Origin of the sequence: Pseudoalteromonas luteoviolacea (assembly GCF_021654285.1) — a bacterium.
GTDB classification, from domain to species: domain Bacteria; phylum Pseudomonadota; class Gammaproteobacteria; order Enterobacterales; family Alteromonadaceae; genus Pseudoalteromonas; species Pseudoalteromonas luteoviolacea_J.
Genome location: NZ_JAKFZS010000020.1, coordinates 57,672 through 115,342, shown reverse-complemented (window position 1 = coordinate 115,342; position 57,671 = coordinate 57,672). Strand labels below are relative to the sequence as shown.

The 57,671-nt window shown below is 41.3% G+C and carries 47 protein-coding genes, 1 tRNA gene and 1 CRISPR repeat array (2 of these 49 cut by a window edge); of the genes, 31 read left to right on the top strand and 17 right to left on the bottom strand.

Features of this window, described 5'->3' with window-relative positions; genetic code table 11:
• The 8 genes from cas3f to L1077_RS18405 all read left to right on the top strand — a co-directional run.
• Positions 1 to 2,670 carry the 3' portion of a type I-F CRISPR-associated helicase Cas3f gene (gene cas3f / locus L1077_RS18440; protein WP_237138409.1) on the top strand. Its footprint begins 693 nt before the window's first position, so the window shows 2,670 of its 3,363 coding nt (coding positions 694–3,363); its start codon lies off the left edge, out of view; it ends in the stop codon at positions 2,668 to 2,670.
• Between the two features lies 1 nt (position 2,671).
• Positions 2,672 to 4,174, top strand: coding sequence for a type I-F CRISPR-associated protein Csy1 (gene csy1 / locus L1077_RS18435; RefSeq protein ID WP_237138408.1), 1,503 nt, complete (start codon positions 2,672 to 2,674; stop codon positions 4,172 to 4,174).
• Entirely contained in the window at positions 4,171 to 5,349 is a 1,179-nt protein-coding gene (csy2, locus tag L1077_RS18430) for a type I-F CRISPR-associated protein Csy2 (protein WP_237138407.1), read from the top strand. The genes csy1 and csy2 overlap by 4 nt, the downstream gene beginning before the upstream one ends.
• 28 nt (positions 5,350 to 5,377) lie before the next feature.
• Positions 5,378 to 6,367, top strand: a complete 990-nt coding sequence (csy3, locus tag L1077_RS18425) for a type I-F CRISPR-associated protein Csy3 (RefSeq protein WP_237138406.1) — start codon at positions 5,378 to 5,380, stop codon at positions 6,365 to 6,367.
• A gap of 7 nt (positions 6,368 to 6,374) precedes the next feature.
• Positions 6,375 to 7,010: a type I-F CRISPR-associated endoribonuclease Cas6/Csy4 gene (cas6f, locus tag L1077_RS18420; protein WP_237138405.1), complete on the top strand. Its 636-nt coding sequence runs from the start codon at positions 6,375 to 6,377 to the stop codon at positions 7,008 to 7,010.
• Between the two features lie 150 nt (positions 7,011 to 7,160).
• Positions 7,161 to 10,128: direct repeats of the CRISPR family, unit length 28 nt; unit sequence CTTCACTGCCACGCAGGCAGCTTAGAAA.
• A 719-nt stretch (positions 10,129 to 10,847) separates the two neighbouring features.
• Positions 10,848 to 11,621, top strand: coding sequence for an SDR family NAD(P)-dependent oxidoreductase (locus L1077_RS18415; RefSeq protein WP_237138404.1), 774 nt, complete (start codon positions 10,848 to 10,850; stop codon positions 11,619 to 11,621).
• Positions 11,622 to 11,627: 6 nt separating this feature from the next.
• Positions 11,628 to 12,626 (top strand): AraC family transcriptional regulator, encoded by a 999-nt coding sequence (locus L1077_RS18410; protein WP_237138403.1) that lies wholly within the window; start codon positions 11,628 to 11,630, stop codon positions 12,624 to 12,626.
• A 121-nt stretch (positions 12,627 to 12,747) separates the two neighbouring features.
• Positions 12,748 to 13,761, top strand: a complete 1,014-nt coding sequence (locus L1077_RS18405; protein ID WP_237138402.1) for a serine hydrolase domain-containing protein — start codon at positions 12,748 to 12,750, stop codon at positions 13,759 to 13,761.
• Positions 13,762 to 13,816: 55 nt separating this feature from the next.
• Here L1077_RS18405 and L1077_RS18400 read toward each other — a convergent pair whose 3' ends face one another.
• Positions 13,817 to 14,224, bottom strand: coding sequence for a hypothetical protein (locus L1077_RS18400; protein WP_237138401.1), 408 nt, complete (start codon positions 14,222 to 14,224; stop codon positions 13,817 to 13,819).
• A 256-nt stretch (positions 14,225 to 14,480) separates the two neighbouring features.
• Here L1077_RS18400 and L1077_RS18395 point away from each other — a divergent pair, with 256 nt between their 5' ends.
• Positions 14,481 to 14,732 carry a hypothetical protein gene (locus L1077_RS18395; RefSeq protein WP_237138400.1) on the top strand — a complete coding sequence of 84 codons (252 nt, stop codon included), beginning with the start codon at positions 14,481 to 14,483 and terminating at the stop codon, positions 14,730 to 14,732.
• Positions 14,733 to 14,848: 116 nt separating this feature from the next.
• On the opposite strand, the gene L1077_RS18390 is transcribed toward L1077_RS18395, so the two are convergent.
• Positions 14,849 to 15,532 carry a pirin family protein gene (locus L1077_RS18390; protein WP_237138399.1) on the bottom strand — a complete coding sequence of 228 codons (684 nt, stop codon included), beginning with the start codon at positions 15,530 to 15,532 and terminating at the stop codon, positions 14,849 to 14,851.
• Between the two features lie 125 nt (positions 15,533 to 15,657).
• Here L1077_RS18390 and L1077_RS18385 point away from each other — a divergent pair, with 125 nt between their 5' ends.
• A complete protein-coding gene (locus L1077_RS18385; RefSeq protein WP_237138398.1) occupies positions 15,658 to 16,563 on the top strand; it encodes a LysR family transcriptional regulator in 906 nt (301 codons plus the stop codon).
• Positions 16,564 to 16,667: 104 nt separating this feature from the next.
• Here the strand turns inward: L1077_RS18385 and L1077_RS18380 are convergent, their stop codons facing one another.
• Entirely contained in the window at positions 16,668 to 17,663 is a 996-nt protein-coding gene (locus L1077_RS18380; RefSeq protein WP_237138397.1) for a restriction endonuclease, read from the bottom strand.
• A gap of 294 nt (positions 17,664 to 17,957) precedes the next feature.
• On the opposite strand from L1077_RS18380, the gene L1077_RS18375 reads away from it, so the two are divergent.
• Positions 17,958 to 18,371: a VOC family protein gene (locus L1077_RS18375; protein ID WP_237138396.1), complete on the top strand. Its 414-nt coding sequence runs from the start codon at positions 17,958 to 17,960 to the stop codon at positions 18,369 to 18,371.
• A gap of 118 nt (positions 18,372 to 18,489) precedes the next feature.
• Entirely contained in the window at positions 18,490 to 19,095 is a 606-nt protein-coding gene (locus L1077_RS18370) for a glutathione S-transferase family protein (RefSeq protein ID WP_237138395.1), read from the top strand.
• Positions 19,096 to 19,623: 528 nt separating this feature from the next.
• Here the strand turns inward: L1077_RS18370 and L1077_RS18365 are convergent.
• Positions 19,624 to 19,785, bottom strand: coding sequence for a hypothetical protein (locus tag L1077_RS18365; protein ID WP_237138394.1), 162 nt, complete (start codon positions 19,783 to 19,785; stop codon positions 19,624 to 19,626).
• A 283-nt stretch (positions 19,786 to 20,068) separates the two neighbouring features.
• Between L1077_RS18365 and L1077_RS18360 the strand changes: the two genes are divergently transcribed.
• The gene (locus tag L1077_RS18360; protein ID WP_237138393.1) at positions 20,069 to 20,392 is read left to right on the top strand and encodes a hypothetical protein; all 324 of its coding nucleotides are present in this window, start codon (positions 20,069 to 20,071) and stop codon (positions 20,390 to 20,392) included.
• 153 nt (positions 20,393 to 20,545) lie between these two features.
• Here L1077_RS18360 and L1077_RS18355 read toward each other — a convergent pair whose 3' ends face one another.
• The 3 genes from L1077_RS18355 to L1077_RS18345 form a co-directional block, all read right to left on the bottom strand.
• The gene (locus L1077_RS18355) at positions 20,546 to 21,304 is read right to left on the bottom strand and encodes a DUF2182 domain-containing protein (protein ID WP_237138392.1); all 759 of its coding nucleotides are present in this window, start codon (positions 21,302 to 21,304) and stop codon (positions 20,546 to 20,548) included.
• A gap of 8 nt (positions 21,305 to 21,312) precedes the next feature.
• On the bottom strand, positions 21,313 to 22,812 hold the full coding sequence (locus L1077_RS18350; RefSeq protein ID WP_237138391.1) for a tyrosinase family protein: 1,500 nt from the start codon (positions 22,810 to 22,812) through the stop codon (positions 21,313 to 21,315).
• A 383-nt stretch (positions 22,813 to 23,195) separates the two neighbouring features.
• Positions 23,196 to 23,654 (bottom strand): hypothetical protein, encoded by a 459-nt coding sequence (locus L1077_RS18345; RefSeq protein ID WP_237138390.1) that lies wholly within the window; start codon positions 23,652 to 23,654, stop codon positions 23,196 to 23,198.
• 415 nt (positions 23,655 to 24,069) lie between these two features.
• On the opposite strand from L1077_RS18345, the gene L1077_RS18340 reads away from it, so the two are divergent.
• The 3 genes from L1077_RS18340 to L1077_RS18330 all read left to right on the top strand — a co-directional run bounded on the left by L1077_RS18340 (position 24,070) and on the right by L1077_RS18330 (position 27,625).
• Positions 24,070 to 24,819, top strand: a complete 750-nt coding sequence (locus tag L1077_RS18340) for a hypothetical protein (RefSeq protein WP_237138389.1) — start codon at positions 24,070 to 24,072, stop codon at positions 24,817 to 24,819.
• A gap of 180 nt (positions 24,820 to 24,999) precedes the next feature.
• Complete coding sequence (locus L1077_RS18335; RefSeq protein WP_237138388.1) at positions 25,000 to 26,382, top strand: winged helix-turn-helix domain-containing protein; 1,383 nt, start codon at positions 25,000 to 25,002, stop codon at positions 26,380 to 26,382.
• Positions 26,383 to 26,470: 88 nt separating this feature from the next.
• The gene (locus tag L1077_RS18330; RefSeq protein WP_237138387.1) at positions 26,471 to 27,625 is read left to right on the top strand and encodes an outer membrane protein assembly factor BamB family protein; all 1,155 of its coding nucleotides are present in this window, start codon (positions 26,471 to 26,473) and stop codon (positions 27,623 to 27,625) included.
• Between the two features lie 799 nt (positions 27,626 to 28,424).
• Here L1077_RS18330 and L1077_RS18325 read toward each other — a convergent pair.
• The 4 genes from L1077_RS18325 to L1077_RS18310 all read right to left on the bottom strand — a co-directional run bounded on the left by L1077_RS18325 (position 28,425) and on the right by L1077_RS18310 (position 33,124).
• Positions 28,425 to 29,054 carry a cohesin domain-containing protein gene (locus tag L1077_RS18325; protein WP_237138386.1) on the bottom strand — a complete coding sequence of 210 codons (630 nt, stop codon included), beginning with the start codon at positions 29,052 to 29,054 and terminating at the stop codon, positions 28,425 to 28,427.
• 62 nt (positions 29,055 to 29,116) lie between these two features.
• The gene (locus tag L1077_RS18320) at positions 29,117 to 31,198 is read right to left on the bottom strand and encodes a dockerin type I domain-containing protein (RefSeq protein WP_237138385.1); all 2,082 of its coding nucleotides are present in this window, start codon (positions 31,196 to 31,198) and stop codon (positions 29,117 to 29,119) included.
• A 542-nt stretch (positions 31,199 to 31,740) separates the two neighbouring features.
• Complete coding sequence (locus L1077_RS18315) at positions 31,741 to 32,382, bottom strand: response regulator (protein WP_237138384.1); 642 nt, start codon at positions 32,380 to 32,382, stop codon at positions 31,741 to 31,743.
• Positions 32,383 to 32,740: 358 nt separating this feature from the next.
• On the bottom strand, positions 32,741 to 33,124 hold the full coding sequence (locus L1077_RS18310) for a hypothetical protein (RefSeq protein ID WP_237138383.1): 384 nt from the start codon (positions 33,122 to 33,124) through the stop codon (positions 32,741 to 32,743).
• Positions 33,125 to 33,514: 390 nt separating this feature from the next.
• On the opposite strand from L1077_RS18310, the gene L1077_RS18305 reads away from it, so the two are divergent.
• Positions 33,515 to 34,249 carry a substrate-binding periplasmic protein gene (locus L1077_RS18305; protein ID WP_237138382.1) on the top strand — a complete coding sequence of 245 codons (735 nt, stop codon included), beginning with the start codon at positions 33,515 to 33,517 and terminating at the stop codon, positions 34,247 to 34,249.
• A gap of 10 nt (positions 34,250 to 34,259) precedes the next feature.
• Here L1077_RS18305 and L1077_RS18300 read toward each other — a convergent pair whose 3' ends face one another.
• Positions 34,260 to 35,156 carry a LysR family transcriptional regulator gene (locus tag L1077_RS18300; protein ID WP_237138381.1) on the bottom strand — a complete coding sequence of 299 codons (897 nt, stop codon included), beginning with the start codon at positions 35,154 to 35,156 and terminating at the stop codon, positions 34,260 to 34,262.
• Positions 35,157 to 35,274: 118 nt separating this feature from the next.
• Here L1077_RS18300 and L1077_RS18295 point away from each other — a divergent pair, with 118 nt between their 5' ends.
• The 3 genes from L1077_RS18295 (at position 35,275) to L1077_RS18285 (ending at position 36,430) form a co-directional block, all read left to right on the top strand.
• Positions 35,275 to 35,802: an NADPH-dependent FMN reductase gene (locus L1077_RS18295; protein ID WP_237138380.1), complete on the top strand. Its 528-nt coding sequence runs from the start codon at positions 35,275 to 35,277 to the stop codon at positions 35,800 to 35,802.
• A gap of 156 nt (positions 35,803 to 35,958) precedes the next feature.
• Positions 35,959 to 36,034 (top strand) — tRNA-Ala (locus L1077_RS18290).
• 69 nt (positions 36,035 to 36,103) lie between these two features.
• The gene (locus L1077_RS18285) at positions 36,104 to 36,430 is read left to right on the top strand and encodes a cupin domain-containing protein (protein WP_237138379.1); all 327 of its coding nucleotides are present in this window, start codon (positions 36,104 to 36,106) and stop codon (positions 36,428 to 36,430) included.
• Here the strand turns inward: L1077_RS18285 and L1077_RS18280 are convergent.
• Both L1077_RS18280 and L1077_RS18275 read right to left on the bottom strand, forming a co-directional pair.
• Positions 36,410 to 38,797, bottom strand: a complete 2,388-nt coding sequence (locus L1077_RS18280; RefSeq protein ID WP_237138378.1) for a hybrid sensor histidine kinase/response regulator — start codon at positions 38,795 to 38,797, stop codon at positions 36,410 to 36,412. The genes L1077_RS18285 and L1077_RS18280 overlap by 21 nt on opposite strands.
• A gap of 299 nt (positions 38,798 to 39,096) precedes the next feature.
• Positions 39,097 to 39,564, bottom strand: coding sequence for a hypothetical protein (locus tag L1077_RS18275; RefSeq protein WP_237138377.1), 468 nt, complete (start codon positions 39,562 to 39,564; stop codon positions 39,097 to 39,099).
• 247 nt (positions 39,565 to 39,811) lie between these two features.
• Between L1077_RS18275 and L1077_RS18270 the strand changes: the two genes are divergently transcribed.
• The 4 genes from L1077_RS18270 (at position 39,812) to L1077_RS18255 (ending at position 43,956) form a co-directional block, all read left to right on the top strand.
• The gene (locus tag L1077_RS18270) at positions 39,812 to 40,927 is read left to right on the top strand and encodes a DJ-1/PfpI family protein (RefSeq protein WP_237138376.1); all 1,116 of its coding nucleotides are present in this window, start codon (positions 39,812 to 39,814) and stop codon (positions 40,925 to 40,927) included.
• 366 nt (positions 40,928 to 41,293) lie between these two features.
• Positions 41,294 to 41,710, top strand: coding sequence for a winged helix-turn-helix domain-containing protein (locus tag L1077_RS18265; protein ID WP_237138414.1), 417 nt, complete (start codon positions 41,294 to 41,296; stop codon positions 41,708 to 41,710).
• A 277-nt stretch (positions 41,711 to 41,987) separates the two neighbouring features.
• Positions 41,988 to 42,698, top strand: coding sequence for a response regulator transcription factor (locus tag L1077_RS18260; protein ID WP_237138375.1), 711 nt, complete (start codon positions 41,988 to 41,990; stop codon positions 42,696 to 42,698).
• Between the two features lie 4 nt (positions 42,699 to 42,702).
• Positions 42,703 to 43,956 (top strand): sensor histidine kinase, encoded by a 1,254-nt coding sequence (locus tag L1077_RS18255; RefSeq protein ID WP_237138374.1) that lies wholly within the window; start codon positions 42,703 to 42,705, stop codon positions 43,954 to 43,956.
• Positions 43,957 to 44,172: 216 nt separating this feature from the next.
• On the opposite strand, the gene L1077_RS18250 is transcribed toward L1077_RS18255, so the two are convergent.
• The gene (locus tag L1077_RS18250) at positions 44,173 to 44,799 is read right to left on the bottom strand and encodes an arylesterase (RefSeq protein WP_237138373.1); all 627 of its coding nucleotides are present in this window, start codon (positions 44,797 to 44,799) and stop codon (positions 44,173 to 44,175) included.
• Here L1077_RS18250 and L1077_RS18245 point away from each other — a divergent pair.
• Together L1077_RS18245 and L1077_RS18240 are read left to right on the top strand one after the other, a co-directional pair.
• The gene (locus tag L1077_RS18245) at positions 44,798 to 45,517 is read left to right on the top strand and encodes an ABC transporter ATP-binding protein (RefSeq protein WP_063364409.1); all 720 of its coding nucleotides are present in this window, start codon (positions 44,798 to 44,800) and stop codon (positions 45,515 to 45,517) included. The two genes, L1077_RS18250 and L1077_RS18245, sit on opposite strands and share 2 nt — an antisense overlap.
• Positions 45,507 to 48,011 (top strand): ABC transporter permease, encoded by a 2,505-nt coding sequence (locus L1077_RS18240; protein WP_237138372.1) that lies wholly within the window; start codon positions 45,507 to 45,509, stop codon positions 48,009 to 48,011. Before L1077_RS18245 ends, L1077_RS18240 begins: the two co-directional genes overlap by 11 nt.
• A gap of 56 nt (positions 48,012 to 48,067) precedes the next feature.
• Here L1077_RS18240 and L1077_RS18235 read toward each other — a convergent pair whose 3' ends face one another.
• Positions 48,068 to 48,856, bottom strand: a complete 789-nt coding sequence (locus L1077_RS18235) for a penicillin-binding transpeptidase domain-containing protein (RefSeq protein ID WP_237138371.1) — start codon at positions 48,854 to 48,856, stop codon at positions 48,068 to 48,070.
• 111 nt (positions 48,857 to 48,967) lie between these two features.
• Positions 48,968 to 49,834, bottom strand: a complete 867-nt coding sequence (locus L1077_RS18230) for an AraC family transcriptional regulator (protein ID WP_237138370.1) — start codon at positions 49,832 to 49,834, stop codon at positions 48,968 to 48,970.
• A gap of 505 nt (positions 49,835 to 50,339) precedes the next feature.
• Between L1077_RS18230 and L1077_RS18225 the strand changes: the two genes are divergently transcribed.
• The 5 genes from L1077_RS18225 to L1077_RS18205 form a co-directional block, all read left to right on the top strand.
• Complete coding sequence (locus L1077_RS18225; protein WP_237138369.1) at positions 50,340 to 53,315, top strand: TonB-dependent receptor; 2,976 nt, start codon at positions 50,340 to 50,342, stop codon at positions 53,313 to 53,315.
• 337 nt (positions 53,316 to 53,652) lie between these two features.
• Complete coding sequence (gene leuA, locus L1077_RS18220) at positions 53,653 to 55,362, top strand: 2-isopropylmalate synthase (RefSeq protein ID WP_237138368.1); 1,710 nt, start codon at positions 53,653 to 53,655, stop codon at positions 55,360 to 55,362.
• 32 nt (positions 55,363 to 55,394) lie between these two features.
• Positions 55,395 to 55,751, top strand: a complete 357-nt coding sequence (locus L1077_RS18215; protein WP_063364404.1) for a cupin domain-containing protein — start codon at positions 55,395 to 55,397, stop codon at positions 55,749 to 55,751.
• 39 nt (positions 55,752 to 55,790) lie between these two features.
• Positions 55,791 to 56,714, top strand: a complete 924-nt coding sequence (locus L1077_RS18210) for a diiron oxygenase (protein ID WP_237138367.1) — start codon at positions 55,791 to 55,793, stop codon at positions 56,712 to 56,714.
• Between the two features lie 12 nt (positions 56,715 to 56,726).
• Positions 56,727 to 57,671: the 5' portion of an amino acid adenylation domain-containing protein gene (locus tag L1077_RS18205; RefSeq protein WP_237138366.1), read on the top strand. 2,496 nt of this gene lie beyond the right edge of the window; 945 of the gene's 3,441 nt are visible here — the first part of the coding sequence; the start codon lies at positions 56,727 to 56,729; the stop codon falls past the right edge of the window.

The following is a 57,671-nucleotide window of genomic DNA, read 5'->3' as shown; positions in this document are numbered from 1 at the left end:
GAGTATTGGCAAGAAAAGAATTTTTCCGCTTTATGGAACTCGCCTAAGTCAGCCAATGATGATGAGCAAGCAAGGTTGCAAGATAATTGGGCATTAACAGAGTATGGTAGCCCCGTAAATAGTTTTCATTGGTGTTCTAAAGCTTGTTTTGTAGCATCAGCAGCTAAAGCACAATTAAATTTCAATCAAAATAAAAATTGGCTAAATGATGATGCTTTTACTACCCACCTAGCTCGGCTTTGTTTAATGCTGGCTGATCATACTTATTCTGCCAAGCCTGTTGAAGATATACGTTTGGATTGGCGTAGTGAAAACTATCCTGTTATTGCAAATACGGAAAAAAATAAGCAGGGAGAAAAAGTAACAAAGCAGCAACTAGATGAGCATTTGATTGGCGTTGCCCATTACGCATCAACAATCGCAGATGGCTTAATAAAGCTAAACAATGATTTACCACAATTAGAGCAGAGTAACGCACTAACGTCGAATGTTGATGGAGAGTATAAAGAGAAATTTGGTTGGCAAAATGATGCCAAAAAACTGGCTAAATCCTTAGGAAAAGAGACTAAAAAACATGGTTTTTTCGGCATTAATATGGCATCGACAGGAAAAGGTAAAACGTTAGCCAATGCCAAAATAATGTTTGCCTTAGGTCAAGAATGTGGTCGAACGCGCTTTAATGTTGCTTTAGGTTTAAGGTCGTTAACACTGCAAACCGGTAAAGAGTATCGTAAAGAGCTAGGTCTGACGGATGAAGAATTAGCTATCTTGGTTGGAGGCTCGGCGGTAAGTCAACTATTTGAAATGAAGGAAAAAGACGAAAGTAAAGTCACCATCAAGGAGCAACCTAATCTTGAAGGTAAAGGTAGTGAGTCAGAACAAGATTTATTAGATAAAGACTTACATATCGATTATAAGTATGCGGGTCAGCACCATAGCTTATCAAGGTGGACAAAGCACAATGATAAGATAGAAAAGCTACTTAATGCGCCGCTGCTTGTCTGCACTATAGATCATCTTATGCCGGCATGTGAGGGCATAAGAGGTGGCCAACAAATCCCAGCCAGCTTAAGGTTATTAACTTCTGATTTAATACTCGACGAACCCGATGATTTTGGCCTAAAAGACTTACCTGCATTAACTCGGCTTGTTTATTGGAGCGGTATGCTAGGTAGTCGTGTATTGCTTTCTACTGCAACTATGCCACAAGCATTAGCTAATGCATTATTTAGAGCCTATAAAAAAGGTTGGCAGCAATTTGCTAACGCTAATATTGATAACTTTAATGGTGAAATAAGTTGTGCTTGGTTTGATGAGTTTAAAGTTAAAAGTGAGCTAATAGCTGATGATAGTAACTTTAGGCAAGCGCATAGCAAGTTTGTATCAAAGCGCATTCAATTATTAGCTAAGGAAATACAGCCTAATCGTCTTGGCTATATATTGGATGTCATCAAGCAAGAGAACCATGACTGTATTTATCAACGCTACGCAAAAACAATTCATCAAGGTGTTTTAAAGTTACATGATGAACATGCTAATGATTATCACGGAATAAGCTTTTCTATTGGTTTAGTGCGCATGGCTAATATTAACCCCCAGATAGCGGTTGCCAAAGCATTATTAGCACTTACTAGCCCTAGCAATATCTGTATCCATTATTGTGTTTATCATTCTGCTTATCCGCTTGCTATTCGTTCTCACTTAGAGCAACAGCTTGATGTTTGCCTTAAACGTAATGCTAAAGACAGGTCATGGCCACCAAAGGAGCTAACTGATAAGTTAAAGCAATACCCAAACAAACATCATATTTTTGTGGTGCTTGCATCTCCGGTAGCAGAAGTAGGGCGAGATCATGACTATGACTGGGCAATAGTTGAACCAAGCTCGATGCGCTCGATAGTACAACTAGCTGGGCGCATTTTGAGACATCGAAGCATACTACCATCCAAGCCTAATATTTTTCTTTTAAGTCAAAATATCAAAGCATTAAAACAAGAGAAAATTTGCTTTGAAAAGCCAGGTTATGAATCTGAAAAAATTAGCCTTATTAGTCATGACCTTAATAGCGTACTGAGTGGAGAGCAGTATGAAAAAGTCGATGCAACTCACAGTATTTCACTAAAAACGCCTTATAAAAGAGACAGAAGTGGCAAATTTTTCAATTTAGTTGAGTTGGAATATGCCGCGCTGCAATACCAGTTGTTTGAATTGAAGAATAAGCAAGATAAAAACCAAAAAGCCGCATCGGCTTGGTGGGATTATTCACCTCATTGGTGTGGCGAGATACAAAAACAACAACGATTTAGGCAATCACAAAAAGATGAGGCTTATTACTTATTTGTTGATGAAGCTGGTGAACACTGCTGGCAATGGAAAAATGAAGACGCTTACCCAAATGAGTTTACGCCAGAGCTAAACGCTATAGACATAGATAAGATTGAAAATCTGACAATCACCAATGGCAATCAATTTTGGTTTGATTTAAAACCATATCCAATTTATCAACAGTTAGCTGACTATTTTCAAATAGATTTAGAGCAAGCCACCAAGCGTTTTGCTGAGCTTAGAGTGGTTCTTTATCAAGTTAATCCAGCGAAGACCTACCAATACCATTATCACGAAAATTTAGGCTTACACCAATTACCGAATAAAAAAACAAGAGATCGTTAATATGAATGAAAATGAACAAAGCAGGCCCTGGTCTGCATTGATAAAAGAATATATTGATAACACGGGAGAGCAAAGCAAGCTGTCAGAGTACAGGCAATTATTGCTAGCTGATTTTTATAAATCACAATTACTCACCGCCAAAGCGCCAGAAGAGCAAGATTTAAAAGCGTTCAACAAGGCTTGTAAGGCGGCTGAAAAAATCAAAGTCACAGCTAAAGAGTGCGATAAACTATCGTTAGTTTATGCTGATTTTATTGGTAAGGCTTGGATAAAAGGAAATGCAGAGCAATTAACAAAGTTACAAGCAAAATCTTGCTTTTATAATATTTGGATTTGTAAGGCATTAATGCAGGGTGATGGTGTATTCCCTGCCACTCATATTGCCAAGTTAACTCATTCAAGCAGTAGCGCATCATCAATATTTGATCGTATTTCTGCACAAGACGATCGCTTTCTTACCACCTCATCATTGCGATCGCCTGTTATTGATGGTGCTTACCCTAATGGTGCACTTTCAAAAAATGTGAAGTTTTTAATGCTCGACAATGGTGGTTTACTAAGTGAAGAAATTTACCAAGGGAATAGTGAGCCATTATCGTCTTTTGCCGATGATGAGCAAGAGCTAGCGTCTTGGATTACTGGTTTTAATGCCATTTTCAATGCTCCCCTTAAAAGTGATAGTTTAGCCAAACAAGTTTATTTTCCTGTTGATGACGGTTATCACTTATTAACCCCGCTTACATCTTCAGCTACTTGCCAAGCTATCTATGATAGGTGTTTTTCGAAAGATGTAAAAAAGCAACAGGAAAAAGACGGCAAAGCAGTCAAGGCGCAAACTTATAGTGATCATAGTTATGTACGAACAACTAATACGGCGAAAATCGCTACGGTTGCGAGTCAGCCTCAAAATGTATCGGTACTAAATGGCAAACGAGCGGGCAAAGTTCATTTATTTTCTTCACAGCCCCCTGTATGGCAGTCACAGTTAAAAGCGCCATTAACTAAAACATCGTATTTTGATGGTTTGTATCTCTCTAGATCATGTCAGGTAAGTATTGAATTTATCAGAGACTTTATAATTAGATTTAATGACTTATCACTGAGTATTAAAGACCCTAAACGTAAAAAGTGGTTAGAGAAATGGGTGCAAAGTGTTTTTGATGAAATACTTGATCGCGTTTCTTATCTTCATGCTTTACCAGCGGGTTGGTCGGCAAACAGTGAGTTAACTGATGAATACCAATGTTTTTTAGACCCTTATAGGCAAGATAAAGCCTTTCAAGCAAAGCGAAAAACCATCGATTGGCAAACTGTTGTGCGCAGAGATTTCGCTAAGTGGTTAAACCGCTGGTTAGTAGGCAAAGACAAAACCTTAACTGCCACAACTGCCCATAGAAAACTTTGGCAATCTTTTGTTGAACATCAATTAAGAAGGTTTGAATCACAAGTTCAAGTTAACCTAGCGCAGACGACTCAAAACTTGGCGGAGGAGACATTACGATGAAGCAATATATATTACTCAGCCATATTCAAGTGCAAAACGCCAATGCCGTTGCAGGTTTTACATGGGGGTTTCCTGCGATCACTCACTTTTTGGGCTTTACCCATAACCTATCAAGAAAGCTTGAAAATAACACTGGTTTTGATGATATCTCATTAGGTGGCTGCGCGATAATCTCCCATCAACACCAAGTGCATACTTATCAAGCTTCAAGAGACATCGAATTTTTGCAAAGTAAAAATCCACCTTATATGCATGGCACCTCTGCGGCAAAGCTAGGGGATGCGCCGCCCATTATTGAAGAAGGTAAAATGAACCTGACTGTTTCTTTGTTGATAGCCTATGAAGGTAATGTCGGTAACAGAGAAACTAGCTTTACCAACTGGCTAAAAGCGATTTGTTGCCGCCAGCGCCTTGCTGGTGGTTCGATCGTGAGCATAAAAGATATTTCATTAAAGACGGTTGAAAGCGAGCAAGATGTAATAAGGCTAAATTACCAATTACTACCGGGTTTTGTATTACTAGATAAAAGTGATTATTTAGCGGAGTGCTATGGCGAGCTATTAACCCAAAATACCGATGCAGAACTGCTTGATGCTTGGTTAGATTTTTCAAGATTAAAGCAGCGTGCACGGCCAAAATCGAACTTGATTGGTAAACACCTGTTGGACTTATTGCATCAAGACTCAAGTAACAACAATGTCAACCAGCTGTTTGAAGTTTGGCAAGAACATCTTCATCAAGACGTTTTTAGACCAGAGCATATTCCACAGCAATTAATCGAATACTTTGCAGGCTTACCTGCGGATAAACACAACAAAAAGTTGTTACAGCAATGGCAACACTATTGTGAGCCAAGTAATAAAACCCCCGCAGATTGGAACTATGTAAAACGTAAACATATTGGCTACTTAGTACCAATCATGAACGGTTATAAGGCCATTTCAGTCAAGCAAAATAACAATCAAGTTGCTAACACACGCGACAACGAAACTGATGTTTGTTTTGTCGAAGCGACTCATGGTATTGGGCTGTGGTGCGGTATACATAAAGTCAATACACCAGAAGCATTGGAAAAAAGCTTATGGCAATACTCTTATGACAAGAGTAATCCTCATTGGTACTTGTGCAAACAAGGACTAGAGACAGACACGTTTATCGAATTCGAAGAATTTTAAAGTTTTACTACTCTTTTTAGGAACCATTATGTCAAAAGAAATCAAAATAGAATTGCCAAGCTTACTTTCATTTGAGCGTAAATTAGAAGTGTCGGATGCATTAATGTTTTCAGGTACATGGCAAGAAAACTTTAATGAAGACTCAGCAGAATGGCCGAAAATTGCAATATCACAAAGGCAAAACCGCTCAACACAGAGTGCACATGGTATTAGTGATGAAGATAAAACTAAACCAAATCCAGCGTCATCAGACAGTGATGATGCTAACTTACCTTTAAATGCGGATACATTAAAAGTCAGCTTTTCACTTCGTGTGGTGGGTGATTTAGGTAAGCCGTTTGCTTGTAATGCCCCCGAGTTTGAATCAGCCATTTTTAATAAAGTTGATGAGTTTAAATCCAGTGAAGACTTGAATTCACTGGCTTTTCGTTATGCCTATAATATAGCTAATGGTCGCTTTTTATGGCGAAATCGTGTAGGAGCTGAGGCAATATCAATTCATGTAGAAATTACAGAGTTTGATCAAACACTCATATTTGATGCTTATGATTTTTCATTAAAAAACTTTGAAAAAGGAGCTAACAACCAAGCTTTAGCGATATTAACCGAAGCGATAGCAAAAGGGCTAGCAGGCGATGATGAAAGCTTTGCTTTGATTAAAGTGAATGCCTACGTCAAATTAGGTAATGGTCAGCACGTTTTTCCATCTCAAGAAATGAATATGAATGAAAAACGTAAAGTATTGTTTAAGCTTAATGATTGTGCTGCCATTCATAATGTAAAAGTTGGAAATGCATTACGTACTATTGATAACTGGTATGGCAAAAACACTCACCCAATAGCTATTGAGCCTTTTGGATCAGTTACCCAGCGCGGTGAAGCATACAGGAAAAATAAAATTGATTTGTACACATTAATGGTTAAATGGGTACGTGATGAAAACTTAACCTCAGATGAGCGAGCTTACGTTGCAGCTAATTTAATCCGTGGTGGTGTATTTAGCCGCTCAAGTAAGTAGGTGAGCTATGAATTACTACCAAGAAATTACCTTATTACCAGAACCAGAAGTACCCCTTAGTGACATTTGGCAAAAGGTGTATCAACAAGTGCATATTGCGCTTGTAGAGAACAAGGTTGATAAAAATAAATCAGCTATTGCCGTTGGTTTTCCTCAATATGGTAAAGCTAGTTTTCCGCTGGGTTCAAAATTGAGGCTATTTGCTAAAGAGCAAGCACAGCTTGAACAGCTTAATATCGCTAAATGGCTAAGTCGGCTTGAAGACTATACGCATGTTAAAGGCATAAAACCTGTACCAGATGCGGTCAGTTATGCGAGTTTCACGCGAAAAAATGTTAAAAGTCCTACGAGGGTTAAGCAGGATATGAAAGAGCGTGCTAAGCGACGAGCACAAAAAAGTGGAAAAACATTTGATGAATGCATGACTGAACTCGCTGAGACTAAACCTGGTCCATCCGATTTGCCATTTATCTTTTTGCATAGCCAGCAGACCAAAGCTCGCTCTCCAGATAAAAATAGTAAATACCCACTGTTTGTTACTATGCAAGAATTTGACAGTGATACACATGGCACATTTGACTGTTATGGATTGAGTGCAAAGGCAAATGATGAAAATTCGGCTGGGTGCGTACCTCAGTTCTAACAAAATAAAGGGTATTTTTACCCTTTATTTTTGCTCTTTTAAAATCTGTATAAAATACAATGAGTTGTAATAGGCTGTTTTTAACAAGGTAAAAATAGGCTTTTTGCCTCAATAGCCTGTTGCAACTTATCTTTTTTCATTTATTCTATACTTCACTGCCACGCAGGCAGCTTAGAAACTCAAGCCCAAGCTTGTCATGAAAAACAGGGACTTCACTGCCACGCAGGCAGCTTAGAAAGTTTGAGGCTGAAACAGATTGCTTAACTTTAACTTCACTGCCACGCAGGCAGCTTAGAAACGTTGGATGCTGGCGATCGAAATCGACGTTAACTTCACTGCCACGCAGGCAGCTTAGAAACGGCAGGACAGGGGCTACAGAACTCATTTAAACTTCACTGCCACGCAGGCAGCTTAGAAATTGAAATTAGGGCGTTCTACATTGATCGTTTCCTTCACTGCCACGCAGGCAGCTTAGAAAGAGTATTGCAGCTGGTATGGCCAATACAGTTGCTTCACTGCCACGCAGGCAGCTTAGAAAACTTCAAACCGTGCACGGCCCGCGCTGTTTAACTTCACTGCCACGCAGGCAGCTTAGAAAACGGCGACAGGTTTTACACGCTGGCTTTTGGCCTTCACTGCCACGCAGGCAGCTTAGAAAGTACGATACGGCCAACCGCATGGGCTGTAAAACTTCACTGCCACGCAGGCAGCTTAGAAACATGGTTTCCAGCGTAATCACCATCATTTTCACTTCACTGCCACGCAGGCAGCTTAGAAAACCAAAAACAGAGTTTGCCGTTATACTCAAATCTTCACTGCCACGCAGGCAGCTTAGAAATTGATATGCGTAACGAAAATCAAGGCGGGTGACTTCACTGCCACGCAGGCAGCTTAGAAATAAATCGTGGGTGCATGACCGTCTGGGTATTCCTTCACTGCCACGCAGGCAGCTTAGAAAAGCTCCAGACCTACCATTCACAGAGATTGAGGCTTCACTGCCACGCAGGCAGCTTAGAAATCCCGCAAACATAAAACCGTCATGCATCACGTCTTCACTGCCACGCAGGCAGCTTAGAAAGTGTATGAAAGACAATTGATGCTGCGTTGACCCTTCACTGCCACGCAGGCAGCTTAGAAAAGAGGGTGAGAAAACCAAAAAGCTATGGTTAGCTTCACTGCCACGCAGGCAGCTTAGAAAACAAAGTTTGGGAGTAATTCCAGACCCATCTGCTTCACTGCCACGCAGGCAGCTTAGAAATACATACATATTCGGGTGCTACGGGCCCATATCTTCACTGCCACGCAGGCAGCTTAGAAAGTATTCAGAATTAGAGGTTTAAATAAATCCTACTTCACTGCCACGCAGGCAGCTTAGAAATTGGCACGAAAAGAACAAAATGCGCACTTTGACTTCACTGCCACGCAGGCAGCTTAGAAAGACAATAACATCTTCAGGCGAAAAACGTTTACCTTCACTGCCACGCAGGCAGCTTAGAAATGCAAGCTGCGGAATCAGTGGCGTTGAATTCCCTTCACTGCCACGCAGGCAGCTTAGAAAGAACAAAAGAACGCTTTGGTGTTAATCAACAGCTTCACTGCCACGCAGGCAGCTTAGAAATGAAGTCGACCGGATGGTCGGTCCTTAGCTTTCTTCACTGCCACGCAGGCAGCTTAGAAATTATGAATGTTGTCCGAAATTAGGGCAAAAGCCTTCACTGCCACGCAGGCAGCTTAGAAAATTCAATGCCAAATCAGTAACGGCGGGATTTCCTTCACTGCCACGCAGGCAGCTTAGAAAATACCGCCGCGCCATTCGTAATCACAAGGCCGCTTCACTGCCACGCAGGCAGCTTAGAAAGCCAAGACTCGACCTAAAACTATTAAAAAAGTCTTCACTGCCACGCAGGCAGCTTAGAAAGATCAATGACGAAAAAAATCAAACTTGGTCATCTTCACTGCCACGCAGGCAGCTTAGAAAAGTCGAAACGCGGGGACAGGTAATTCACCTTTCTTCACTGCCACGCAGGCAGCTTAGAAAGCGTTGCTGTCTAGCTGTTCTAGAATATCGTCCTTCACTGCCACGCAGGCAGCTTAGAAAAAATATAGCTGTGTATGGCTTCATTTAGGCACCTTCACTGCCACGCAGGCAGCTTAGAAAGTAGAAATATATAGCGCTGATGAGAGAAGAAACTTCACTGCCACGCAGGCAGCTTAGAAAATCGTATTTCGCCATTTCACCTCCAGAGGAAACTTCACTGCCACGCAGGCAGCTTAGAAAACTCGTGTGAATGGCCGACTCTGACGCGTTACCTTCACTGCCACGCAGGCAGCTTAGAAAAATACCTTGCTCAAAAGGGGTAGAAAAGATACCTTCACTGCCACGCAGGCAGCTTAGAAAATTCACGAATTGCTTTAGGTGTGACACCAAATCTTCACTGCCACGCAGGCAGCTTAGAAAACGAGAAGCGGAAGTCGAGGTCAATTCAAAGTCTTCACTGCCACGCAGGCAGCTTAGAAATATCAGTTGGAAATCTGAGACGATTCTTTGTACTTCACTGCCACGCAGGCAGCTTAGAAATGACAACTCATATGCGCCTGTAGCATTTTCTGCTTCACTGCCACGCAGGCAGCTTAGAAAATCACCAGCTCCGTCCTCCACATCGATATTAGCTTCACTGCCACGCAGGCAGCTTAGAAATGCAGCAATTGACGGCGTTACAGTCTCATACCCTTCACTGCCACGCAGGCAGCTTAGAAAGTGTTGATAGGCTTTGTCTCTGCTGGTAATACCTTCACTGCCACGCAGGCAGCTTAGAAAAACCGCGCGCACCGACCGTGATGCGACTTTAGCTTCACTGCCACGCAGGCAGCTTAGAAAATATGAAGGATGGCTGGAAAACCTTAGAAATTCTTCACTGCCACGCAGGCAGCTTAGAAATATCCAGCAAACAGGTGTTAAATCATGCAAAGCTTCACTGCCACGCAGGCAGCTTAGAAATTTAACTTGAATGCGGTACTCATAAAGCCTTGCTTCACTGCCACGCAGGCAGCTTAGAAATGGCGAAAAGCTTAAATTTACTCAAAGTACAACTTCACTGCCACGCAGGCAGCTTAGAAAGTAGCCATGCTGCGGATTTGTTGACGTTTCCACTTCACTGCCGAACAGGCTGCTTAGGTGATGAGTGACCGAAACGAAGTTTCGCAGCGCGAAGAAGTGAGGTCATGGATGACCGATGTAACCAAGCTCCATGGATGGATTTCAGATCCGTATTGGAACTATTCCACTTCACTGCCGAACAGGCAGCTTAGGTGATGAGTGACCGAAATGAAGTTTCGCAGCGCAAGGGGTGAGTCGCTTAGAATAAGGTCATTGATGACCGATGTGACCAAGCTTCATGGATGGATTTCAGTTCCGTGTTGGCTATGTCAACGGGCAAACTTTAAATCTGGATCCTGATGTTCATCAGGATGACGAGGGTGAGATAGGAGTGTTAAGTGGCTCATTTTATTTCGTGTCTATTCTGAAACTATTTATCGGTGTATCCAAACTAGATCCTGATGTCCATCAGGATGACGAGGGTGAGATAGGAGTGTTGATTTGACCTAAGTAGTCCTATGCCGTCTTCCCGGGCTTGCCCCGGGATCCATATCCGTATTTCGCTGCAATCTATATTTACCAACCCACCAAAACTGTAATGGGGGTTTCCACTTTGGCATCCTTTGATGCAGCTTGTCACCTTTTGCATGTTGAGTGTCACGATCTGTCAGTGTGTGGCGCGTTTTGAATGTTTATACTGAGCACATTGAATCAACGGGGTTTAAACAGAGGTAAAACACATGGCAAATACAGCATTAATCACAGGCGCATCGGGCGGTATTGGACTTGAATTAGCACACTTGCATGCACAGCAAGGGGGTGACTTAGTCTTGGTAGCGCGCTCTCAAGATAAGCTAGATGCCTTGGCAAAAGAGCTTGAGGTTAAGCACAGTATTAAAACGACAGTGATCAACGAAGATTTATCTCAGCCGGGTGCTGCGCAACGTATTTTTGATAAAACATCAGCACTGAATATTGAGGTGGATGTGCTTATTAATAACGCTGGCTTTGGTGGTCATGGCGTGTTTTACCAACGTGATATGGTGGCAGATCAGCAAATGGTGCAAGTGAATATCACCGCATTGACCGATCTTACACATCTATACTCAAAAGGCATGGTGGCGCGTCAGCGTGGACGAATTTTAAATGTGTCATCAACGGTGTCGTTTTTACCGGGTCCACTACAAGCGGTATACTATGCATCAAAAGCGTATGTAACCTCATACACGCAGGCGGTGGCTGAAGAGTTATCTGGTACTGGCGTGACGGCAACGGCATTGTGCCCGGGAGCAGTGAATACAGGCTTTGTGGCGGCAGGTAATTTGGAAGGGGTTGATGTGTGGAAAAACGCCAGATCGGCTAAGTCAGTGGCCGAGTGCGGTTATAAAGCCATGCAAAAAGGTCAACTGGTGGCGTTTAACGAGCGAAAATTACAGTTTTTACTGAACTGGATCACCCCGTTACTGCCACGTAAAATGGTGTTGAAGTTGTCACGCCAATCAATGGAAAAGTAACAAGATATGAAAATAGCGAGCAAGTTTACAGTACATGCAAACTGTAAAATTTTATTAAAAGACATGGACATTGATGTTGAAACTGTGGTGGCGTACTCCAAGTTACCAGCAGATGTATTCAACCGTGAACCTGTGATGCTCTCGCCAAAAGAGTACTTTGATTGGTGGTTGGCGATTGAAAAGGCCGCTGATGGTCGCGATGTGCCTTTATTGGTGGCGGAGCATCTATCTGTAGAGGTGTTTGATGCGCTGTTGTTTGCTGTTTTATGTAGTCCGGATTTAAATACTGCGCTATCACGTATACAGCATTACAAACCCCTAATTGGCCCGATGAAAATGGATCTGGATGTCACTGACACTGCCACTGAAATGGGGCTGTCATGTTATGGCTATGAAGGGCCTGTGCCAGCTGTATTGGTGCTCACTGAAATGGTGTTTTTTACCAAGCTATTGCGGATGGCAACGCGCCATCATGCCTCGCCGTTAGCGGTAACCCTACCTGAACTGCCCAGTAATGTCGGTGCATATGAGACGTTTTTTGGTTGTCAGCTTAAGCAAGGTGATAAGCTCTCTATGGTATTCAAAGCCGAGGATGCTGCGCGACCCTTTTTAACGGCAAACGCCAGTATGTGGTCTTACTTTGAAGGGGGCTTAAATCAAAAGTTAGCTGATTTAACGGCAACAGCAACAACGGTTGAGCGAGTTCGTGCAGTGTTGATCGAGTCCTTGCCTGTTGGGCAAAGCTCAGTTGACATGGTGGCGCAAAAGCTGACCATGAGTAAGCGCACTTTGCAGCGCAAGTTGAGTGATGAAGACACGAGCTTTCACAGTGTATTGCAAGACGTGCGCTCTGAATTAGCTAAGCATTATTTGCAAAAGTCACACATATCCTTAAGTGAAGTGGCGTTTTTATTGGGCTATCAAGAATCGAATTCATTTATTCGCGCATTTACGACCTGGCATGGTGTGTCGCCAGGCAGCTATCGTGAGCAGTTGGCATCTTAACCCTTTGAGGTGCCAATAAATTACAAACTATTTCACTATAAACATTTACTTACGTTATTCATTTTGTAGTGTCTCTGTGCTTATGCTCCAATAAATAGGAGACAAAAGTAAAGGGACAGCTATGCAATTTGCGGATCACGAAATACAGTCAATTCATAAAGTCGCCAAGGCGTTTTCGCCCAACACCGAGCTGGCGGTGGCTAAGTTCGACGCAGGCCAATGCCAGTATTACGGTGCAAGGCATGGCAACAAAGGCATTGAGCAAATTGACAATCGTGCTTCTGTATTTGAGATTGGTTCGCTCACCAAGTTGTTTACTAATGCTGTGTTGGCGCAGATGGTGTGTGAAGGCAAGTTGGCCTTAACCGATCCGATCACCTCTTATCTTGACCTGACTATTGCTGACAATGAAAAGATCACGTTTGAGTCGTTAGCGACCCATACGTCAGGCTTGCCTAGATTACCACCGGGGCTCTTATGGCAAGCGCTATTTAAGCGCAAAGACAATCCCTATCAGGCTTATTTAGAAGCCGACTTACAGGCACATCTTGCCAGCGATATCACAATTAATCGCACCAAAAAGCATAATTACTCAAATTTAGGTGTGGGGTTACTCGGTTATGTATTGGCGAAAATAGAAGGCGTGAGCTTTGCACAGTTACTGCAAAAGCGTTTTTTTGAGCCGCTTGGCATGCCACGCAGCTTTTGCAATTGGCGTGATGTGCATGGCGAGTTGGTGATGGGCTTAAATAAGCGCGGCGATCCGACCGAAAATTGGGATTTAGGTGTGTTGCAAGGTGCAGGGGCCATGCTGTCGACTGTGCAAGATCTCGGGCAATTTATGAAGGCGCATTTTGACGACATGCATGCTTGGGCAAGGTTACAGCGCCAAGTCTTGTTTAAGCAAGGGCATATTCAAATGGGGTTGGGTTGGTATGTTTTTCAAGGAGATCAGCAATCAGACACGGTATATTTTCATGATGGTGGCACCGGTGGGTATAGCTCTGTGATGATCATGGATGTGGAAAAACGCGCAGGGTATATCATTTTGTCTAACATCTCAGGTATGCATAAACTAAAAGGACAAAAAGTCACTAAGCTAGGATTTGAGCTCATGGAAAAGCGAAAGGGCTAAGTAGCCTAGGGTAAAAGGACACCTCAAATCGTGCCCTTTTACCCCTAAATCAGGGTTAAATTGCGATGCATTTATCTTCTAACGGTTCATCTTTATCTGTGGCATAAATGCCAACAAAGCCACCAAATTTTCCGCACAACGTGGCTGTTAGGTTACGATGATAAGTGATTTTTATACGTTGGTGCTCCGCAATAAACGGTGTTTTTGTTGTTGCAGTATCAACTTTATATTGCACATAGTGTTCGTCTGCTTGCATGTCTTTTAGACGCATTTCAATATGGCCAATCGTATCGTCGAAATTGGTATCCAAGCTATTGGTTCCGTAAATATTATACTCTATCACTTGGTCGCCAAATGCCATTGCTTGGAGAGTGTGATTTCCATGGCCTAGGGTAAAAACCGCCGTTAGAGTGAGTGTAACTGCTGCGACAGCTGTAAGGGCGATTGCTTTGATGGCGTTCATAATGATGTCCTTTTAAAATGAGTTTTTAAAGTGGCAACTTTAAATTTATTATTGTTACTTTTCAGTAACTTATGTTCATTTTATATTGTACGTTGCATGCTTGTACCTGTCTATCACTTAATTCTCAGTTTTAACTGACACATTTTTCAGGCGTATAGTTGTGTTCTTTATATGACTGTTAAAGATGCTGAGTTATCAGTTGAGGTCAGTATTGTGTATCATTGGCTGTGTACCCTGAGCCCAAAGGATTTTATTGTTGGGGTCGGGAAATATGACGGTAGAGCAAGAAATTTTATCCAGGTTTGATAGCAAGGTGCTTGGCAGCAATACCATGCTTTTTAGTATGCAGCAGGCAAGCCACCTAGGCTGGTGGCCGTATATGTGTTCATCATTTTCTCGTCAGCGCTTTTACGGCGAATGGCATCACAAAATAAGAAATAATCGGTACGATAATCGCGAGTACCAGTGCGGTATGAGCGAGCTTGTTGCTGCCTATCATGGGCGCTAACCAGTCGGGTATAAAATAGACCAAGGGAAACAACGCAAGATAGTTTATCAACATCATTATGTGTGTATTGGGGGTCTTAGTTTGCATTGTGTATGTGCTCCTAGTTCAGTGCCACATTAATGTGACACAATCAGTAAATGTAATTGCTCAGTGGCTGTTATTGCTAGGCTGCCAGCCTCAATCAAGTCTCCTTCTTTCACTTGCGTTAATTGACCTTGCTGCTCTACCTGTGCTTGTCCAGAAATCACATAAACTAAAGCGGTTTTTTCTAAGGTGAGGTTTTGTGTGGCATCCAAATGTGCAATATCCATGGTGGTTGCGCTGGCAAAAGTCTCTGTTTGACTGTCACTGCCGCCATAAATACGCGTGACGCCATTGTCTTTAGGTGTATATGACTTGTACTGGGCTGGTTGGCCTGCAACTTCGGGTAGTGCCCACACTTGTAACATGCGGTTTGGTTTGTCATCTGGGTTAATCTCATTGTGGCTAAAGCCCTCACCACCTGCTCTTTGCACTTGCACATCACCTGCGCTCAAGTCTTTACCATGTTCTAACGACCCTTCGTGGCTTACTCGGCCTTCTAAGACAATCGAAATGACATCAATTTCGCTATGTGGGTGCATACCCGACTGGCCTTTTGGTAAGTAACGCGCATCTGCTAAGTACACCATGCTGCCAAGCCCTTCAAATGTTTCTGGCTTTTTACGCCCTGCAAAAACGCGGCTATCGGTGACTAATCTGTGCTCTGTAATGCCTGCAAAACCGCCTAGTTCTAAAGAGTCTCTTGAAAGAATTTTCATGGTCATTTCCTATTTTTTAATCTTGTTTCGAAGTGATGAGTAAAGTGTACGAGCAGACAGTTGTTTTATATATACCTATAAAATAGAATTACTTTTCCAGATATAACAACAATAAGGTGAGGTCGATGGAAAAAACCGATGTGAATGCCATGCTGCTGTTCTTGGCTGTGGTGGACGCAGGCAGTTTTACTGTGGCAGCAGAGCGACTAAATATGCCAAAAGCCAATTTGAGTAGAAAGGTTGCGCAATTGGAAGCCAGCTTGGGTATCACTTTGCTCGAGCGCACAACTCGAACGCAGCATTTAACGGAAGCGGGGCGTGTTTACCTTGAACATTGCAAGCAGATCAAAGCGCATATTGAGTTGGCTCATGCCAGTGTTGCAAAAGCACTCAACGAGGTGGCTGGCGAACTCAAAGTGGGTATGTCTGTGGGCATGGGACACGAAATTTTAAAACCTGTATTGAGTAAGTTTATGCACAAGCACCAGCAGGTTAACTTGCAATTGAGCCTGCTAAATCGCAGAGTTGATGTGATTGAAGAAGGGTTTGATTTGGTGATCAGAATAGGAGAGTTAGCAGATTCACGTTTGGTTGCTAAGCGTTTAGGGCGTGTTTCAAGAAGGTTTTATGCAAGTCGGGAGTTTGTAGAGCAGTATGGCGTTATCAGTCATCCAGAACAGTTAGCTCATTTAGATGTATTGTTGATGAGCAGTATCCAAAAGTCTGAGGTCATCAGTTTGGTTAATGACACACTGCAATGCGATGTCACTATTTATCCGCGAATGCGGGTGGATGATTACGTTGTGCTTAAGCAAATGGTCGTCGATGGCATTGGCGTTGCCATACTGCCAGATTACATGTGTTCGCACAGTCCTGAAAAAGATCTGCTTGAGCCTATATTGCCTCACTGGGAGTTACCAGCGGTGGATGTTTACGCGCTATATCCTAAAAATCGTCTGCATATTCCTAAAGTTGCCGCGTTTGTTGAGTTTATCCAGGCTGTGTTTTCAGAGAGGCTGTTACGGACATAAAAATCACCAAGTTTGGTATTGATGCGCTTTAAAGTGCAGCTTTGAGTGCATTACTCAGTGATTTTGATGCGAAATCAGGTTTTAAGAGTGACGCTTTAATCACTTTACCTTGGCCAATACACCTTGGTGAGGGGCAGTAAAACACGGGTTTCTATGTCGAACTCGTCGTAATGCTCAGTGATGAGTTTCATTAAATCGTCAATATCAATGAGGGTCAAAGGGATATTTGAGCGATCGGCTTCATATTTTGCGTCTTTAGTAAATCCACCTGTACTGACGTATAAAGCACGATCACCTTCGCGGAGTCCGCCAATAAAGCTTCGTAAGTGTTGCGAGGTCATACGTTTATTTTTTTGGTGTTTTACCTCGACTTTTATTCTAGGAGACTCAAGCCCGATCCCATCAGGAGAGGCGAATATATCCACACCTCGATCCATGCCTTTGTTTGACACACGAGTCCGATACCCCATCGCTCTTAATACACCTGCAACTAAGTATTCCATATCTTCTGGTGAGATAGCGATGATGCGGTCTTTTATAAGCTCGCTTGATTGTTCAATGACATCGTTTCGAGATTGCTCAATTGCTTTTTCATTTTCTTCTGCGAGCACTTCCACTTGGTTTGGTTGCTGATGGTCTAAGTTTCTTTTAATTTCGGATGCGACGTCTTGGTTAACGGCAAAGACGGTGAGTGTACTGCCGAGAGTATTGCGAGAAGATACGCTCAATGCATCGCGGCTGACATGACCAAGCCACTTGACTTTGCGAATATGATTGAAACTCTCATCATCAATAATATCTTGCACATAAGTGTAGTCACTTATGATTTCGCCAACCAAATATTCCCTGCTAGATGGATTGTAGGTAATTGCCAGGTCGCCCACTTTCATGTCAAAGCGAAATTTCTTAATCATGGCGACGGCATTACTCGATTTTGATGTATGCTGGCCTTGAAAGGATGCCAAGTATTTAGACTTTAAGTCTGATTCATTAGCGATGTCAGATAAATCTCCGATTTCGTTCCAGCCTATACTAACGCAGGCTGTTTTCTCAAAATCGTCAACTAAATATGCGCCTTCGCCAGCTCTAATCATCCACATAGTGTTCCCTCTAAAAATGAATTTTATACATAAATATTACATTTTCTAAGGCCTGATACCAATAGCGGATTTGCTTTTGCAGCACTCTGGCAAGTGAGGTTTAAGCTCGTGTGGCCAGTTTTTCAAAAAATATCAAAATAAGCCTTTACCTCAAGTTAAGTTGAGATTTTAAAGTGTCACTCAACTTACGAAGGGAAGACCATGAAAAACATGATTAAACTTTATATAAAACAATTAACTGCGGATAAATATGCCACATTCAAGTTCACCATGGAAAACAAATAGGAGACGCATATGTATTTAGAACATGTCAATTTAGTAGTTAAAAATATCGACACTGCATTAACTTTTTATCGTGCTGCTTTTCCACACTGGAAAGTCAGGAGCAAAGGCAATGGCGAGTGGTTTGGTAAACCGCGAACATGGCTGCACTTTGGTGATGATCACCACTATCTTGCTTTTAGTGATCATGGTGAAGGACAAAATAGAGTATTGAAGGAACATCAAGTTGGTCTGGGTCATTTCGCTTATGTGGTCAACAGTATTGATGGGGTTGTAAAGCGTCTTGAGCAAGCTGGTTTTGAGGTAGATAAGGTTGGGCCAGCCCATTCATATCGAAAAAATGTGTATTTTATTGACCCCGATGGGTTTGAAGTTGAGTTTGTGGAGTACTTCAGTGATATACCAGCACAGCGCAATAGTGACTAGACTGAAATCTTCAAAAATACTTAATTTACTCACTTGCAAGTCTGTGAAAAACTAAGCCTAATTGTTGATTGCATCAATGGCATTCAAGATAGACTAACTAACAGGTAAAAGGATCCTTATGTCAGGTATAACGCTTTATAGTTTTTCTTTATCGGGTAACGGTCACAAGATCAGACACTTTTTATCTATTCTTGGGCTTCAATATGAACTCAAACTACTAGACCCACATACACAGGAGCACAAAAGTAAGGAGTTTGTGGCGTTAAACCCTCTTGGACAGGTGCCTGTGTTGGTTGATGGCGACGCTGTGATCTGTGATTCGAATGCGATATTAGTGTACCTTGCACAAAAGTATGATGCGGATAACACCTGGTATCCAGAGGACGTATTACTGCGAGCAGAAATTCAAAAGTTCTTATCCATGTCAGCAGGTGAAGTGCTCAATGGCCCTAACTTATATCGTGGCATTAAGGTTATTGGGAAACCCGGCGACCTTGAGCAAACTTATGATAAAACAATTAACTTTTTTGTTTATTTGGACAAGCATTTAAGTGATCGTGACTACTTGTTAGGTGCCAAACCAAGCATAGCAGACATTGCCTTGTATACGTACCCAAAACTGGCTGTAAAAGCGGGTGTTAATGTAAGTGACTTTCCTCATATTGCAAAGTGGTTTGCGCGCATTGAAAGTGGCTTAAGCTATGTTGATGCACCAGAAAAGTGATCTGCAAGATTCAGAGTGTTGAAGATATTGGTTGCCGTAATCTAAAGTAGAGTACGGCAACAAAAACACACCTAGGCTGCCGCCGAACTCAAGTTGGAACCTCATGGCGCCCTTTATCATAAAAACTCCTACAAACAATAAATTGATATGAACGTACATGCCATGAAGGTACGCCCATGCACAAGCAAGGCTTGTCTTGCATTGCCAAAAGGAATTTAGGTACTTGGGGTTTATCGGGAACATAAATTCCGCCATGTAAGCATTTTGCTCATCAATTCAATATTTTCAGGATGTGATAAAAGGGAAAAGGTGATGTCTGTAGGTTATGAGATAAAGGTCAGGCATGAAATCAACAACTCTATTCCCATTATTGATGTGATTAATAATTGATTTTTAAATAAAGTTGGTATAATCGATATGTGGTGTGGTTAATTAAAATTAATATCACACAGCATGATTAATATGTTGTGTGATATTTTTATAAAGATAAAAATATATATTATATTTTATGCTTTATTTTAATAGGTTTTAGTGTGCCCAGCAGCAATCAGAATCACCTGGTGCCCAATCAGGGCGACCTCTTGTAGGTACTTGCCATGCACCACCTACTTGAGGAGTAGCATTAGAGGGTAAATCTTTAGCGTTAAAAGATAAGCATTTTATTTTCTTTTTATTGATTTTAATTTTCATTTTAAACTTCCTTCTTATTGTTTTTTATTTAACCTATTCTGACAATATATAGAAAATCTATTCTTGTCAATTTTTCTACTTAATGGTTTGATAATTATTAAAATAAAAAATAATTTATTTTGTTTTAATGTAAATAAAGTGTTGGTTTATTTTATAAAAGTGGTCTGTAATTTTTGTCACGTAAAAATATTTTCTTAAATTGTCAATCCGTGCCTTTTGACACATGCTTAGGCATATCCCGAGTGATTATTGTTAACATATAAAAACGGACGATGGTGGCATTGTGACTCGAATGCGATATGAGTGTACCTTGCCAAAAAGTATGATGCGGATAATAAAATGGTATTCAGAGGGCGTATTACTGCGAGCAGAAATACAAAAATTCTTATCCATGTTAGCAGGTGAAGTACTCAACGGCCCTAACTTATATCGTGGCATTAAGGTCATTGGGAAACCTGATGACCTTGAGCAAACTTATGATAAAACAATCAACTTTTTTGTTTATTTGGACAAACATTTGGGTGATCGTGACTACTTGTTAGGTACCAAGCATAGCAGACATTGCCTTGTATACGTCCCCAAAACTGGCTGTAAAAGCGGGTGTTAATGTAAGTGACTTTCCTCATATCGCAAAGTGGTTTGCGCGCATTGAAAGTGGCTTAAGCTATGTTGATGCACCAGAAAAGTAACTTATAAGATTCAAGGTTTTGAAGGTATTTGTTGCCGTAATCTAAAGCAGAGTACGGCAACAAAAACACACCTAATGACCAAAGTGTGGCAAGTAAAACACAATCAATTGATACGCGGCAAGTACATAGCAAGTGTTTCGCAAGACATGTTTTTTATTTCGATAAAGCGTTGCTTCATAAAACAGCGCTGCTGTTAATATGCCCATTTGCACAATGCCGTGACCGGCAATATGCATGGCAATCATAACGTGAGCGCAGGTTTTGACGCATTTAATCCCTTCTTTCAAACCGATTGTTAATACATCTAAGTCTGCTTTAAAACCCCGAAGCCTTGGTGACCAAATACTGCCGCACGCATTCAGTAAACGCATTCTAAATGCTGCATCACTGAGCATACCCGCGGCGAAATAGCCTAAGGCTGCAATGGGCAGCACGTTTAGTTCTGCTGTCCATGAGGTGGTTTGGAGCATATGTGTTGCCAAGAGCAAAACAACACCAAAAACCAGCCAAACAGATGCATAGCCAATAATAAACAGCGCTAGGCTCAGCTGTTGGCGGTATATTGGTACACTGTTTACTAGGCTTCTGATGGTCCCGCTGGTCATTGGTAGCATCATTGCAAATACCATCAGCATCCACTGCCAAGTCATGCTGGCAAACCCTGCCTGGGCGTGCATGTCATGGTGAGCATGATGGTGGTGATGTGAGGTGCTGGTACCAAGTAAAGTGGATAGATAATACATCCATATTAACGCAGCAAGGCACAGCACGAACCAGTGAGGGTGAGCAACCCTAAAGGCGCTCACTTTTTTAAAAATTAGCGTAGCCATACCAGTGACTAAACTTCAGCTTTTATGCTGATCCGGCCAATGGTTGCATTCGCCGCACCTAGCGCCCTACTTGGTTCTACTTCGATGTGTATGTCTTCAAGCTTCCATTGCGGATGCGCTCTTAATTGGTGGACGATTTCGGTTGCGTCTAATTGAACAATGATACCTACACCTGTACTTCGAGCACTGACGATTGATGATTGTGCAAGTCCAAACAGGCCCACACTGCCCACAAAGTGGCGCTCAGTTTGATTTGGCAGTCTTAAAAATACGTTAATGGGTGCTATGTTGCCCGTTCCGGTGATGTTCTCCAATAAGACGTGAATAGCCGTCGGTGAGAGTTCGTCTTCTTTATCGACCCTTCCCAGTACAGGTGCACTTTTCTTTTGGGGTATAAAGTTCAAGCTAGTTGAAACTGATTTCGATTCAATTGTTAATGGTTTTGTAGTCGCACCTATGGTATCAAACATATTTATGCCTTGTGAACTCGTCTCTTTGGGGGCATTGTCAGTCTGGTTTATTCCCGCAAAACTCTCGGTATACGTATAATCAAGGTCCTTAGTATTGAGTACATCAGCTGCAGAAATCTTGACATGGTTTCCAAGCTCATCATGAAAGTCAAACACCTGATTTAACCACGCGTGACTTTTAGGGTTGCTATTCCCTCTTTCTATCCAGCTTTGCCATAGCCTATCTATGTTAGCGTGGTGCAGCCAAAATATCGGATCTAAAGCGGCTGTATCTGGGTCACCCATTGCACCGCCAATATCAACATGTACCTTGTTATGAGGGATGTTCTCTAATAGTCCAAAAGTGCCGGGGCTATGACTGAAGGTAAATTCAACTCCCCCAAAACCGACGCCATTATTCACTACAAAATTCTTAGACTGCATACTTGAAGTACTGCTTGCATCTTTTGGATTAAGTTTATAACTCAGCCTTTCTTCCATCCACAGACCAGGGAAGTCTGGGTTGGGATGCGATGACCCAGCCATGCTATTGGTGAAACCAAACTCAGGTGGAATATGTAGTGCATTATCTTGCTGCTCTGGGGTTAACTTAGGGTTATCAACATCAGAATAATTCCAGTAGGGGAGTGCCCAGTCTTCTGGCCCGTTTAGGTCGACAATTGTTTTTCTGACAATGCGTTCAAAAAAGTACAAGTACATACGGTGCCAGGGTAGAAAAAACCATGAACCGTGCTGGCATTGCTGCCAAAAATTTTGGGTTGTGTTCTCTGTTATTAACAGCTCTATCAGCTCTTTCTTTAGTTCAGTATTGGGTGGTAAGCCAGTCGCTTTCGTCCATATGCTTTCTTCGCTCCATTGGTAAATATCAGGACTTAACGGGTTCTCTTGAAAGGTTTGTAACCCCATTCCGTGTATTGCAGCTTGATACCACCAACTTGTTGGATCAGAGATATCGCGTTTTTTCATTTCCTCAACGGCTTTTGAATACCATAAAAGGGTTCCGTCTTTTATTTCGTTTACATTTTTCCGTATACGCATTTGATGTTACTCCGTAGCGTTAATTTTCAATTGTGTATTGATCGCAGCGTGTACTACGACACTGAAATAGTAAGCGTGGAAAAAAAGGAAAAATATTACGATTTATTACACGGTGATTTAGTTAAGTTATAAGCAATAAACGCGTTTTTCTAGGTGTTGAATAATTTAAATTAATCGCGGCTATTGCATTTAGCTTATTGAACATTTGAGACTTTAAGGTGACGGTAAGAGTGAAACATAGAAGCAGCTGAATATAAAAGATATGAATCTGAACAGTGTAATTTTTAATACTTAAGCGAGTATAAATCACTTTTGTGTGTTGTTGTTCAATTGATTAAAGAATGAGTTGTCGATCATTGCGCTACGAGTTAACTTAGTGCGCGTTATTCGCGCACACCCATGTTTTGAACGTCTTTCATTTGGACTATAACTCGCCAGTAATACACACCTGAAAATAACAAAGTGAACAGAAAGTCAAACAGTGTGGTGCCTTCGGAGACTTCACCTCTTGCTATGTAAATCAGCGAATAGACAGAAATGGAAATCGGCACTGTACAAACGAGAACGCGAACACCCACGACCCAACAAATAGATAGATAACGGCGTAAAAAATCTTTGCCGCTGTTACCGCCGTTTATTTTGAAGCAATACCAAGTACTGACCACAATCATCACAATATCGAGTAACAAACTTAAGTAGTCGTAGCTATTTGAGGTTTCTGTTGGTGTAGTCCGTAATGACATCAAAATGAGTATTGCAATGAGGTATTTTAAATCGCATCTAGGGGTGAGCAGGTTCGCTCTGAGATCTGATTTGAGTGCCCATATATTCCAAAAATACATTGTCTTCCCTACATGCTTATAAAAGTGCATCAAGCTATTCATCTTGCCAAGATAAGATAACGTATTTAATGGGCAAAAAAATGCACGGTTTAATAACTACGTATCAACTAAACAATATATCCATAAATATCAATGGCTAATGATTATTTCATGGAGTAGTGATTACGGTAATGTCGATATTTTCATTAAGTAAAAACATTTGACTTATTGTTTTTTGAGGTCATTATAGAATGGCACACAGCGGCAGCCTGTACCTAAATTGACTTTTTTGTTGAGTTAAGGCTGTAAAGTAAATGATGTGCTTTGTAGCGAGCGGGTAAGGTGTTTGTCACCAGCGCTAGTCGCCATTTTTGTGCTTATAATAATTAGTAAAAATAATAGACTTATTGAGTGGCTGTTTTCAAAGGAGAGTATAATGAAAGTAATTCACGCCCTAGCTGTAGGTATTTTGATGACGGGTAATGCCTACGCGCTTGAGACAATTTACGATGCGGATAGTAATGCAGGTAAAACGACCCAATACCCATATGGTCCGGTCAAAAGTATGATGGTGCAGACGACTTCGTCGCATTATTTTACCGCATTTTTTGACACAGCGGCACAAGCGACTTGTAATGCGGCTGCGTTGTATAATGAAGTCAGTGGTGCTTTGATTGCGCCGTTAACCGTTGCTGATAATCGGGTGGTTTTTGGTGCTGTAGAACATGGCAATGAAACCGTGGCCAAGGTGGTCAAATTGACTTGTCATGATGATAATCGTAGCTATTTAGTACACCATAAAGTGCCTGCAGCACCGTCAATTAATTACGACAGGTCGTTGCAGTTTGATAACTGGACCGACGCAGGTGATAGGCATCCCGGGTATTTTCAATCTGTTACTTTGACAGCGCAATTATCAGTAAATACACATGCACCTGACGGCGAGTGTCGTGTCGTTGAGTTTGGCAATAGTGATGTACCCGGATTATTTAATGGCCAGATGCATGTAAGTAACCTTTATAGCGATGTATTTAACCACACTGGTAAAGTGCTTTATGATGCATTTAGCTCTTCTATGACATATGCTGTTCGTTGTTCAAATTCTGGTGGCTCAACAATGCTTTTTGATGAGTGGAAAATAAATCAAGACCTTCAGCAAGGCACATTAAGTACCAGTTATTATTAATTTTAGCTGATAAAGGGCGAGAAATTCTCAGCCCTTTATATTGCAAAATTCTTACCTTTGTAATTTTTGTAAACAAAACCTTAACAACACACGTCAAGTCCATTATGCTAATGGCGATATTTTACCCAAATATTATTTTTAAATTAGATAACTATAGATTTTTATTCTCAGGTAGGAATTATGCTGAAGACCGCCAATAAAGGACAATGGGTTATAAATCATCGGCAGTTGAGCTTACAAGATGGCACAAAAGTAGTGGAATTGGATCCTAAGCAGTATGCGCTGTTAGTTTTACTTTTAAAGTTTAAGCATCAAGATGTCAGCAAATCACAAATTTTATCCGAAGTATGGGGGCAACGTGTTGTTAGTGAAGATGCAATCTATGTGGCTATTAATGGGCTGCGCAGGTTATTAGGAGATGATGCTAAGTCACCTAAATATATAAAAACCATTTCGGGCGTAGGATATCGTTGGGTGGGTCCACCGCTTTGCGATGCACTGCCATCTTCGTTAGATAGTTTTTTGTTAAAAGCGGCCCTTTGCTTGGTTGCGATTTCTTTTGTGGTTTTTTGGCAAATGCCTAGGGCACCTGTCAAGCAAGTGATCCCAGATCACTTAGCTGAGCCATTTAATCATGCGCGTTTTATAATTAATAATCACCCAGAGCAACTTGATAGAGCGATCAGTCTACTAAAATCTATCTCTATTGAAGCGCCTCAGTTATCCGAACCAATATACTGGCTTGCTAAGGCACACTTTTCTCAGCTAGACCCCAAAAGTGACAATTATTCAGAGGGCAAGCTGCATATAAAAACGATTTTGGAGCGGGTTTTATCAGACTATCCTGAGCATAAAGAGGCTAATTTATTATACGCAAAGCTCATTTTTATGGGGAATATGAATACCAAAGATGCTGAAGTTTATTTTTTAAATGCACTTCCCAATAGCGAAGCGCATCATATGTATGGGCAGTATCTACTGGCTCTGGGTAGAAATGACGAAGCGATGCATCACATTCGCACGTATCAGACGATGGAGCCTGATGGTTATTCAAGTGAGAGTGTGGCGTGGGTTTATATGATGAGCCAACAGTTTGACGAAGCATTCGAAGTGCTGGATAGGTTGCGCCCTTACGCACAGAGTAATCGATTTTATCACGTTTGCTTAAGAGCGATTTACGAACAATTGGGGCGGTTTGACTTGGCATTGCAAGAGTTAATTTGGGTTATGAAGTATGAAGGATACACAGAGTCAGAAATCACTATGATTGAAAAGCAGTTTGCCACTCAAGGTATGGAAGGGGTTTACCGTTGGTTGCTTTATCAGGATACGCGAAGAGCGGATATTGGACATTATGATGCCCCTATGTCTCAAGCTCGTTATGCAACGGCCATAGGGGACAAACAACTCGCGCTACATTATTTGGAGCAGTCGCGGCTTGCTGGACAATATGCCTTTTTATGGATTGCAGCAGATCCACATTTCTTATCGTTAAGACAAGACGAAAAGTTTACTCAACTTGTACAAAACCATATTTTAAAAGCTGATATATCAGATATTTAATATTTACTAAGAAAGTTTAAGTTAAATTTCAGGACTTATTTTTGGTGGTCATTTAGTGTTGCTTCGAAATTTAATCAAGGAGCAAACAATGACAATAAAAAAGGTGGCAACCACATTATGCGCGGGATTATTATCCGCTTTCATCAGTGTCTCTTCTCTTGCTAAAAGTGGAGATTACTTATACAGCTACCAAACAGGCAGTGAAAACTGGGGAAGTATCTCCCTTAAAAATCACCTGGCTTATTTTGGCAGTGACAATGGCAAATTGTACGCTTTTGATATCGACCGAGTAAAATTGCGCTGGACACATGAAACTCAAGGCAAGGTGCGTTCAAAACCCTTTGTTGATAATCATCGGGTGTTTTTTTCAAGTGATGATGGATTTTTATACGCATTAAATCGCTGGAGCGGTAAGCTGCTATGGAAAGTAAGCTTGAATGATGGAGGTCATCATAGGGTTTTACCTGCAAATCACGCACCTTGGGAGTTTGATTATACCAAGTCGAGTCCAATTGCAGATAACCGACTTGTTTATATTGGCAGTGCCGATGGTCATTTTTATGCAATCTCGAAACGTACTGGTGAAGTTAAATGGCAGTTTAAAACACAAGGTATGATCCGCGCGACCGCTAGTTTATATCAGGGCAAAGTCTTTGTTGCTAGCTGGGATGGCCACGTTTATGCACTTAATAAGCATACGGGAGAGCTGGCATGGCAGTATCAGACACAAGGTGCGGTTCCCTCAAGCCCTGCAGTGATTGATGATGTTGTGGTGATTGGTTCTAGAGATACAAACTTGTATGGGCTTGAGCCTCATTCAGGTCAAGTCTTATGGAAAAAGGCACTACCTGGTGGATCATGGGTTGAGTCCAGTGCGGTTGCTGATAGCGATGACGATTACTTTTATATCGGCAGTTCAGATGCCAAGCTATTGTTTAAGATGGAAGCAGAAACTGGTGACATTGTTTGGCAGGTAGCAACGCCCGGTTGGAGTTGGGGAAAACCCATTATTGATGATAAGCATGTTTATATCGGTTCCACAGGACATGATGAGCCAGGTTGGTATATCACTCAGCGTGGTTTTATGGCTGTAGCCAAGGGATCTGGTGAGACCGTTTGGCATTATCAACCAAAAATGATTTCGGGCTTTGTACATGGTGGTGTGTATGCCTCACCTGCAGTTGGTGCTGGTAAGGTGTTGGTGCCAGATCTCGATGGCTATATCCATGTTTACCAACAGTAAACGCCTCTCCTTATTTTGCAGAGGTTAGCGGGCATCTTCTGATGCCTTTACGCTTTTTCTGCTGAGATATGCTCGTCGCGTTTGCGTCTCAATAGAGCCGTTAGGGAAATTATGACCATTATGCTGACAATGGCTGCAAACAATATTGTACTTTTTTGGTTGGCAGATGGTGGACTGGCGGACTGGCGATGTTATACGCTGAGTTAAATGCAAGGCTGAGCATTGAGTTCGCAGGAGCCCGTCTGACTGGCTATATAGTCGATTGTGTTACCTTGTTTATTGGCAGCATTTTTTAATACAAATAATCTGTCTTCACTTAAAAGGTGGCTATGTTCTGCGTTCAGAGAGACTTCTGTCCCAACCTTTAATCCGTCGGGTGAGAAAATTTGAGCAACAAGATCTGGTTTCTTCGCTTCAAAATCATAATAGGAAAATCAAAATATTACGTTATTTCTGTTTGATAATGATTTTATTCTAGTTGGGTGTCGGCCAGCATTAGTTTTCGCATTAACAATAAGTGCACCACCAAGGTTAATGGGAGTCGCAGCGTGGCCAACCAACGGCAAGTTAAACATACTCATTAGTAGTTGACTTGGAGTAAACTTACTTACGGTATACAGCTTTGATACAGTGCATTTCTCAAAGCAGTATCTGACTCAATATCAACTTATCTCGTCATGGCGGATTGCTCTGTCTAATTTACGTAATGTGTCGTCTTTGGAAGGTGATAAATTGCTCATCTTAATGGTCACCTGTAATAAATACAGCTTTTAGAGCAGAGAGGGCAACATTCGGTGCCCTAGGCTTTAACGACGCGTTTGCGTCTTAAAGCGACAATAATAAAAACTAGCACTAATGTGCTCACAATAGCCACTAAGAGTGTTGTGCTGTATGTGAATGTTGGTGGAGTGGGAGCAACTTGATAGGTTGCATCAAACTCGATGTTGAGCGTTGAGTTGGTATTAAATATCAGGCTTTGACCATCTTTCGTACCAAAGTCAGCTTTCTCGATAGTAATATTCGCTTTGGTCGCATTTTCTTTGGCTTCAAAAAATATTCGAGCAATTCGACCAGAGCCAGATACACTCTCCGCAGGCGCCATTTGGCTGATAATATAGTCTAATTTCCCCAATTTCGTATTAGCCGAATTGGTCAATACAAATAATTTTTTGGTGTCAAAAAAGTTGCCATGCTCAATTTGTACAGCAGGTGTTTGCTGATCTTGGTCAATCGGCTCTAGCTGTGTGGCATCGTAATTTAAAACAAGGTGTGCACCATAAATTTCCGGTGCATTTTCAACTAATACATCCACATAAAATTGGCTGCCCGATTTAATTTTTTGACTTGGACTACTTAAAGATACGCTGCCATCGCTTGCATTTGCAACAGTACAGCAGAACAGTAGTAAGGTCATAAATAGAAAGTGCATATTCTTCTCTTTATTCTTGGCGAACAGACCAAGAAATTTATGGTCTGTTCGCTATTAGCTGGTTAAAAAGGTTGTGGTCCTTGTTTACCAAAGTTTTTGCCCAACAAAGTTAGATCTTGTAAGTCTATTTTATTGTCACGATTAAAGTCAGCAGACGGAGTATAGTTTGGCTCTGCGCTGGTAGAGCGGTATGATGCCAAAAGTTGAGTTAGATCACCAATGTCTATTTTTTCATTCCCATTGCTGTCACCAGCAGTGAGTTGAACTGGGCCAAAGTCTAAATCAGCTTGGTTAGGCGACAAAGTCAGCTGTTTTTCACCGCTAATAAACCCAGGGGCAGATATAACAACAGTTGCATTACCTATGTCGGCGCGGATCTTAAAAGTGCCATCCGCATTAATTTGTACCGGTTCGCCGTTAATTGTAATTGTGATTTGGCTATAGTCGCCGTTAGATTGAAGTGAAGAAACATCGCCAGTTAGGAATACAGACTCTAAAACGGTGAGAGTATAATTGTATTGTCCCTGGTAAATGTACTGCCCATTCTCATTTGTAAACTGAGATGACAAGCTTACGCTGGTTGAGCCAGGGTTGTTAGCGACTAAAGTCACAGTTGCGTATTGCCCTTGCCCTGTTTTGGCTTCATAAGGTGCTTTAAGAGAAAGCGCACTCTCCCAGCTAGAATCTGTATGATTGACTGGAATCGTAAGGCGTTGACCAGTAGGTAAAAATTCTCCATAACTTCCTCCTGTGACCTGTGCAATATTACTATTATTGACAGTTAACACAGAATCAATGCCATAAATGTTTGTACCTGTTGCGGATAAAGGTAATTCAATAGTATCACCTACATAAATAGGGCCGCTGGGTACAGTGGCGGTTAGTTCGTTTGGAAGTTGTGGTGAACTTAGAGTGAAGTGTTGTGAAAGCACTTCAGGTGTGTCGGCAGCGCTGTATATATTGGCTACCCAAACCAGAACGAAGTTACCTGCTTGCAGGTCGCCAATCATTGGAAGAGGTTCATAAAGAGTGGTATTTGTGTCTACCAATACTTTGTCGCCACTTTTTGTTCCATCCGCGTTTATTGCTTGCAAATAAATATTTGTATCATAGTTTTGTGAGCTAGTTTGGCTCCAAGTCACTAAAAAATCACCGTTGGCTGTTACAGAGACATCTGATTGAGCATCTCTAACGCGCATTGGATCTGTATTTATTTGAAATGGTACACTCTGAGATTGACCGTCTGCTGAAAACGTTTGTCCTAGTAAGTTGTAGGTACTATTGTCTACTGTAGACGGCCAGGTCATTATAAAACCGCCATTTTTAGTAGCATCAATGCCAATATCTGGGACATAAATATCTTTATGTAAAGAGTTTAGTACCTTATTTTCACCAATGGCTTGACCCTGGTTGTTATACCGTTGGAAGTATATAGGTTTATCATTTTGTGCTGATAATCGGCCTACCCAAGTTACGATAAAGTCGCCATTTTCCAGCGTCGTTACATTGATATCAGGTTTGTAACCAGACGCTACAGCACTGGTTTTAACTGCGTCTTGGGCAGTGATAGTGCTACCGATATTAATGATTTTTGTATAGATATTTTCAGTACCAAAAGCGATGGCCAGCTTATTATTGGACAGTTTTGTCACTTTAAACTCTTTGAAAGTGTCATCGGCTGAAGCTACCGTTGTGCTTAAAGGTAGCTTATAACTGCTACTATCAGCCATTCCACTGCTGGTGTATTTTTGGATACTTACGTTAGATTGATTAAAAGAATAGCGATTTTCAAAGTCAATGACTAAAAAACTGCCGTTTTCTAGAGGAATTATTTGCCCACCAGTGTTTAGGCTAATTTCAGGACCGAGCTTATTTCCGTTTGAATCGAATGTTTGCGCTTGTTCATAGGCCACTACACCACCCCCAAGCCAAGTTACAACATAATTACCGTTAGCCAATACATGTACGTCATGGATGCGTTGCGCGCCTGGGTTTGAATTGACGGCTGATATTTCACTGGTATGAGTTGGAGCTTGTGCTTGAGTAAAGAGTGGTAAACCCAGCATGCTAACTAATAATAAATTTCGTGTAAACTTGCCTGTCGCTTTGAGCTTTGATGAGACATTTGTTTTTTGTTCAAACATAAAATTTCCCTTTGAGAAGTATTGGTTATTGAGATAAGCCGTTATCTACTGCAATAAAATGGGTAAATTACGTTATGAACGCTTAAAATGAAATAGGGTATTTACCCTATATGGGTTCAAAAAGTTAGGGGGATGGTGAGCTATGCAATAAGCAACCTCTTCCATAAAGCACTTTTAGTAAAGGTCTTTCAAATTCTGAATTCCAGAGCCATAAATTTGTTTTTTAACAAGTTTATAAGAGTTTATTTTATGGGGGCTTTGGCGTGTGAGTTTTATCAAAGAACGTAATAAATATGAATGAAAAATTAAATTGTTGGGGGCGAAATAGAGTGTAGAAGCGCAAGTCATCGCATGTTGTTTAATGTGCTTGCAACCTCCCACAGTGAATTCATTTTTAGTCAAATGACCATAACTACCTCGTGTTATTATAACTCCACTTAATGGGCTAAAAACGAGTTGTTTAAAACGTAAATATAGCTGACGGTTAAACGACGATAATTAAGTCAAATAAAATAATGTTCTAAGGTGAGAGCTCAATTTATTTAAACAATTAGTCTCTCTTCAAGCGCATATTTTACAAGCTCAGCCGCTTTTTTAACGCCAAGCTTTTTCATTACCTTGGTGCGGTGGTTATCAACTGTTTTGACAGAAATACACAAAATATCAGCAGTTTGCCGATTTGATTTACCTTGACTGATATAGCTGACGATTTGTTTTTCTCTGTTCGTTAAAGTTTTGTGTGTATCGCTTGATTGGTGTTGTGCTAGTTCAGCTTTAATATCTGGGCTGATAAAAGACTGACCACTGGTCACGACTTTGATTGCTTGATTTAGGGTGGCAAATGCTTCGCTTTTAGATAAATATCCGTCTGCACCTATTTCAAGTGCACGGCGTATTATTTTTACATCATCATACATACTGAGAAAGATAATGCGTGTTTTTAGCTTTTTTTGTTTGACTCTCTCGCATACTTTTAATCCACAGAGGCTACCCATAGAAACATCTAAAATCGCAAGGTCGGGTTCGTGTTCAGTAATGTATTGCCAAGCCTGCTCTCCTGTGGCGACATCATCAACTTGGTATCGTGTGTGTGATTGCATGATTAAGGAGTGTAATCCCTGCCTTATTAGGTGATGATCATCCGCAATTAAGATTGTTAAATGACTTGAGTCATCGTAACCCATTTTAACCCCGTTTATATGCTAATTTATGTGATTTTTTAGGTATGTCGTACGGCTGACAACCTTGGATTTATTATCAGTAAAAGACTTTAAGTTTTAGTCGATTGACAACCATTTAAAATCTTCATTCAATAGGTGTAAATATTATAGGTAAATAAGTCGATTTATAAGGGTATACTCAGAATTACCTATAAATTATTTAAATATTTATAGCGGAGTTAGCTTTGGGCATTAAGCTGGTCATAAGATAGGCTTGAGGTGATACTTATTAATGGGAACACCTCCAAAAAGGTGTCCCATCCACTGTTCACTGAGCAACTAATTTTAACCGGTATGAGTAGTGGCTCTGTCAGCGGTATGATTAGTAAACAGTCATATAGTTTACTGTCACATCACCTTCTCTATACAAACCAAACTCTTGATTATAATTTACATCAATCGTGACTTTTGCATAGTCTGTTTGTAGAGAGTAGCTGCCACCACTTGGCGTCGAGTAAGTGCACTCAGTTTTTGCATAAAGATATTCAGGTTGCATTGGTGTCACGAAGTAATTGATTACTTGGGTGTGACAGTTGTGGAAGCGATATCCTGCATCTTTAAGCTGTGTTCTGATAGCTTGATACTTACGACCATATTCCAGCACTTCTTGAACACTTGCATAACCAGCATCAGCAGGCAGCTCTTCAGCTGATACGTTAGCAGCGGCAGCAACGGCAATTAGTGAGAATAATACGCCAGTTTTCATAGTTTTTTCCTTTTCTTGAGAATAAAGAGCCTCATTGGCTCGTAATAAATTTTATGTACGGAGTTGTTGTCGTGTTGTTTCCTTCACAACGTAAACTACAAAGTGAGAGACCTTGCGTTCGTACATAATTATTAAACGAATAAATGAATATAATATTTATGATTAAAGTCAAAAAAATGAAGAAAAAATTTATAAAATGAAATTTATGGGTATTATTTAGCCGTTTTGTTTAAGTAATGAGAATATTGTTTCTTTGTATTTAGTGCCAAAAATGGCGGTGTTACCAATAAGGCAAGAAATCGTACTTTTTCTGTTCAAAAAAGGTGCGAATTCATAATCTGTGTAAAATTTGTGCTAAGTTGATAACTATCAGGTTAATTTGGCTAGATCATGCGTTACTTGCTGTATTTTTTTGCATTGTTATTCTCTTCAGTCGGTGTTGCTGAGCATTACACCGTTTTGGTCTATCATGGTGCAAACCCGCCGTATAACTTCATCGTAAATGGTAAGCAATCCGGTATTTTTAGTGATCTTTTTGTGCGCTTAAGTGAGTTAACAGGACATACTTTTGAGCTGGTGCCTTGGTCTGTTGCGCGTGGGCAAAAGCAGTTTGATTTGGGCAAGATTGATATTGAACCAGGTGTTAACCCAAGCTGGAGAGTTGAGGGTGTTAAACCAGCAATCTATTCTCGCGCCTACGCGTATTCTCGAGAGGTTGTTTTAGGTAGGAAGGATGCCCTTGTTGTTGACAACCCCGTTGCGTTTTATGGCAAGGTATTTGGGCGTGTGCGTGGTTATAGGTATGGCGAATTTGAAGCACACTTCGGCACTGATAAAATCATGGTGTATGACAATACATCAGAAAAAGAGTTATTGTTCCAGCTTGCACATAAGCGCATTGACTGTGTGATGATAGGTGATGCTACAGCAGCGTATTATCAAAAACGTAACTCAGACTATGCTGAGTTTAAAGCGCTATATGAAATCAGTAAGTTGCCTGTGCATATGCGATTACAACCCCATTTAAAACGACTGCAAAAGGAGCTCGATGAAGCGCTCTCATTGATGAGGCACAATAAAGAAATTGAGAAAATTTATCAGCGTTATGGGGCAATATCCAATTAGTGTGTGATTGCTAGGGCGACAATTTCTGTGCCAGCATGTCAATAAAATAACGTACTTTAGGCGAGAGGTGTTTTCTGCTTGGGTACATTACATATACTTCAACTGGCTTTTGCTCATAGCACTCAAATAGTATTTCTAATTGCTTGGTCTTTAATGCGTCTTCTAAGTAAAACTCAGGTAATCTGGTGATACCAATCCCATCTATGGCAAGCGCGGCTTGCATTTTACCGTTGTTGCAATTAACGCGTTTGCGCACGTCGACGATGAATGATTTTCCTGACTGTTCAGTAAACTCCCAGCGATCTGGAGTTTTTAGGTTGCTGTAGCAAATACAGTGATGCTTAGTTAACTCCCTTGGGTGATGTGGCCTGCCATATTGTTCAATGTAATTTGGGCTTGCAACGACGAGTGTTCTGCACTTATAGATCCGTTTGCAGATCAAGCTGGACTCTTCCAGACGTGTTGTAGCTCTAAGTGCCAAGTCAAAGCCATCGCCTACGATATCAACTGCACGATCGTTAATATCCCACTCAATGGTCACATTTGGGTATTTCTTTAGATACTCAGCCGCGATAGGTCGGACATAATCTAAACTAAATGCCACTGGACAACTAATTTTTAGTACGCCTTTTGGTTTGTTTTCTTCGTTTGTCAGTAACTGCAGTGTTTGTTCTGCATCTGAAATCAGCTGTACACAATGCTGAAAATAGACTTCGCCATCGGGTGTTAACGCAAGCGTGCGCGTTGTTCTATTTAACAGCCGCATGCCAAGTCGAGCTTCTAATCGATTTATGACTTTACTGATATGAGATGGGGAGTGTCCGAGCTGATGTGCAGCTTCTGCAAAGCTATTGCATTGCACCACTTTGACAAACACCTCGATCCCTTCAAATAGATTATGATTCATATGGAAACAGTAACTTTTCAATTGCCCTATTAATGTTTATTAGAACTTAATCTACACTGTTTGTCATCAAGTTGAGCAATTAATCACGATAAATAAAGCAACTATTTTGGAGTGCATCATGAAAGTATTAGCATTTGCAGCAAGTAACAGCCGTCAGTCAATCAATAACGCATTAGTGAAATATGCCACCTCTCGCATTGAGCAAGCTGAAGTAGAAATTTTAGATTTGAATGATTTTGAAATGCCTATATATAGCATTGACCGTGAAAAAGAGCATGGTATCCCTGAGCAGGCGCAGCGCTTTTACGATAAGGTAGGCGGTGCAGATGCCATTGTCATTTCATTTGCTGAACATAATGGTTCATATACAGCTGCGTATAAAAATATCTTTGACTGGGTATCACGCATTGACATGAAAGTATATCAAAACACACCTATGCTATTGTTGGCGACGTCGCCAGGCCCTGGTGGCGCACAAAGTGTTTTGAATGCCGCAGTAAATTCAGCCCCATACTTTGCTGCAGATGTAAAAGCACACTTGTCTATTCCTAGCTTTTTTGACAACTTTGATATGGAAAAAAACACACTGATTAATGATGAATTGATTGGTTCATTAGACAGCGCGTTAAAAAAATTAACAAACTAAAACCCCCGTTGTCACCAAAGTTAAACCGTAACTATAGCGACCAACTTATTGCTGGTCGCTACTTTTTGGGAAATGATATTTGTTGGGTGGTTTGATTATTAGGAAAAAACTGCTTTACAAATTAACAAGATATAATAAACTCTTACTCGCTAACTTGGGGCTATAGCTCAGCTGGGAGAGCGCTTGCATGGCATGCAAGAGGTCGGCGGTTCGATCCCGCCTAGCTCCACCAAGTCCTTCTACTAATACTTACCTTATCTTCATTTTTTACGATTATGTTAATCTGTATAGAGGTTTCCTTATGAGCGAAATTAAGAAAAGCGTATTTGATGCGATGCCACAAGATTTATCGGATGAGTTTTTTGAGCTTATTGCCGGTAATGATGATGTGAAAATAGAGCGCATTATATCTCGTGGCCATACGTCTCCAGAGACAGGGTGGTATGATCAAGCACAACATGAATGGGTCATTGTATTGCAAGGTGAGGGAGAGATAACCTTTGCTGACGGACGGATAATAAAGCTCGGTGTTGGAGAGCACATTAATATCCCAGCACATTGTAAACATAAAGTCAGTTGGACCAAACCGGATGAAGAAACGGTGTGGTTAGCTGTTTTTTATTCCTAACCATTTGCTCAATACTAATTCGAGCTTCGTCATTTCGACGGGTTTGGCGACAAAGTCATCCATACCTGCACTATAGTATGTCGCTATGTCCTCTAAAAACACATTCGCCGTGATAGCGATGATCACCATCTGGCTATACTTAGGATGGGCTCTGATGTGTTTAGTTGCTTCTATGCCATCCATTTTGGGCATATGCACATCCATCAGAATTAAATCAAAGTAATCCAGCTCTATTTTTTCAAGCACTTGCTGACCATCTTTTGCTAAGTCAACACGTAGTCCAAGCTTTTCTAACATAGCGCAGATAACAACTTGATTGATGGCGTTGTCTTCAGCAAGCAACACATGGCCATTAAGCCGAGCACATTGTGTTTGTTCGCCATCACCTGGTTCTATTAAGCAACAGGGTGAGTACGGCCATGTAAAGGTGAATGTTGCGCCTTTACCTGGCTGTGATTCACAAGATAGTGTGCCGCCAGCAAGGCTGACGAGTTGTTGGCAAATACTTAAGCCCAGTCCAGTGCCTCCAAAGCGCTTGGTTGTGCTGTCATCCTCCTGACAAAATGGGTCAAAAATCTTTTCTTGTTGCTCCGCTTTGATCCCGATCCCGGTGTCCTTCACTGTGAATAGTAGCTGCTCGTTGTTTTTAGGGTTGAGTTGAATGAATAAGGCGACTTCCCCCTGCGTCGTAAACTTATATGCATTACTGAGCAAATTAAGTAGGACTTGCTGCAGTCTATGTTTATCACTGGCAATTTCTAATGGCGTATTTGGCACTATGGTATAAAGCATAGTGATTGGCTTTGAGCGCGCTCTAGATTGGGTTAAGTGGAGTAAATGATCGACGGTACTTTTAAGCTCAAATGGTTCTTCGTATAGACTGATTTGGCCTTGCTCTAATTTCGAGATATCGAGAATATCATTAATGAGTGTCAATAGATTACTACCTGACACGCTGGCAAGCTTTAATAGATGCTTTTGTTCTTTACTAAAGTTCGCTTCTTGTTCTAGTAATTGAATAGTGCCTAATATGCCATTCATAGGCGTGCGAATTTCGTGGCTCATATTAGCCAAAAAACGGCTTTTTGCAGAGACTGCCATTTCAGCTGCATGCATCGCTCGCTCAAGCGCTTGTGTTCGTCTTTCAACTCTACTTTCTAAGTCACTTTCTCTTGCATAAATGGTACTGCGCATCGCTTCAAACGTGCGACTTAATTCAGAGATCTCATCATCCCCTTTTGCTTTTAAATGTACGTCATATTGCCCTTTTGCGAGGGAGTTAGCTGCAAAGGTTAGCCGAGAAATTGGGCTATATAATCTATATGCAATCCACCACGAAACTAACATGCTGACTAGTGTGGCCAGCGTCAGTATTACAATTAATTTTTCTTTGAGTGCGTAGGCAGATGCAAACACAACGCCTTCAGGTAAGACGACTGCTAGGCTATAATTCGCAGCACGAATGGGCGCATAAAAAACAAAAGCTTGTGTCTGTGGGTCAAGCATAAACTGTCCATGACCTTCAAACCCTGCGATCATTTTAAGCCCCAATTTTTGTAATGAAGGATCTTGCTCTTTGGTGATACGTGTGATGACACTGCTTTTCTCGCCAATATCGTTGAGTACATATTTGCCGTCAATATGCTTGTGTTGAATGGTCTTGTTCATATCCCAGTGATACATGTATACGCCGGTACTGGAAACCAACATTAACTTGGCTTGCTCTCCAAATTGTGCCAGAACATGTCCTTTTACATTGTCAACGAGACGGTCAACTTCTCGCCACGGAATACTGCCACCCAGTAACCCCGCCACCTGATTATCTTGCTCTAAAATCGAAGCAGCGACTACGATTTGCATGACGCCTGTGGTGTAAGAAATCATTGGTTCTGAGACGTAAACTCGAGGCAGCCCATCGACGTTATTGCTAATTGTATTTTGCCAATAGTCTCTTTTTATAATGGTTTTAACTTTTGCATTAGGATCTGTGTCATCAAAGGTTCTTCGCATGCCATGATGTGGATTGCCCCCTTCAGTGTTGTGAAAGCTACCATCTTGTCTGCCTAAGATGAACTTCTCATAAATTCCATTATGCGCATTTTTCTCAGCGAACAGAATAGGTCTAATTTGGCTAAAATTCATCGTTTTCAGAACAGGTTGGCGGGCTAAAGTCGCTATTTCTGATTTGCGCTGTGAGAAGTATGCATCAAAAATTGCAGCGGCATTGAGTACTTCAGATTGTGCTGCTCTAATACTCACCTCTCCAGCTTGACGCGTGCTGTGTACCATGGCGATGAAAAAAATGATAAGCATAGGAACTAAAGCAGTGATAGCTAATACAAGAGGGAGTCTAGTTTTGAGTCGCATAGGTACTGCTTAGCTGGGTGTTTACTAGTTAGTTTAGTCAATAAATACAGATTAAGCGGTGGGAATGTTCATCGGCAACATCTCAGTACTAGTAAAAATAGTAAAATCATATTTTTAGTTCGTTTCTTCAAGTTGTAAAGAAGTGCTGAGATAATATTTCTTATTCTAAATCAATAAAAACGCCTAGTGAAAATGATAGTGTAATTTTGTACTCAAGTTGAACATGATAAAAATAAAGAACAACAACGTGTAGTGATAAAAACAGCAATAGAAAGAATAATTGACTTGTGGGTATGTGATCAAAGCTGGGCCGAATTAAAAGCTGGTAAGGTTAACCGCTTCATTCTTTTCACAATCGGCTCTTTAAATGTATAGCATTGCTTTAGGTCATAACTGTTATATAAGGTGATATTACCATTTTCAACGAAGTAAAATGCACGTTGATTAAAACGTTTTGATAATTTTTGAGCAAGTGATAGAGAAATGTTTAGAGAAATACTCAACTCGCGATAAGACATATCATGGTTGCCACCATAAAGATATTTTATGGGAGTAGATATGCGAGAAAGTGCTTTTATATTTTTGTTTTGGATTTTCTTATTTGTATAACAGCTTAAAATGCCACCATGTTTATTCCATAAGCTGATGATGGCACCATTTAAATAATGAGATGTCGACATGAAAGGGTAAAAATAAACCTCTTGATATAACTGCCAAAGCGGTTCAGAAATAACTATATTGCCATTATTAATATTACAATTTTTCATTTAGACCTCTCCTACTGTGATGCAAAAGTGCATTGCGATACTAACCTATAAAAAATTCAGTTTTAACAGCATAAATCACGGACCCACCTGGGAAGTATTTTACTCCTAAAGTATGAGCTGATACTAATTAGATATTATTTGGTTTTTACTAATTCTCTCATCGATTCAGCTATCAATACGTATCGGCTTCACGGACCTTTCACATCACTCCCTCTACTATAGCACTCTAAATCAAAGGAGAGTTGTTATGAAAAACATTGTTTTATTTGCAGGTATTGCTGGTGCTGCACTGTATAGTTCAAATGCTTTTGCTGATGATCAGAGACAGGTTTTGATGGTACTGAGTAGCTACGGCGCAGTGGATGAAAACCAAACGTTGATTAAACCTGGGTTTGAGTTTGGTGAGCTAACTAAGGCCTACTATGTATTCAAGCGTCATGGCATTGAGGTCACCTTGGCTTCTCCTTTAGGTGGTAAACCGATTGCAGATAATTACGATAAATCAGCAGTTTATAATGAAAAATTTTTAAAAGATGAGGCAGCGTTATCATCATTAGCGAATACTTATAAATTGAGTGAAATTAATGCCAATCAGTTTGATGGTGTGTTTGTCGTCGGTGGTAAAGGTCCTATGTTCGACTTGCATCAATATGAACCATTAAAAGAGATTATCGCAAAAATATATCAGCGCCAGGGAGTGATAGGGGCTGTCTGTCACGGACCTGCTGCATTAGTTGATGTTAAATTAAATGATGGCCAATATTTGGTTTCAGGTAAACGCGTCAACGGGTTTACCAATGAGGAGGAAAATGCGTTTGGATCAAAGTGGCTCAAAGATTTCCCATTCTTACTACAAGATAAATTAGTGGAAAGAGGCGGAATATTTGAACAAGATGCTGTGATGCTGAACCAAGTGACGATTGATGGCAGGCTGATCACAGGACAAAACCCTTTTTCTACCGTAGACACTGCCCGAGCTATGGTCTCTGCACTTGATATTGAGTTATTGCCGGAGCAATATTACCGCGATGATGCCACGGTTAAATTGTACGAATTGTTTTTAAACGATAGGCAGTTAGCGATTGATAAGTTGCAAAAGGAACCACAAATATATGATTTTAAGATGCTTGCAATGATAAGTGTTGTGCAAATTAATAATGCCACGAGTGAATTTCAAGTCAGTGCTAGTGCGGCATTATTAGAGTATATCTTACCTCAATTTTCTCACCCGATTATTATCACGACACTTGCAAAGGCCTATGTACGTTTGAATCAATTTGATGACGCATCGACAGTGCTGGAATCTGGAATTAAAAAATTTCCAGATAACCAAAAAATAAAAGATTTTATTGCGTCACTTTAAGCCTAAAATATGGGGCAAAAAACAGCCCCTTTTTGTAAAAAGTAATAAAAAAATACTACATCATGAATTTTCTTAATATGGACAAAAAAAAGCTAAATAATTGACTGTCATGAATACCGGAATAAACTGCAATTTAATAAAATAAAGCGTAGGTTTTTTGTTCTCATATGTGTTTTTTTTGTATAGATTTTGTTTATCCAAGGTGTACATTGAAGCTTTTTTGTTTCTTTTGTACTCAATTGGGTAATAAGTTTCTATTAACAAAAGTCATGTAAAATTATGATGTAATTCATTCCAATATACTGATTTGAACGATAAAATAAAGGTGCTTTTAAAGTCATATATAAAGGAAGTATATTGTTGATCATGAATTTAAGTGATAAAGAAAATACTGACTTTACCTTTGCGGTATTTGGTCATTATGCACTGAATAAAAGGAAACGTTCGTTAACATTCTGCGGTGAAAGGGTTAAAGTTGAGCCCCTGATCTACGACTTGTTAGTTTACTTTATTCAGCACAGAGATCGCGTGATTAGCCGCGATGAATTGTGTCGAGAAATCTGGCAACAAGAGTACGTTGATAACAACGCGATCAATCGCGCCGTTTCAGAGCTTCGTCGTAGTATTTCAAAGCATAATTTAGAAGGTGAAGTAATCAGAACTCACTACAAAAAAGGGTATAGTTTTAATTTAACTGTAAAACTAGATCCTCGTCCCAGCCTATTACAGTGGCTGTCACGACTGTTTAGCCAGTCCCCAATGAGAAAAGGAAAATTAACGTAAGCGAGCACATAACCCAATGAACATGGAGCTATCAGCTCTTCAACATAATAATAAGTATAAAAATATTCATTTTTCGTGCTTAAAAAAATGAGTGATGTAATTACGCACTCATAACTTAGGTGAACAGAGCCCTAAGGTTGACCTAAAATTAATCAAGCTTGGTAAAAACCTCATTACAGCTGTGCGCTGTATTTTTACCAAGCGTTTCGTCATTTCACATTCATTTCACGCTGCGCCATGTTAAGCTGTGCACACATCGTGCAGAGATGGAACTACTATGGATAAACAGTCAGCACAGAATAAAATGAATATGCAATTCAAAGTATTAGTGATAGAAGACAACTTAGAGATCAGTCGTAATATTGCAGAATATTTTGAGCCTCATGGCCTGATACTAGATTTTGCGTATGATGGTAAACAGGGCGTAGATCTAGCGCTTAACCACTATTATGACTGTGTTGTTTTAGATATTATGTTGCCTGAATTAGATGGACTAGCTGTGTGTCAAACTCTGCGAGCTAAAGCAAATCGACATATTCCGATTATTATGTTGACGGCGCGCGACGCTTTGGACGATAAGTTGGCGGGGTTTAATACGGGAGCTGATGATTATCTGACTAAGCCATTTGCACTTGAGGAGCTGTTTGTGAGGTGCCTCGCTCTGGCTAAACGTCATTTACTTAACTGTGATAAAACTCTGCAACTAGGCGATATTAGCCTTAATACACAGACTCAGCAGGTAAAACGTGCCGGACAACAGGTTGTACTGCAGCCTATTCCGCTGAAAATTCTTCAGTTATTAATGGAACATTATCCAAGACCACTTAGTCGAAGCGAGCTCTGCGGTAAAATATGGGGAGATGAACCGACAGATTCCGATGCCCTGCGTTCTCATGTTTATCAGTTGAGAAAAGCCATAGATAAGCCATTTGAAAAAGCCTTGATAAAAACAATTCATAGTGTCGGTTTGGCACTAGACATAGCGTGACCCTATGAAAGCTCGTCAATTACGTACTCGTATCATTGCCTACTTTGTAGGAATTTCACTCTTTATCAGTATTTTGTTTGGGGTTGTGTGCTTTTTATTTGCATACACAATAGAAGACCACCTCTTTAATGTCATCCTTAAAGATGAAGCTAGCTATGTTTCTCAGCAGCTTAGCTTGGGTAATACCCCAGTACCTCGGTTGGAATTTATTGAGTATTTAGAAAACAAGCAGCAACTTCCACAGTTTATTCAAAATACCTTGCAAGAATCGCCTAATGCAAGAGAGTTCTCGTCGCAAGGAGACCTACATTATCATCTGATGTTGCTAGATCAAGGACTATTATTGGCGGAAGTGAGTGAGCAGCTCGTCGTTAGAAAACTTAAGCTTGGCATGTTTAACTTTATGCTCGTTGCATTGGGCATTGTGTTACTTGTAGCCATTATACTGGCGTATTTGTCATTGGCGATGGCAAAAAAACTCTTGAAACCTCTGGATAAATTAGTTGATATTGTCGCAGAAGCGCCCGTTGAAAAGTTACCTCAAAACTTTTCTGATCAATTCGTTAAAGATGAAATTGGCGGCTTTGCACGCACGTTAGAGAAAGCACTTGACCGTATCCGGGACTTTATTGAAAGAGAGCAGGCATTTACACGAGATGCGTCACATGAGTTGCGTACACCTATTGCAGTGACGCAAGGTGCACTAACCTTACTAAAACAAGAGGCACTAACAGAGAAGCAGCAGGAGTTAGTGGAGCGTGCTGCCATTGCGCAATCCCAAATGACACAAAGCGTTGAAATTCTGCTGGCTTTAGCCAGAGAAGAAACCATCAAGCAATCAGATGTTAAGCTGTTACCAATCGTCGAAAGTTGTATTTTACAACAAGTGTCTAAAATAGCGGATAAAGATATTTCTGTTGAGGTTAATATATCAGCTTGTGCGACAGTTTCGTTAAGTGAAAGTGCATTGAGCTTAATATTAAGTAACTTAATCGGTAATGCTTTTTCTCATGTGGAAACTGGTACAGTTACAGTGAGTTTTGCAAACAATACATTGAGTATCATCGATACGGGCCAAGGGATCCCTGATGAAATCCTAGGTCGAATATTTGAATCTGGGATAAAAGGAGAGTCAAGCGCTGGGCTTGGAATGGGATTATCCATCGTCTTTAGACTGTGTCAAAGACTGGATATTGATCTATCACTTGAGAGCACCCCTCAGGGAACAGCTTTCCACCTGACTTACATAACAAATTAAAGCCTACTAGGGCTTAGCTCAAATTTCAGTTCGTGAGAGCACAGTCATCTTATTGATGAGCTGATTGATGTAAATTCAGGTGCCGTTTTTATCAGTGGATATGCAGCGGTAGTCACGATTGGTTTTCGCTGGTGTGTTATTACGAGATTTAAATTTTCAAAGTACCCAAAAACTACTTTGGGTACTTTGAATAATTCAATTTTTAACTTCAGGCTGTTATGACTTGCTTAACCAAGAATCAACTTGTTCTTCCATAAAGTCTCTAATCATCGGCTGTGCTTTCTCATTGGGGTGTAAGTTATCATTTTGCATTAAGGTTTTATCGACAGCGACAGGTACCATAAAATAATCCATTAAATAGGCGCCTGTCTTTTCGGCGACTTTTTGGTAATTGCCAGTAAACATTTTGGTATATCTTGGGCCTAAGTTTGGTGGGATCTGAATTTCCATTAACGCGACCTTTGCGCCGCTTTGTTGGCTCTTAGTGACTAATTGCGTCAGGTGTTTACGAATAAGCTTGATCGGAAAGCCTCGAATACCATCATTGCCACCTAATTCAATCAATACATGGCTGGGTTGGTGTGCTTTGAGTTGAGCATCAATGTTGAGCAGTGCATTGTCGGTTGTTTGTCCAGATACGCTCATATTGATCAATAAGATCGATTTTTTCTTTTCAACGTACTTATTTTGTAACAAATTAACCCAGTCTTGGTCTTGTTTAAGTCCGTAACCCGCACTTAAGCTATCACCTATGATCATAATTTTAGTTTCGCTTGCAAACGCCATAATAGGCTGAGTTAGACAGGCGAGGAATAGCACAAGTTTTAGGAAAATTCGAATCATGTCAGTACTTTCTCAGTTAAATGTTATTCAGGTCAAAGGGCTTAACAAAACAGTCAGTACCTTTGAGGGTGACTTAGATATCCTTAGCGATATCAATTTCACTGTCAAGTCTGGTGAGTCTGTTGCAATCGTTGGTACGTCAGGTTCTGGTAAATCAACACTACTTAGCTTACTTGCAGGTTTGGATACCGGCTCTGCAGGTGAAGTTTTTCTCGATGGTGCAGCGTTACACAAACTAGACGAAGAAGAAAGAGCGCGTTTGAGAGCAGAGAAAGTTGGCTTTGTCTTTCAGTCATTCATGCTAGTGCAAAGCTTAACAGCGCTTGAAAATGTAATGTTACCTGCTGAGCTGGCAGGAGACAAAGGTGCTAAACAGCAAGCCAGTGAATTGCTGGAAAAAGTGGGCCTGTCGCATCGAGTGAGCCACTATCCATCTCAATTATCTGGCGGTGAGCAACAACGTGTGGCCATTGCTCGTGCATTTATCGGCTCACCAAAAATTTTATTTGCTGATGAGCCATCCGCGAATCTTGATAGCAAAAACGGGCATTTAATCGAAAAGTTGTTGTTTGATCTCAACAAGCAAAATGGGACAACATTGATATTAGTGACGCATGATGAAGCGCTTGCGCAGCAGTGCGACCGTATCATTCACATTGAAGCTGGGCAACTCGAAAAGATCCGTGAAGGGGAAGGAGCAACAGTTCATGTGGTTTAAGTTAGCACTTACTTTATTTTCAAGGGAACTGCGCCGAGGGGAGTTAACGATTATATTCGCCGCGATCGCGTTGGCGGTGTTAACTGTGTTTAGCCTGTCATCAGTCACCGAACGTATTCGCCTGAATATTGAACAGAAGTCGGCAGATTTTATTGCAGCTGACAGACGGCTGGCGAGCAACCATCCTCTGGATGACGCGTTTATCGTAGAAGCACAAAAGCTAGGTTTGCAAACTGCGCGACAGATGTTTTTTGACTCTATGCTATTTGCCAATGATGAACTTGTACTGGGGTCAATCAAAGCTGTATCTGAGGGGTATCCGCTAAGAGGTGTAGTCACACTGAAAGATGGCTTTGAGCAAGCTGATTATGAGGTGCAAGGTGTCCCTCAACGGGGAGAAGTTTGGCTCAGTGAAGGTTTATTTTATAGTTTAGGGCTGGCTATTGGCGATGAAGTTGAAATAGGCGCGGGGGTTTTTCGTGCCAGTAAAATTTTGGTGAATGAACCTGATGCGCCATTTTTCTCTTTGGCTGGCAACAAGCGCGTATTGCTGAACTACACAGACATTGGCACGACTCAAGCGGTACAACCTGGCAGTCGCGTGTTTTACCGCCTGTTATTTGCTGGTGAAGAAGCCGTTCTCACTGATTACTACGGTTGGTTAAAGCCGCAAATGCGAGATAATCAGAGATGGCAAGGGATCAAAGACCGTCAATCACCGCTTGGTGAAAACTTAGAGCGTTCAGAGCGCTTTTTACTACTGGCGGGCTTATTTGGGATCATGCTCGCTGCGGTGGCGATGGCAGTGTCTGCAAAGCGTTATTGTGAACGCCAGTATGATCCGGTTGCTATGATGAAAACACTTGGCGGAAGCCGTACGACGATCCGCAATATCTTCCTGTTACATCTGTGTATGGTGACCATGTTCTCGGTCGCTATTGGGCTCGCAATTGGCTATGTGTTGCAAGCGGTTGCAACTGATTATCTCGCAAACTTTATGGATACACAGCTGCCACAAGCAGGTTTTAAACCATGGCTTTTGTCTATCACCATAGGCGTTGTTTGCGCATTGATGTTTTCGTTGAAGCCATTGTTAGACTTATTTGATATTCCGCCGCTGCGCGTATTACGCCGTAATTTAGGTGATAAATTGGCAGTGAGCCGAGTGCATATGGCTTTATCTGTCTCGACTATTTTTGTGCTCATGTGGTTCTTTAGTGGTGAATTAAAAACAACATTATTGTTATTTGGCGGCACTGCTATTTTGATGTTAGTTCTGTTTGGAGTTTCAAGGTTACTGTTTAGTGCTGGCAGGAAATTGGGCTTAAGCCCAGGAAGTAGTTGGTCACTGGCGATTGCAACCTTGCAAAAGCGTGCCAATGCCAATGCGGTTCAATTAATCAGTTTCGCGCTGGCTATTAAACTCATGTTGTTTTTGTTTGTATTAAAAAATGATTTGATCTCCGATTGGCAGATGCAAGTACCTGAAGACGCGCCCAATGCGTTTTTGATTAATATCAGCGAGTCTGAGGTCACAAGTATTGAATCCTTTTTTGTGCAAAACAATATTTCTCATGCTGACTTTTATCCCGTATTCCGTGGCCGAGCCAATGCCCTTAACGGTGAAAAGTTTGCACGTACAGCGTCTAAGCAAGAGGGCGAAGAGCAGGATGAAGATGCAGCAGAAGGCGCCGGCCGAGAGTTAAATTTAACATGGATGACAAAGCTGCCAGAAGGCAATGAAGTCATTGAGGGCACTTGGTTTGACCCGAACAGTGAAGAGCTTGAAGTCTCTATCTCAAAAGGCATGGCTGAGGGCATGAATATAAAGATAGGTGATCGGCTCACCTTTTTGGTTAATGAACAGAGCTTTGAAGCCAATGTTACGAGCTTGCGCAGTGTCGATTGGGGGTCATTAAAACCAAATTTTGTGATGATATTTAATCCCAAGGTAGCAGGCAAGTTCCCAGTGACCTACTTCACTGCAGCACAATTCTCTGAGGGCGATGAAAAAACGGTCAGTCAGTTATTACGAGATCATCCAACGGTCAGTATGATTGATATAAAAAGCCGTTTGGAGCAAGCGCAGTCAATGATTGCTCAAGTCTCTTTAGCGATTAGTTTTGTTCTTGCCATCGTACTGACCAGCGGCGCTTTGGTGCTGATCTCTCAAGTTCAGGCTAGCCTTGCTGAGCGAATGCAGGAAATTGTGATTTTGCGTACCCTAGGCGCCAGAGGTCGGTTAATTAAATTGGCGACCTTGTACGAGTTCTTATTGCTTGGGGCATTAGCTGGGTTTGTCGCGGCCTTAGTGAGTGATGTCACTTTGCTAATAATACAGCGTGAGCTATTTGAGGTAGAAGGTAAATTACACCCATATGTGTGGGTTTTAGGCCCATCCTCGGGGGCGCTATTTGTTGCTGTTATCGGCTATTTTATGGTGGCCAGTACGATGCGGCAAAACACGCAAGGCCTACTTAGGAAATTAGCTTAAATTAAAAAAGAGGTAACTAAGTTACCTCTTTTTTTAGGTTTATTCACCGTGGCATATTACAAAATGCCAATTTGCTTGAGTGTTGCGCGCGCTTTATCTACACGTCTTTTCACCATGTCATTGAACGTTGGTGCATGCATGTTAAAGGCAAAGTAGTGCGTGCCTTGTGCGTTTTTGATTTTACCTACATACCAGCCAATATAGGTCTTTCGAGCAATCGGGCCTGTTCCTGTTTTTGCATATAGTTGATAGTCAGGGCGACTTTCTTGCAAAAAAATAGACTCAAAGGTTTGATAAGTTTGTTCGCTTAACCCTAAGGATTTAGTATCTAGACGGCGTAAAAACTCAACCTGCTCAAATGCTGAAACCTGTAGGCTGGAGTTGAGCCAAAAGCCACCTAAGGGCCCATTGATGTCTTGGTTTCCATAGTCAAATTGAGATAAGTAAGTTTTAATTTCAGGCTTACTTAGGGTATTCGTCCAATCTTGATAAAGTGGCAGCACAGAATAGCTGAATGCCTCTTTTAGCACGATCTTTTCTTGATGCCATGCCTTTGGCCACCATTTTTCAGGAGAGTATACATTGGTATTAACTTGATATGTGGTTTTGGTATCTATCTTATTTTGCTCAAGTAAAATGAGTGTATTGGGGATTTTATAGGTTGAAAAGGGGCTAAATGCACGCTCAGCGCGGGATTTGTTTATAACTTGCCATTTATCAGATTGCTCACTGTACACAACCATGGTGCATTGCTCGTTTTTTTTACACCCTTCAATGGCGATGGCATTATTGGTCGCAAACAGTAACCCCCCTGAAATGAGTAACGACGGCCATGGTAATCGCATAATTTTCCTTAGTTCTATTATTATTTTGTGCGAAAAGTATATTAAATATGCTGAATTAACCCTGAACTGTGGCAACCATAGAAGTCATATAAAACTGAGACTTTTGTGCCATCACAACAATGCCTTGTGTTGAATACGCGAACGAAATTGGCTTGGTGTACAGGCTTTTATCGCGAGAAAACGGCGATTAAAATTAGACAAATTGTTAAACCCGCATTGGTCGCTGATCACGGTAATAGGTGCTTTCGAATTAATCAATAATTTGCAGGCTTTGGCAATGCGTAATTGATTAATGAATTCCGTGACTGTTTTTTCGGTGCGCTTTTTAAAAAAGCGGTGAAAGTGATTTGTACTCATATGTGCTTGCTCTGCTAATAAGTCCGCATTGAGCTGCTCAGTGTAGTTCTCGTAGATAAAATTAATCACCTTATCAAACTTATCTTTTGCCGGATCTTGCTGATTGGCATAGTTAAACTCCATACTTGATAAAGTGTTATATTCGCTGGTGGCCATCAAATTAAGCATATTGAACAATAAAACATAGCGTTCAAGCGGGTTCGCATCGGCCATTTTGATAAAGATTTGCTCCGTTGCCCTTGCTAATTGAGCACTGAACTTTAAGCCACATTTTGCTTTATGAAGCAGTGAATGGAGGCTTTCGAACTCTTTATTTAGTCTGAGTTGTTGCTCAAGCCATAGTGCTGGGATCTGGGCAACGTATACTTTTTGCATGCTGCCGTCTAAGTTAGGCTTGGATTGCCAAGTATGGGGTAATTCCGGCCCGAGTAAAACTAAGTCGTAATCAGAAAAAGGCGCGATGTAATCACCAATATGACATACCCCTTTGCTATTTAGAGTCAGGCAAACCTCGTATTCAGGGTGGTAATGCCAGTTAAACGGGATTTCATTTAACTGATATAAGCAATATCGCCAAGAACAATTTGTCGAGGGAATAATCTTTTCGCACATCGCTCTCATAATATTATCCTTAATTTTATTATTTGATTGTTATTAAAATATTTTAACGAGCACATGTTATGAGGGAATATTATGTTGGTGACATCCATTACCCCTCATTTCACTGTTACATATATTTAAATATTTCATCACCTAGGCGCAAAGTGGTGATACATTTCAACTTGATAATAATACTTATCTATTCACTTACTTGGTTTCCTAAAAAAACCTACCTTTACAGGGAAAATACGTTAAAAAGGTGCGTTTCTTGCGATGACAGCGCTGTTCATTGATAGATTTGTACCTGTATGGGATAGAAAATGCAAACATCTTGAAGCTCATGCTGCTCAAATAGGTAATGAATTAAATTAGAGTTGTTAATTTTAAGTAGCATTATAGCTAAGTGATTTTTTCAGTAGCTCCGCATTATCGAGTGACTAGGTCAATGTACTTACTTGGTGTTAAGTATTGAGTTTTCTCTAATTTTCTTTTTCAAAAACAGATAAAAAATAGATCAGAGAGAATCATGATGAAACAGAATTTATCTCCATTTAAATTGTCACAGGTATCGTTTGCTGTGTTAGTCAGCATGTTACCTTTGGGTGCTATGGCAGCAGATGCTGGCGTGCAAGCGGAGCAAGTTGAAGTAATTGAAGTACGAGGCATTCGCGCCTCAACCGAAAAAAGTCTAAATACCAAACGCTTTGCCGATGGCGTGGTTGATTCAATTACCGCTGAAGATATTGGTAAGTTACCTGATGTGACCATTGCTGATTCACTTCAGCGTGTACCAGGCATTCAGATCCGCCGAAGCGCGGGTGAAGGTGCGACGATTAATGTGCGAGGCATGCCTCAAGTCACAACCTTGCTCAATGGTGAGCAATTTTTAAGTGCGGGGTCGATTACTAAAGTACAGCCTGATTTTACTGACATACCATCGAGCTTAGTTGGTGCAATGAATGTGATGAAGTCACCAACCGCCGATACCTTAGCAGGTGGTATATCTGGTACGGTCGATTTGATCACACGTAAGCCATTCGATCTAGAAGATGGTTTTAGTGGTGCAGCATTGCTTGAAGCATCAACAGGTTCATACTCCGAAGAAACTGACCCTAAATTCATGGTATCAGGTGGCTACAACGGCGATCGTTTTGCCGTGTTAGCGACCGTTTCATATGATGAGGCAAACCTCGCCAATTACCGCTTTGGTACTTTAAATGACAAATGGGCTTACGCGCCATATGAGAATCACGAAAAAGCAGACTGTTGGTATTGTCCGCAAAAAGATATGAATGGGGATGGGGACTCAGATGATGCCGAATTTACTTATGTAAACTATGGCATTATGAATCGCTTTACCGAACGTGAGCGTTTAGGTGCTACAGTCAGTTTTCAAGCGCAATTAAATGATAATTGGACACTTAGTAGTGATGTGTTTTACACCGATATGGATGATGCGGACCGTCAGAAAGGGATTACGGCTGACAATGCATGGAATGGTCATTGGGATTGGCAAGAGCAACACGATCCGATCAATCGCGGAAAGTTAGATAATGGTCATAATTTGTATACAGCGCAAGATATTACGCTCCATTCTCCACGTGTTGTATCACACTCTGAGAGTCATACAAATAAACGCGAATCGACTAACTTTAACTTTGAACTAGAGTACAAAGGAGATGGAAACTTTTCGGGTAAAGCACGGTTTATTACTGCCGAGGCATCGCGCAGTCACACAGAAAATGTCGCGCAAGGTTATATAACCAATGGTCTTGCTCATGGTTTGAGGCGAAATGATGGGACTGGTGCAATTGCGGTAAACCCCAATGGCTATGGTCCAGATCCTGTCCCTATGCGTCTAAATTTTGCCGGAAAACATCCTTCTCTACGTGGTCCGGAGCAATTGCAAGGAGAGGTATTTGGATCAAATATAGACCGCTATTCGATTGTTTCGACATACTCCGAAAATAACTACGATGAAGATGCGAATTTAGACATTTTACGTTTTGATGGCGAGTATTTGTTTGATTTTGGCCATTTAGAAAAAATGACGTTTGGTATTCGTGCAAGCCAGCGTGATGTTACTCGCGAGCAATATGTATTACTTGCGCCATTTTCTAACCCTGTCGGTGACGAGGTAGTCAATGTCATGTGGAAAGACCAAGGCTTGGCAGCATTTGACACAGATGGCAATGGTGAAATTAACACGGAAAAAGGTGATATCACGATAAGTGCAGATAATCCTCTATACTTTAGTGGTTTACCAAGTGGTTGGGTATCGAAGAGCAGTGACTTTGGCCCTGTGTCTATGGATGAATATTACTTTATAGATCCTCGCCAGCTTGATGATCCTTTCGCGTCCCAAAATGCGTTATACGCGGGTAATATCAAAGGCGGTGTACCAGGTAGCTCATATACGGTTGAGGAAATGACTCAGTCAGTTTACTGGAGTGCAGATCTTTCCAATGATTTTTATCGTGCAAATGTTGGTTTTCAATATATAAAAACCGAGTTGGATATTCTACAAAATATTGATGGCGAGTCTATCTGTACTAATTGTCCGGGATCCGTTGCAACTGATGGTGGTGATATTGTGACAGAGCGTTCGTTCAATGATTTTTTACCAGCGGTGAATGTTGCATTCAACCTCAGAGAGGATCTGATTTTGCGTACATCATGGGGTAAGACCATGACGCGTTTGGATCTTGGCGCAATCGCAGGAGGATTGAGTATTAGTCGTGCTCGCGCAGGGGATGACATTGCTGCCGAAGAAGGTGTTAGCCCAGACTTATTGATTGCCACTGATGGCACTATGCAGGGTAACCCAGAACTTGAACCATGGCGTGCAGACAATACTGATGTGACATTGGAATGGTATTTCTCTTCAAGTGGCTTAATGAGTGTTGCCTTATTCAAAATTGATTTAGAGTCCTTTATTGAATCAGCACAATGGGAGATACCTGCTGAAGATGGCGATGGGGTGACGCGTCGTAATGTTAAGGTAAACGGTCAGGTTAATGGTGCAGGTGGCACGATGGAAGGCGCTGAATTTAGTTATCAGCAAGCCTTTGACTTCTTGCCTGGGTTTTGGAGCGGGTTTGGTGCCGCGTTTAACTACACGTATTCAGAGAGTGAGAGTGGTAAAACTGGATTTGGTGGAGAAGCCCTACCATTAGAAGATAACTCAAAAGAGTCCGGTAATGCTGTTTTATGGTATGAGCAAGATGGTTTCCAATTTAGATTGGCGGCGAACTACCGCTCTAAGCGCCTGCATACGGTCTCGACACCCGGCGGTATGGGTAATGTGGGCATTTGGACTGAGCCAACAACCTATATCGATATGTCAGCAAGTTACGATATCAATGACTCCCTGACGGTCTACATGTCCGGCAGTAACTTAACGGAAGAGTATGAGTCACAATATGCACAGTGGAAGAATAACCGTATGGCACAAAATATCTACGAGCGTCGCTTTACTTTAGGTGTGCGAGGACGTTGGTAAAGATTGATTTCCTTTAATCATTATACTCTATAGGGCCGCGAGGCCCTTTTTTATTGATCTGTTGAAACTAACCATCAAGTTCTGCCTTTTTAACTTTCCATTCTTAATCATCGAACACGTCGTGTTGCAAATACATATTTTGTGAACAGAGCTTAGCTGTGACTACGTTATTTATATCGCTTTGATTGCACTTAACCATCTGAATTAAAGTGCTTTTATTATCAGAGCATGCGCGGTTTTTATCCTGTGTCCCATTCGCGCATGTTTCTGTCCTAGTTGCAGAAGTCGCCAACGCATGAATTGTTTACACTCATCTTAAACATAGAGGAGATGCCAAGTGATCAATAATCCAGCGACAAAATATGCCCCGGCAACAATCGTCAAAAACCCGAATCGACGTTGGCCAGATAACCGTTTAACACAACCTCCACGCTGGTTGTCCACGGATCTCAGAGATGGTAATCAGGCATTGGCAACGCCGATGGATCAGGAACGAAAGTTGCACTTTTTTGAGCATTTGGTGCGCTGTGGCTTTAAGGAAATTGAAGTTGCGTTCCCCTCTGCTTCGCAGACTGATTTTGATTTTGTGCGTCACTTGATTGAGTCAAACAAGATCCCAAATGATGTATGGATCCAAGTGATCACCCAATCGCGAGTTGATCTCATTGAAACAACCATGGCGTCATTAGCTGGTGCACCAAGGGCTATCGTGCATTTATATAATGCCACAGCACCGGTGTTTAGAGAGCTGGTATTCAAAAAAAGTAAAGCCCAAACCATTGAGCTGGCAGTTGCGGGTGTGACAAAAATTAAAGAATTAGCAGAGCAGCAACCTGATACCCAATGGTGCTTACAATACTCGCCAGAGACATTCTGCTTTACTGAATTGGATTTCGCATTAGAGATATGTGAAGCCGTTAAAGAGGTGTGGCAACCTAGCGAACAACGACCACTTATTCTTAATTTACCGACAACGGTTGAAGTGAATACGCCAAATGTATTTGCCGACCAAATTGAGTTATTTATTAATCAATTTAGCGATTTAAGTCATATCACTATCAGTGTTCACCCACATAACGACAGGGGTACAGGCGTTGCCTCTGCAGAGCTTGCTTTGCTTGCTGGTGCACAGCGTGTCGAAGGATGTTTGTTTGGCAATGGAGAGCGCACTGGCAATGTTGATCTGGTGACTTTGGCATTGAATTTATATAGCCAAGGTGTAGCACCGCAGCTTGATTTCTCTGATATCAAAAAGTCAGTAGAGGTGACAGAGTATTGCAATCGATTGCCTGTGCATCCACGCCACCCTTATGCTGGCGAGTTGGTCTTTACCGCATTTTCAGGTTCACACCAAGATGCCATTAAAAAAGGGTTTGCGCAACGAGAGCAAGATGCCAGCGGATATTGGCAGATCCCCTATTTGCCATTGGATCCCAAAGATGTGGGATGTAATTATGAAGAAGTGATACGCGTCAACAGCCAGTCTGGGAAAAGTGGCGCAGCATGGTTATTGGAGCAAAACCATGGCTTGCAATTGCCTAGAACTTTACAAGTTGATTTTAGCCAGCAAGTGAAATCTTACACCGATCGAACTGGAATTGAGATGACTCTCGCAGAAATATGGCAGCTATTTAGAGAGAGCTATGGCGTGGTGTCCACACCTAGATTGGCATTAATTAACTATACCAGCCAGCCGCTTACCACAGGCCAGCAAATAGAAGCCAATGTCTTGTTTGGCGGACAACAAATTCAACTCAATGGCAGTGGAAACGGGTTATTAAGTGCACTGATAAATGCGGTGCGCACACATTTTAATATCAATATTAATATCAAAAACTATTCTGAACACACTTTAGGTCATAAAACACAAAGTAAAGCAGTCACTTATGTGGAGTGTGAAGCGCCAGATCATACGCAATATTTTGGTGTGGCAATCGATGCAGATACGAGTCGAGCCTCAATTCAAGCAATTTTAAACGCGGTAGCAAACTATCTTATCCACGATAGTCGGTTTGATACTGAACAGCTTAGATTTGTATCTGCTTAAATAACTTAACTAACTAAAACAGCAGGTAAAATATGGAAAGCATACTGGATGTTATCAAACAAGAATGGGAGCAGCCAAAGGGGTTTGATCCAGGTATAGAGCAAATCGTTGTCAATGACACCCTAGATGAAACCAATAAAAAGGGCATACGTACGCGGTTTGTACGTTTTGCTCCGGGGGCGAAAACACAGGTTAAATTTATACACGATTACCATGAAGAAGTGTATTTAGTGCAAGGAGATCAAATTTTGCTGGATGAGGGGGAATTACAGCCATTGCAGGCATATCAGCAGGGCCACTATTTTACTCGTCCCGCAGGAACTTTTCATGGTCCATTCAGTAGTAACAGCGGTTGCATACTGCTCGAAGTTCATTATTACAACAAATAACAATTAATACATTTACAGATTGAATCAAAAGGAAATGAAATGAGTTACCAAACCCACGCCCAGACCTGGGAACAAAGAGCTACGATCCGAACTAGACCAAGGCGGATGATCGAGGATGATGAGTTATCATTTTATCCGCAAGAGCGACAGCCGCTATGTTTTGATCCCATCATCGCCAAGTTAGGTGATGAGGTACGAGATCAAATTTTGCTTCAGAGTTTGTATAAATATATTAATGACATCGTGATTTTTGAAACTGAAATCGTAAATAAAACAGCGCTAGATATTGCCAAAGGCCGATTTCCATTTGAGTTTTCATTTGATGCCAAATATGACGCGATGTCAGTGGTTATAGACGAAGATTATCATGCTTTTGTCGCGATGGACTTTCAAAACCAGCTGGAATTACAAACGGGCATAAAACCCTTTCAAACATTTGATGAAATAGAATTAAGCAGGGCGATCCCTCGCGCAGTTCACTCACTCAGTGATCCCGCGCATAAGGCCGGTATGGAATTGATTGCAGTGGCTATTTCAGAAAATACAGTGACGTCAGATGTAGCAGCGTTTGCCAGTGATAAATCGGTTAAACGATCCATTAAAGGGATCATGGCAGATCATTTAGCTGACGAGGGTCGTCATTCTCGCTTTTGGATCGAGCTAGTGAAGATTTATTGGCAAGAAGTAGACGAGGCGACACGTATAGCGATCGGAGAAGCAATTCCTAAGTTTTTAGCTGAATATCTGACAAATGAAATTCAAAAAGAGTTTGATACGGCATTAATAGCGCAATTGAACTTGCCTCAAGTGGTGCAAAAACGTGTGATGGATAATTTGGTGGGCAGCTATCCTATTACTAGTCAGCATCCAATGATAGCTAATATTCGTCGCTTTTTTAATGCGTCAGGTTTGCTTGAACACGAACCTACACGCATGCAACTTCAGCAATATATCGCAGGTTAATGAGAGGCGAATATGAAATTACTCTCTATTTTGCTCCGCAATGATAGCCCCTGTTTTGCAGAGCTTGGACAGCTTGCATATGATTTCGGCCACACTGTATTTTGTGATCAAGACACACCGAGTGAGCAGACTTTTTGGCAAAATTTGCAACCGCTAGATACGCTGGATCTGACTGTTTGTGCGTTACCGGACTCGCCATTGGGCGAGGAGAACACGCTGTATCTCAATGTCGAAAAGTGTGAGCAAGAGACAAGTTATTGGTTGAGGTGTATCTGGTTTAAAGAGCACCGTTGGTGGGTATTGAGTGAAGCCGAAGTTGTGGCGAGTCATGCGATTAATGGCGCAGATATATACAGTGAATTGGTTGAACAGTTACAAGACAATTTAACCGTTGCACTCACGCGTGTTGCACAAAGTGAGTTAGATACCCTAGTTGAATGGTCACCAAAAAACTGGCCTGTTAATCAGGATTTAGCGCAAATACGTGCTTGGCATAAAACGAATGAGACTGCATGCGAACCGCTCATTGAAACGACGACTTTGTTTGCTGGTTTTAAACAAGCTTGCCAGTGCTATCCCGATAATATTGCAATACGCTTTGACGGCCAAACGATGTCGTATGCATTGCTAGATAGATTGAGTGAACGAATAGCAAAACAGCTATCTAAACGTTTACCTACAGTATCGTCTCAACTTGTGATAGCCATTGCATTAGACAAATCATTTGAGTTATACGCCAGCATTTTAGCCGTATTAAGACTGGGGGCGTGTTATGTGCCTATTGACCCAGACTATCCTCAAGATCGCATCGATAATATTTTAAACAGTGCCTCTGCGGATCTCGTCATCAGTCATCGAGCAGGGTTAGCTGATAACTTCGCTGATATTAACACTTTAATAAGTGAGGGTGAGGATGTTGATAGTGAGCTACCTAAGTTGGCACATAGCCCATCTTCA

What these genes read in the sequence shown, in the direction of transcription:
- csy1 (WP_237138408.1), top strand. Translation starts at nt 2,672, where the DNA reads ATGAATGAAAATGAACAAAGCAGGCCCTGGTCTGCATTGATAAAAGAA.
- csy2 (WP_237138407.1), top strand. Translation starts at nt 4,171, where the DNA reads ATGAAGCAATATATATTACTCAGCCATATTCAAGTGCAAAACGCCAAT.
- csy3 (WP_237138406.1), top strand. Translation starts at nt 5,378, where the DNA reads ATGTCAAAAGAAATCAAAATAGAATTGCCAAGCTTACTTTCATTTGAG.
- cas6f (WP_237138405.1), top strand. Translation starts at nt 6,375, where the DNA reads ATGAATTACTACCAAGAAATTACCTTATTACCAGAACCAGAAGTACCC.
- L1077_RS18415 (WP_237138404.1), top strand. Translation starts at nt 10,848, where the DNA reads ATGGCAAATACAGCATTAATCACAGGCGCATCGGGCGGTATTGGACTT.
- L1077_RS18410 (WP_237138403.1), top strand. Translation starts at nt 11,628, where the DNA reads ATGAAAATAGCGAGCAAGTTTACAGTACATGCAAACTGTAAAATTTTA.
- L1077_RS18405 (WP_237138402.1), top strand. Translation starts at nt 12,748, where the DNA reads ATGCAATTTGCGGATCACGAAATACAGTCAATTCATAAAGTCGCCAAG.
- L1077_RS18400 (WP_237138401.1), bottom strand. Translation starts at nt 14,224, where the DNA reads ATGAACGCCATCAAAGCAATCGCCCTTACAGCTGTCGCAGCAGTTACA.
- L1077_RS18390 (WP_237138399.1), bottom strand. Translation starts at nt 15,532, where the DNA reads ATGAAAATTCTTTCAAGAGACTCTTTAGAACTAGGCGGTTTTGCAGGC.
- L1077_RS18385 (WP_237138398.1), top strand. Translation starts at nt 15,658, where the DNA reads ATGGAAAAAACCGATGTGAATGCCATGCTGCTGTTCTTGGCTGTGGTG.
- L1077_RS18380 (WP_237138397.1), bottom strand. Translation starts at nt 17,663, where the DNA reads ATGTGGATGATTAGAGCTGGCGAAGGCGCATATTTAGTTGACGATTTT.
- L1077_RS18375 (WP_237138396.1), top strand. Translation starts at nt 17,958, where the DNA reads ATGTATTTAGAACATGTCAATTTAGTAGTTAAAAATATCGACACTGCA.
- L1077_RS18370 (WP_237138395.1), top strand. Translation starts at nt 18,490, where the DNA reads ATGTCAGGTATAACGCTTTATAGTTTTTCTTTATCGGGTAACGGTCAC.
- L1077_RS18365 (WP_237138394.1), bottom strand. Translation starts at nt 19,785, where the DNA reads ATGAAAATTAAAATCAATAAAAAGAAAATAAAATGCTTATCTTTTAAC.
- L1077_RS18355 (WP_237138392.1), bottom strand. Translation starts at nt 21,304, where the DNA reads ATGGCTACGCTAATTTTTAAAAAAGTGAGCGCCTTTAGGGTTGCTCAC.
- L1077_RS18350 (WP_237138391.1), bottom strand. Translation starts at nt 22,812, where the DNA reads ATGCGTATACGGAAAAATGTAAACGAAATAAAAGACGGAACCCTTTTA.
- L1077_RS18345 (WP_237138390.1), bottom strand. Translation starts at nt 23,654, where the DNA reads ATGTATTTTTGGAATATATGGGCACTCAAATCAGATCTCAGAGCGAAC.
- L1077_RS18340 (WP_237138389.1), top strand. Translation starts at nt 24,070, where the DNA reads ATGAAAGTAATTCACGCCCTAGCTGTAGGTATTTTGATGACGGGTAAT.
- L1077_RS18335 (WP_237138388.1), top strand. Translation starts at nt 25,000, where the DNA reads ATGCTGAAGACCGCCAATAAAGGACAATGGGTTATAAATCATCGGCAG.
- L1077_RS18330 (WP_237138387.1), top strand. Translation starts at nt 26,471, where the DNA reads ATGACAATAAAAAAGGTGGCAACCACATTATGCGCGGGATTATTATCC.
- L1077_RS18325 (WP_237138386.1), bottom strand. Translation starts at nt 29,054, where the DNA reads ATGCACTTTCTATTTATGACCTTACTACTGTTCTGCTGTACTGTTGCA.
- L1077_RS18320 (WP_237138385.1), bottom strand. Translation starts at nt 31,198, where the DNA reads ATGTTTGAACAAAAAACAAATGTCTCATCAAAGCTCAAAGCGACAGGC.
- L1077_RS18315 (WP_237138384.1), bottom strand. Translation starts at nt 32,382, where the DNA reads ATGGGTTACGATGACTCAAGTCATTTAACAATCTTAATTGCGGATGAT.
- L1077_RS18310 (WP_237138383.1), bottom strand. Translation starts at nt 33,124, where the DNA reads ATGAAAACTGGCGTATTATTCTCACTAATTGCCGTTGCTGCCGCTGCT.
- L1077_RS18305 (WP_237138382.1), top strand. Translation starts at nt 33,515, where the DNA reads ATGCGTTACTTGCTGTATTTTTTTGCATTGTTATTCTCTTCAGTCGGT.
- L1077_RS18300 (WP_237138381.1), bottom strand. Translation starts at nt 35,156, where the DNA reads ATGAATCATAATCTATTTGAAGGGATCGAGGTGTTTGTCAAAGTGGTG.
- L1077_RS18295 (WP_237138380.1), top strand. Translation starts at nt 35,275, where the DNA reads ATGAAAGTATTAGCATTTGCAGCAAGTAACAGCCGTCAGTCAATCAAT.
- L1077_RS18285 (WP_237138379.1), top strand. Translation starts at nt 36,104, where the DNA reads ATGAGCGAAATTAAGAAAAGCGTATTTGATGCGATGCCACAAGATTTA.
- L1077_RS18280 (WP_237138378.1), bottom strand. Translation starts at nt 38,797, where the DNA reads ATGCGACTCAAAACTAGACTCCCTCTTGTATTAGCTATCACTGCTTTA.
- L1077_RS18275 (WP_237138377.1), bottom strand. Translation starts at nt 39,564, where the DNA reads ATGAAAAATTGTAATATTAATAATGGCAATATAGTTATTTCTGAACCG.
- L1077_RS18270 (WP_237138376.1), top strand. Translation starts at nt 39,812, where the DNA reads ATGAAAAACATTGTTTTATTTGCAGGTATTGCTGGTGCTGCACTGTAT.
- L1077_RS18265 (WP_237138414.1), top strand. Translation starts at nt 41,294, where the DNA reads ATGAATTTAAGTGATAAAGAAAATACTGACTTTACCTTTGCGGTATTT.
- L1077_RS18260 (WP_237138375.1), top strand. Translation starts at nt 41,988, where the DNA reads ATGGATAAACAGTCAGCACAGAATAAAATGAATATGCAATTCAAAGTA.
- L1077_RS18255 (WP_237138374.1), top strand. Translation starts at nt 42,703, where the DNA reads ATGAAAGCTCGTCAATTACGTACTCGTATCATTGCCTACTTTGTAGGA.
- L1077_RS18245 (WP_063364409.1), top strand. Translation starts at nt 44,798, where the DNA reads ATGTCAGTACTTTCTCAGTTAAATGTTATTCAGGTCAAAGGGCTTAAC.
- L1077_RS18250 (WP_237138373.1), bottom strand. Translation starts at nt 44,799, where the DNA reads ATGATTCGAATTTTCCTAAAACTTGTGCTATTCCTCGCCTGTCTAACT.
- L1077_RS18240 (WP_237138372.1), top strand. Translation starts at nt 45,507, where the DNA reads ATGTGGTTTAAGTTAGCACTTACTTTATTTTCAAGGGAACTGCGCCGA.
- L1077_RS18235 (WP_237138371.1), bottom strand. Translation starts at nt 48,856, where the DNA reads ATGCGATTACCATGGCCGTCGTTACTCATTTCAGGGGGGTTACTGTTT.
- L1077_RS18230 (WP_237138370.1), bottom strand. Translation starts at nt 49,834, where the DNA reads ATGAGAGCGATGTGCGAAAAGATTATTCCCTCGACAAATTGTTCTTGG.
- L1077_RS18225 (WP_237138369.1), top strand. Translation starts at nt 50,340, where the DNA reads ATGATGAAACAGAATTTATCTCCATTTAAATTGTCACAGGTATCGTTT.
- L1077_RS18215 (WP_063364404.1), top strand. Translation starts at nt 55,395, where the DNA reads ATGGAAAGCATACTGGATGTTATCAAACAAGAATGGGAGCAGCCAAAG.
- L1077_RS18210 (WP_237138367.1), top strand. Translation starts at nt 55,791, where the DNA reads ATGAGTTACCAAACCCACGCCCAGACCTGGGAACAAAGAGCTACGATC.